This is a genomic window from Streptomyces sp. NPDC093568 (assembly GCF_044764945.1).
Classification (GTDB): domain Bacteria; phylum Actinomycetota; class Actinomycetes; order Streptomycetales; family Streptomycetaceae; genus Streptomyces.
This window is the reverse complement of the sequence record NZ_JBIWJD010000008.1, coordinates 1-55,258: the sequence shown is the minus strand read 5'-3', so window position 1 is coordinate 55,258 and position 55,258 is coordinate 1. Positions and strand designations below refer to the sequence as shown.

General features: G+C 69.9%; 53 protein-coding genes and 3 pseudogenes. 29 read left to right on the top strand and 27 right to left on the bottom strand.

Features of this window, described 5'->3' with window-relative positions; all coding sequences use genetic code 11:
• The first annotated feature begins 170 nt into the window (after positions 1-170).
• The 3 genes from ACIRD7_RS29320 (at position 171) to ACIRD7_RS29310 (ending at position 2,362) form a co-directional block, all read left to right on the top strand.
• Entirely contained in the window at positions 171-323 is a 153-nt protein-coding gene (locus ACIRD7_RS29320) for a hypothetical protein (protein WP_403458314.1), read from the top strand.
• A 256-nt stretch (positions 324-579) separates the two neighbouring features.
• Positions 580-1,410 carry an alpha/beta fold hydrolase gene (locus ACIRD7_RS29315; protein WP_403458312.1) on the top strand — a complete coding sequence of 277 codons (831 nt, stop codon included), beginning with the start codon at positions 580-582 and terminating at the stop codon, positions 1,408-1,410.
• A 31-nt stretch (positions 1,411-1,441) separates the two neighbouring features.
• Positions 1,442-2,362, top strand: a complete 921-nt coding sequence (locus ACIRD7_RS29310) for a YhjD/YihY/BrkB family envelope integrity protein (RefSeq protein ID WP_403458309.1) — start codon at positions 1,442-1,444, stop codon at positions 2,360-2,362.
• Here the strand turns inward: ACIRD7_RS29310 and ACIRD7_RS29305 are convergent.
• The 7 genes from ACIRD7_RS29305 to ACIRD7_RS29275 all read right to left on the bottom strand — a co-directional run bounded on the left by ACIRD7_RS29305 (position 2,335) and on the right by ACIRD7_RS29275 (position 7,544).
• Positions 2,335-3,108: a polysaccharide deacetylase family protein gene (locus ACIRD7_RS29305; RefSeq protein ID WP_403458308.1), complete on the bottom strand. Its 774-nt coding sequence runs from the start codon at positions 3,106-3,108 to the stop codon at positions 2,335-2,337. The two genes, ACIRD7_RS29310 and ACIRD7_RS29305, sit on opposite strands and share 28 nt — an antisense overlap.
• A 151-nt stretch (positions 3,109-3,259) precedes the next feature.
• On the bottom strand, positions 3,260-4,684 hold the full coding sequence (locus ACIRD7_RS29300) for a DEAD/DEAH box helicase (RefSeq protein ID WP_403458305.1): 1,425 nt from the start codon (positions 4,682-4,684) through the stop codon (positions 3,260-3,262).
• A 108-nt stretch (positions 4,685-4,792) separates the two neighbouring features.
• A complete protein-coding gene (locus tag ACIRD7_RS29295) occupies positions 4,793-4,996 on the bottom strand; it encodes a cold-shock protein (RefSeq protein ID WP_031482971.1) in 204 nt (67 codons plus the stop codon).
• A 255-nt stretch (positions 4,997-5,251) separates the two neighbouring features.
• Positions 5,252-5,617 (bottom strand): MerR family transcriptional regulator, encoded by a 366-nt coding sequence (locus ACIRD7_RS29290; protein WP_403458303.1) that lies wholly within the window; start codon positions 5,615-5,617, stop codon positions 5,252-5,254.
• A gap of 86 nt (positions 5,618-5,703) precedes the next feature.
• A complete protein-coding gene (locus tag ACIRD7_RS29285) occupies positions 5,704-5,874 on the bottom strand; it encodes a hypothetical protein (RefSeq protein ID WP_403458301.1) in 171 nt (56 codons plus the stop codon).
• A 21-nt stretch (positions 5,875-5,895) separates the two neighbouring features.
• Positions 5,896-6,252 carry a PRC-barrel domain-containing protein gene (locus tag ACIRD7_RS29280; protein WP_403458299.1) on the bottom strand — a complete coding sequence of 119 codons (357 nt, stop codon included), beginning with the start codon at positions 6,250-6,252 and terminating at the stop codon, positions 5,896-5,898.
• Between the two features lie 68 nt (positions 6,253-6,320).
• The gene (locus tag ACIRD7_RS29275) at positions 6,321-7,544 is read right to left on the bottom strand and encodes an Ig-like domain-containing protein (RefSeq protein WP_403458297.1); all 1,224 of its coding nucleotides are present in this window, start codon (positions 7,542-7,544) and stop codon (positions 6,321-6,323) included.
• Positions 7,545-7,761: 217 nt separating this feature from the next.
• Here ACIRD7_RS29275 and ACIRD7_RS29270 point away from each other — a divergent pair, with 217 nt between their 5' ends.
• The 5 genes from ACIRD7_RS29270 (at position 7,762) to ACIRD7_RS29250 (ending at position 13,412) form a co-directional block, all read left to right on the top strand.
• A complete protein-coding gene (locus tag ACIRD7_RS29270; RefSeq protein WP_403458295.1) occupies positions 7,762-8,958 on the top strand; it encodes a lipid II:glycine glycyltransferase FemX in 1,197 nt (398 codons plus the stop codon).
• Positions 8,955-10,574: a murein biosynthesis integral membrane protein MurJ gene (gene murJ, locus ACIRD7_RS29265; RefSeq protein WP_403458292.1), complete on the top strand. Its 1,620-nt coding sequence runs from the start codon at positions 8,955-8,957 to the stop codon at positions 10,572-10,574. Before ACIRD7_RS29270 ends, murJ begins: the two co-directional genes overlap by 4 nt.
• A gap of 20 nt (positions 10,575-10,594) precedes the next feature.
• Complete coding sequence (locus ACIRD7_RS29260; protein ID WP_403458291.1) at positions 10,595-11,278, top strand: response regulator; 684 nt, start codon at positions 10,595-10,597, stop codon at positions 11,276-11,278.
• Between the two features lie 95 nt (positions 11,279-11,373).
• Positions 11,374-12,804 (top strand): ATP-binding protein, encoded by a 1,431-nt coding sequence (locus ACIRD7_RS29255; protein ID WP_403458853.1) that lies wholly within the window; start codon positions 11,374-11,376, stop codon positions 12,802-12,804.
• Positions 12,801-13,412, top strand: coding sequence for a hypothetical protein (locus ACIRD7_RS29250; protein ID WP_403458289.1), 612 nt, complete (start codon positions 12,801-12,803; stop codon positions 13,410-13,412). Before ACIRD7_RS29255 ends, ACIRD7_RS29250 begins: the two co-directional genes overlap by 4 nt.
• On the opposite strand, the gene ACIRD7_RS29245 is transcribed toward ACIRD7_RS29250, so the two are convergent.
• Positions 13,409-13,645: a hypothetical protein gene (locus tag ACIRD7_RS29245; protein ID WP_403458287.1), complete on the bottom strand. Its 237-nt coding sequence runs from the start codon at positions 13,643-13,645 to the stop codon at positions 13,409-13,411. The genes ACIRD7_RS29250 and ACIRD7_RS29245 overlap by 4 nt on opposite strands.
• A 50-nt stretch (positions 13,646-13,695) precedes the next feature.
• On the bottom strand, positions 13,696-13,917 hold the full coding sequence (locus ACIRD7_RS29240; protein ID WP_403458285.1) for a hypothetical protein: 222 nt from the start codon (positions 13,915-13,917) through the stop codon (positions 13,696-13,698).
• Between the two features lie 209 nt (positions 13,918-14,126).
• Here ACIRD7_RS29240 and ACIRD7_RS29235 point away from each other — a divergent pair, with 209 nt between their 5' ends.
• Positions 14,127-14,540, top strand: coding sequence for a cupin domain-containing protein (locus ACIRD7_RS29235; protein WP_403458283.1), 414 nt, complete (start codon positions 14,127-14,129; stop codon positions 14,538-14,540).
• Positions 14,541-14,548: 8 nt separating this feature from the next.
• Here the strand turns inward: ACIRD7_RS29235 and ACIRD7_RS29230 are convergent, their stop codons facing one another.
• From ACIRD7_RS29230 to ACIRD7_RS29210, 5 genes are all read right to left on the bottom strand, one after another.
• Positions 14,549-15,055 carry a molybdenum cofactor biosysynthesis protein gene (locus ACIRD7_RS29230; protein ID WP_403458281.1) on the bottom strand — a complete coding sequence of 169 codons (507 nt, stop codon included), beginning with the start codon at positions 15,053-15,055 and terminating at the stop codon, positions 14,549-14,551.
• A gap of 10 nt (positions 15,056-15,065) precedes the next feature.
• On the bottom strand, positions 15,066-15,857 hold the full coding sequence (locus ACIRD7_RS29225) for a DUF427 domain-containing protein (protein ID WP_403458279.1): 792 nt from the start codon (positions 15,855-15,857) through the stop codon (positions 15,066-15,068).
• 68 nt (positions 15,858-15,925) lie between these two features.
• Positions 15,926-16,678 carry a hypothetical protein gene (locus ACIRD7_RS29220; RefSeq protein WP_403458277.1) on the bottom strand — a complete coding sequence of 251 codons (753 nt, stop codon included), beginning with the start codon at positions 16,676-16,678 and terminating at the stop codon, positions 15,926-15,928.
• Positions 16,679-16,750: 72 nt separating this feature from the next.
• Positions 16,751-19,402, bottom strand: a complete 2,652-nt coding sequence (locus tag ACIRD7_RS29215) for an RICIN domain-containing protein (protein ID WP_403458275.1) — start codon at positions 19,400-19,402, stop codon at positions 16,751-16,753.
• A gap of 440 nt (positions 19,403-19,842) precedes the next feature.
• The gene (locus ACIRD7_RS29210) at positions 19,843-20,574 is read right to left on the bottom strand and encodes an L-2-amino-thiazoline-4-carboxylic acid hydrolase (RefSeq protein WP_403458273.1); all 732 of its coding nucleotides are present in this window, start codon (positions 20,572-20,574) and stop codon (positions 19,843-19,845) included.
• Between the two features lie 209 nt (positions 20,575-20,783).
• Here ACIRD7_RS29210 and ACIRD7_RS29205 point away from each other — a divergent pair, with 209 nt between their 5' ends.
• From ACIRD7_RS29205 to ACIRD7_RS29190, 4 genes are all read left to right on the top strand, one after another.
• The gene (locus ACIRD7_RS29205; protein ID WP_403458852.1) at positions 20,784-21,140 is read left to right on the top strand and encodes a hypothetical protein; all 357 of its coding nucleotides are present in this window, start codon (positions 20,784-20,786) and stop codon (positions 21,138-21,140) included.
• Positions 21,141-21,329: 189 nt separating this feature from the next.
• Positions 21,330-21,740 carry a VOC family protein gene (locus ACIRD7_RS29200; protein WP_403458271.1) on the top strand — a complete coding sequence of 137 codons (411 nt, stop codon included), beginning with the start codon at positions 21,330-21,332 and terminating at the stop codon, positions 21,738-21,740.
• Positions 21,741-21,771: 31 nt separating this feature from the next.
• The gene (locus ACIRD7_RS29195; RefSeq protein WP_403458270.1) at positions 21,772-22,347 is read left to right on the top strand and encodes an SMI1/KNR4 family protein; all 576 of its coding nucleotides are present in this window, start codon (positions 21,772-21,774) and stop codon (positions 22,345-22,347) included.
• 193 nt (positions 22,348-22,540) lie between these two features.
• Positions 22,541-22,873, top strand: coding sequence for a hypothetical protein (locus tag ACIRD7_RS29190; RefSeq protein WP_403458268.1), 333 nt, complete (start codon positions 22,541-22,543; stop codon positions 22,871-22,873).
• Positions 22,874-23,321: 448 nt separating this feature from the next.
• Here the strand turns inward: ACIRD7_RS29190 and ACIRD7_RS29185 are convergent, their stop codons facing one another.
• Together ACIRD7_RS29185 and ACIRD7_RS29180 are read right to left on the bottom strand one after the other, a co-directional pair.
• Positions 23,322-24,473 (bottom strand): LCP family protein, encoded by a 1,152-nt coding sequence (locus ACIRD7_RS29185; RefSeq protein ID WP_403458266.1) that lies wholly within the window; start codon positions 24,471-24,473, stop codon positions 23,322-23,324.
• Between the two features lie 40 nt (positions 24,474-24,513).
• Positions 24,514-26,613, bottom strand: coding sequence for a bifunctional polysaccharide deacetylase/glycosyltransferase family 2 protein (locus ACIRD7_RS29180; protein WP_403458264.1), 2,100 nt, complete (start codon positions 26,611-26,613; stop codon positions 24,514-24,516).
• Positions 26,614-27,184: 571 nt separating this feature from the next.
• On the opposite strand from ACIRD7_RS29180, the gene ACIRD7_RS29175 reads away from it, so the two are divergent.
• The 4 genes from ACIRD7_RS29175 to ACIRD7_RS29160 all read left to right on the top strand — a co-directional run bounded on the left by ACIRD7_RS29175 (position 27,185) and on the right by ACIRD7_RS29160 (position 31,224).
• Positions 27,185-28,516, top strand: a complete 1,332-nt coding sequence (locus tag ACIRD7_RS29175; protein WP_403458263.1) for a ferric reductase-like transmembrane domain-containing protein — start codon at positions 27,185-27,187, stop codon at positions 28,514-28,516.
• A gap of 43 nt (positions 28,517-28,559) precedes the next feature.
• On the top strand, positions 28,560-29,180 hold the full coding sequence (locus ACIRD7_RS29170; RefSeq protein WP_403458261.1) for an FMN-binding protein: 621 nt from the start codon (positions 28,560-28,562) through the stop codon (positions 29,178-29,180).
• 327 nt (positions 29,181-29,507) lie between these two features.
• Positions 29,508-30,698 (top strand): amidase domain-containing protein, encoded by a 1,191-nt coding sequence (locus tag ACIRD7_RS29165; RefSeq protein WP_403458259.1) that lies wholly within the window; start codon positions 29,508-29,510, stop codon positions 30,696-30,698.
• A 43-nt stretch (positions 30,699-30,741) separates the two neighbouring features.
• On the top strand, positions 30,742-31,224 hold the full coding sequence (locus ACIRD7_RS29160) for a hypothetical protein (RefSeq protein WP_403458258.1): 483 nt from the start codon (positions 30,742-30,744) through the stop codon (positions 31,222-31,224).
• A gap of 266 nt (positions 31,225-31,490) precedes the next feature.
• On the opposite strand, the gene ACIRD7_RS29155 is transcribed toward ACIRD7_RS29160, so the two are convergent.
• From ACIRD7_RS29155 to ACIRD7_RS29115, 9 genes and pseudogenes are all read right to left on the bottom strand, one after another.
• Complete coding sequence (locus ACIRD7_RS29155) at positions 31,491-32,279, bottom strand: thioesterase II family protein (RefSeq protein WP_403458850.1); 789 nt, start codon at positions 32,277-32,279, stop codon at positions 31,491-31,493.
• 159 nt (positions 32,280-32,438) lie between these two features.
• Positions 32,439-32,756, bottom strand: coding sequence for a hypothetical protein (locus ACIRD7_RS29150; protein ID WP_403458848.1), 318 nt, complete (start codon positions 32,754-32,756; stop codon positions 32,439-32,441).
• Positions 32,743-32,802, bottom strand: a pseudogene (locus ACIRD7_RS29145) (hypothetical protein); the annotation flags it as partial. The pseudogene ACIRD7_RS29145 and the gene ACIRD7_RS29150, both read right to left, overlap by 14 nt.
• Before the next feature lie 1,115 nt (positions 32,803-33,917).
• A pseudogene (locus ACIRD7_RS29140) lies at positions 33,918-34,100 on the bottom strand (DegT/DnrJ/EryC1/StrS family aminotransferase); the annotation flags it as partial.
• A 66-nt stretch (positions 34,101-34,166) separates the two neighbouring features.
• Complete coding sequence (gntD, locus tag ACIRD7_RS29135; protein WP_403458257.1) at positions 34,167-35,174, bottom strand: guanitoxin biosynthesis L-enduracididine beta-hydroxylase GntD; 1,008 nt, start codon at positions 35,172-35,174, stop codon at positions 34,167-34,169.
• Between the two features lie 17 nt (positions 35,175-35,191).
• Positions 35,192-37,792, bottom strand: coding sequence for an amino acid adenylation domain-containing protein (locus ACIRD7_RS29130; protein WP_403458256.1), 2,601 nt, complete (start codon positions 37,790-37,792; stop codon positions 35,192-35,194).
• Positions 37,793-38,319: 527 nt separating this feature from the next.
• On the bottom strand, positions 38,320-38,556 hold the full coding sequence (locus tag ACIRD7_RS29125) for a hypothetical protein (protein ID WP_403458253.1): 237 nt from the start codon (positions 38,554-38,556) through the stop codon (positions 38,320-38,322).
• A 606-nt stretch (positions 38,557-39,162) separates the two neighbouring features.
• Complete coding sequence (locus ACIRD7_RS29120) at positions 39,163-40,413, bottom strand: helix-turn-helix domain-containing protein (RefSeq protein ID WP_403458252.1); 1,251 nt, start codon at positions 40,411-40,413, stop codon at positions 39,163-39,165.
• Positions 40,414-40,854: 441 nt separating this feature from the next.
• On the bottom strand, positions 40,855-41,058 hold the full coding sequence (locus ACIRD7_RS29115) for a hypothetical protein (protein WP_403458251.1): 204 nt from the start codon (positions 41,056-41,058) through the stop codon (positions 40,855-40,857).
• A 465-nt stretch (positions 41,059-41,523) separates the two neighbouring features.
• Between ACIRD7_RS29115 and ACIRD7_RS29110 the strand changes: the two genes are divergently transcribed.
• The 9 genes from ACIRD7_RS29110 (at position 41,524) to ACIRD7_RS29070 (ending at position 51,284) form a co-directional block, all read left to right on the top strand.
• On the top strand, positions 41,524-42,624 hold the full coding sequence (locus tag ACIRD7_RS29110) for a GNAT family N-acetyltransferase (RefSeq protein ID WP_403458250.1): 1,101 nt from the start codon (positions 41,524-41,526) through the stop codon (positions 42,622-42,624).
• Complete coding sequence (locus ACIRD7_RS29105) at positions 42,617-42,994, top strand: nucleotide pyrophosphohydrolase (RefSeq protein ID WP_030958865.1); 378 nt, start codon at positions 42,617-42,619, stop codon at positions 42,992-42,994. The genes ACIRD7_RS29110 and ACIRD7_RS29105 overlap by 8 nt, the downstream gene beginning before the upstream one ends.
• Positions 42,991-43,665: a hypothetical protein gene (locus ACIRD7_RS29100; RefSeq protein WP_403458248.1), complete on the top strand. Its 675-nt coding sequence runs from the start codon at positions 42,991-42,993 to the stop codon at positions 43,663-43,665. The genes ACIRD7_RS29105 and ACIRD7_RS29100 overlap by 4 nt, the downstream gene beginning before the upstream one ends.
• Positions 43,662-44,948, top strand: coding sequence for a hydroxymethylcytosylglucuronate/cytosylglucuronate synthase (locus ACIRD7_RS29095; protein WP_403458246.1), 1,287 nt, complete (start codon positions 43,662-43,664; stop codon positions 44,946-44,948). The genes ACIRD7_RS29100 and ACIRD7_RS29095 overlap by 4 nt, the downstream gene beginning before the upstream one ends.
• Before the next feature lie 14 nt (positions 44,949-44,962).
• Positions 44,963-45,955 carry a cytosylglucuronate decarboxylase gene (gene blsE / locus ACIRD7_RS29090; RefSeq protein ID WP_403458244.1) on the top strand — a complete coding sequence of 331 codons (993 nt, stop codon included), beginning with the start codon at positions 44,963-44,965 and terminating at the stop codon, positions 45,953-45,955.
• A 55-nt stretch (positions 45,956-46,010) separates the two neighbouring features.
• Positions 46,011-46,949 carry a CGA synthase-related protein gene (gene blsF / locus ACIRD7_RS29085; RefSeq protein WP_403458243.1) on the top strand — a complete coding sequence of 313 codons (939 nt, stop codon included), beginning with the start codon at positions 46,011-46,013 and terminating at the stop codon, positions 46,947-46,949.
• A 52-nt stretch (positions 46,950-47,001) separates the two neighbouring features.
• A complete protein-coding gene (locus ACIRD7_RS29080; RefSeq protein WP_403458240.1) occupies positions 47,002-48,165 on the top strand; it encodes a DegT/DnrJ/EryC1/StrS family aminotransferase in 1,164 nt (387 codons plus the stop codon).
• A 51-nt stretch (positions 48,166-48,216) separates the two neighbouring features.
• Positions 48,217-49,512: an MFS transporter gene (locus ACIRD7_RS29075; protein ID WP_403458238.1), complete on the top strand. Its 1,296-nt coding sequence runs from the start codon at positions 48,217-48,219 to the stop codon at positions 49,510-49,512.
• Between the two features lie 152 nt (positions 49,513-49,664).
• Positions 49,665-51,284, top strand: a complete 1,620-nt coding sequence (locus ACIRD7_RS29070) for an ABC-F family ATP-binding cassette domain-containing protein (protein WP_403458236.1) — start codon at positions 49,665-49,667, stop codon at positions 51,282-51,284.
• 223 nt (positions 51,285-51,507) lie between these two features.
• Here ACIRD7_RS29070 and ACIRD7_RS29065 read toward each other — a convergent pair whose 3' ends face one another.
• The gene (locus ACIRD7_RS29065) at positions 51,508-52,173 is read right to left on the bottom strand and encodes a response regulator (RefSeq protein WP_403458234.1); all 666 of its coding nucleotides are present in this window, start codon (positions 52,171-52,173) and stop codon (positions 51,508-51,510) included.
• On the bottom strand, positions 52,170-53,336 hold the full coding sequence (locus ACIRD7_RS29060) for a sensor histidine kinase (protein WP_403458231.1): 1,167 nt from the start codon (positions 53,334-53,336) through the stop codon (positions 52,170-52,172). Before ACIRD7_RS29060 ends, ACIRD7_RS29065 begins: the two co-directional genes overlap by 4 nt.
• A gap of 292 nt (positions 53,337-53,628) precedes the next feature.
• Here ACIRD7_RS29060 and ACIRD7_RS29055 point away from each other — a divergent pair, with 292 nt between their 5' ends.
• The 3 genes and pseudogenes from ACIRD7_RS29055 to ACIRD7_RS29045 form a co-directional block, all read left to right on the top strand.
• Entirely contained in the window at positions 53,629-54,246 is a 618-nt protein-coding gene (locus ACIRD7_RS29055) for a hypothetical protein (RefSeq protein WP_403458229.1), read from the top strand.
• Between the two features lie 353 nt (positions 54,247-54,599).
• The gene (locus ACIRD7_RS29050; protein WP_403458890.1) at positions 54,600-54,857 is read left to right on the top strand and encodes a hypothetical protein; all 258 of its coding nucleotides are present in this window, start codon (positions 54,600-54,602) and stop codon (positions 54,855-54,857) included.
• A 76-nt stretch (positions 54,858-54,933) separates the two neighbouring features.
• Positions 54,934-55,258, top strand: a pseudogene (locus ACIRD7_RS29045) (IS30 family transposase); the annotation flags it as partial.

Sequence of the window (55,258 nt, the reverse complement as noted above, 5' to 3'; positions counted from 1 at the left end):
CTGTCCTTCGGGTGCGGGGTCCGGGCGGGGTTCAGCCTAAGCGGGACGCCGGCCGGGATCAGTCGCCGGAATGTCCCCAGAAGAAGATCTCCCGGGGCTCCCCCTGGTCGTCGTGCAGCACCGCGCACGGGCCGACCCATCGCGAGCGGGGGAACACGTCGAAGTCCTTGATGTGGGCACGGGTCAGCCGGTCCGTCCTCCTGGACGTGTTCCATGTGCTGGGGCCCGACGACACCCCGGACTACAACACCGTCGAGCCCGTGACGGCCGAGGAGGCGCGCGAGCTCCTGGCCTCCAGGTCCTCGTGGTACGGCACGCAGTAGTCCCAGTCCGAAGCCCCCACCGCACGTCTCCCTTCGCGTCCTCCTCGAGACTTCGCGTTCTCCTCGAGACGCCGGAAGCCAACAGCCGGCACTGACATCCCGTCGGCCGTCTGCGGATGTGCCCTTCCCGCCCCGAGCGTAATGTGACGCGGGTACGTCCAGACCGCGCCCACCCCAGGGCGTGAATTCGTCGGTCCGCGTGCCCCCCACACCCGTTGTGCCGCCGGGGCGCGCCCGGACGAGCGGAGGATCAGCGATGGGTACAGTCACCACCGACGACGGCACCACGATCTTCTACAAGGACTGGGGTCCACGCGACGGCCAGCCGGTCGTCTTCCACCACGGATGGCCCCTGAGCGCCGACGACTGGGACAACCAGATGTTGTTCTTCCTGGCGCAGGGCTACCGCGTCATCGCCCACGACCGCCGCGGCCACGGACGCTCCACCCAGACCGCGACCGGCCACGAGATGGACACCTACGCCGCGGACGTGATCGCCCTCACGGACGCGCTCGACCTCCAGGGCGCCGCCCACATCGGCCACTCCACCGGCGGCGGCGAGGTCGCCCGCTACGTCGCCCGTGCCAAGCCGGGCCGCGTCTCCAAGGCGGTGCTGGTGGGCGCGGTGCCGCCCATCATGCTCCAGACGGAGTCCAACCCGGGCGGCCTGCCCCTGGAGGTCTTCGACGGCTTCCGCGACGGTGTCGCCGCCAACCGGGCGCAGTTCTTCATCGACATCCCCTCCGGGCCGTTCTACGGCTTCAACCGCCCGGGTGCGAAGGTGTCACAGGGACTGATCGACAACTGGTGGCGGCAGGCCATGATGGGCGCGGCCAACGCCCACTACGAATGCGTCAAGGCGTTCTCGGAGACCGACTTCACCGAGGACCTCAAGCAGATCGACGTACCGGTCCTCGTCTGCCACGGCACCGACGACCAGGTCGTCCCGTACGACGACTCGGCGCCCCTGACGGCCGAACTCCTCAAGAACGGCACGCTCAAGACGTACGAGGGTCTCCCGCACGGGATGCTGTCGACGCACCCCGAGCTCCTCAACCCCGACATCCTGGCGTTCCTGCGGTCCTGACCTCCGCTTCGCCACAGCGGGCCACGAACCGGTGGAGGACAGCGAGCGGGGAACCAACCGAGAGCGCCTCATCAGAACGCTGACGTTCTGGCTGCGTCCGAGCTTCGTGCTGCGCACCATCAACAGGTTCCAGAAGATCGTGGGCTTCGACCGCTCGATGGCCCTGGCCTCCGGCGCGCTGACCTCGCTGATTCCCCTCGCGGTGCTGAGCGGTGCCGTCTTCGGCGGTGAGGCCGCGGACCGGATCATCAACCGCTACGGCCTCACCGGGGAGGGCGCCGAGGCCGTCCGGTCCGTGTTCTCCGCCGAGACCGCGGACGCCGGCGTCGGCATCTTCGGGACGGTGTTCCTGGCGATTTCGGTCCTGAGCTTCTCGCGTGCCACACAACGGCTGTTCGAGCAGACCTGGGAACTGAAGCCGCTCAGCGTCCGCAACACCCGGGGCGGCCTGTGGTGGATCTGCACGCTCAGTCTCTTCACCGCGATCACCGGGTGGCTGTACGCCGTCCTGGGCGGGGGCCGGCTGGGGCTGGCGGCCGCGGTGTGCGAGGTCCCGGTCACCGTCGTGTTCTTCGTCTGGAGCGGCTGGATCCTCTCGGCCAAGCGGCTCACCTGGCCGGTCCTGCTCCCGTTCGCGGTCATCGCGGCCGTCCTGACCGCCGCCTACTCGGTGGGCGCGACCGTCTACCTGCCGCGCCTGTTCAACTCCTACGCCGCACGCTACGGCGCGGCCGGCGCCGTCTTCGGCATGGTCTCGGCCCTCTTCGGCGCGATGCTCGTCGTCGTCGCCTCGGCGGCGATCGGCCGGGAGGTACGGGAGGAACTCCTGCGGATCCGCCAGGGCCACCGCCCTTCCCAGGACGAGGTCCGGCGCCAGTGGGACAACGTCGTCGACCAGACGATGTCGCGCTGGCGCGGCGGGACTCAGCGCACCGGGAAGCCGAAGGAGTAACCCTGCTCCTTGAGCCAGGGCAGCACCCGGCGCAGGGCCTCGACGGTCTGGGAGCGGTCGCCGCCCGCGTCGTGGAAGAGCAGCGTCGGCCCGTTCGCCAACTCCCGCTGGACGGTGGCGACTATGGCGTCCGCGCCCGGCTGCTCGAAGTCCTTGGTGTCCACGTTCCAGCCCAGCGGGCGCATGCCCCGGGAGGCGGCGAGCGTACGGCTGTAGGGGGTGAACGCCCCGCCGGGCGCGCGGTAGTACATCGGCCGTACGCCCCCGGACGCCTTGGTGATCATGCGCTCGGCGTCGAGTATCTGCTGGGACTGGTAGGCCTGGGACTGCTTGTCCATGGTGGTGTCGTGCGCCACCGAGTGGTCGCACAGCCGGTGCCCCTGCGCGACCACCTCCTTCACGAGGCCGGGGTGGGCCTGCGCCTGCGTCCCGACCATGCAGAACGTGGCCTTCACGCCGTACTCCCGCAGCACGTCGAGCACTTGAGGGGTCCACACGGGGTCGGGTCCGTCGTCGATGGTGATGTTGACGCCGCGCGCGCCCTTGTCCGAGGCGTGCACGATGGAGACCGCGACCGGCTTGACCTCACCGCCCGGCCTGGCCGGTGCGGACGCCTTCGGCGACGAGCCGCCCACGGCACCGGCCTGCGCGGTCCACAGGGAAGCGCCGGTGGCGAGCACCGTCACCCCGAGCGCCGCCCCGACCAGCTTGCCGTACCAGCCCCGCCCACCACCGTGCCGTGCCATGTCCGCCCCGATCTCGCGCAGTTCCTCGCCGGTCCTTGGTCACCTTGCGACCAACTGGCAGGACGAGAGACGGCGGCGACGGGATCCCTCCGTTACCGATCAAGGACAATTCCGGGGGAGTTCGCGGACAACCGGGCGCGGCGGGCCCCGGTCAGGTGTCGTTTCGCGGCGCCGAGCGGCGGGAGCGTGCGGTGGCCCGTCCGTTGCCGCCACGGCCGGCGGCCCGGCCCGACCGCCGTCCCCTGCGGCCGCGGCCGGGGGATTCCGTGCGTTCCCGCTCCTCGGTGGCCGGCACGGTGATCGTGACGGGTACACCGGAGGGGGTCCGGGCGCCGGTGATGCGATGCAGTTCCGCCTCGCCCGGGCGGATCCGGACCGAGCGCGGTGTGATGCCGGCGTCCGCCATCAGCCGGTCCATCGCGCGACGCTGGTGCGGCAGGACGAGGGTGACGACGGTGCCGGACTCGCCGGCCCGCGCGGTACGGCCGCCGCGGTGCAGGTAGTCCTTGTGGTCACCGGGCGGGTCGACGTTCACCACGAGGTCGAGGTCGTCGACGTGGATCCCGCGGGCGGCGACGTTGGTGGCCACCAGGACCGTGACGTGGCCGTCCTTGAACCGGGCCAGCGTCTTGGTGCGCTGCGGCTGGGACTTGCCGCCGTGCAGGGCCGAGGCGCGCACACCGACGGACAGCAGATGCCGGGCCAGCCGGTCGGCCGCGTGCTTGGTGTCCAGGAACATGATCACCCGCCCGTCGCGCGCGGCGATCTCCGTCGCGGTGGCGCGCTTGTCGGCGTCGTGCACGTGCAGCAGATGGTGCTCCATGGTGCTGACGGCGCCCGCGGACGGGTCGACCGAGTGGACCACGGGGTCGTGGAGGTAGCGGCGCACCAGGAGGTCGATGTTGCGGTCCAGGGTGGCCGAGAACAGCAACCGCTGGCCGCCCCGCCCCACTTGGTCGAGCAGCGCGGTGACCTGGGGCATGAAGCCCATGTCGGCCATCTGGTCGGCCTCGTCGAGGACGGTGACGGCGACCTGGTCGAGCCGGCAGTCGCCCCGGTCGATGAGGTCCTTGAGGCGGCCGGGTGTCGCGATCACCACCTCGGCGCCGGCGCGCAGCGCGGTCACCTGCCGGCTGACGGCCATGCCGCCCACGACGGCGGCGAGCCGCAGCCGCAGGGCGCGGGCGTAGGGGGTGAGCGCGTCGGTGACCTGCTGGGCCAGTTCCCGGGTGGGGACGAGCACGAGGGCGAGCGGCTGCCCGGGCTGGGCCCGCCGGCCGGCCAGCCGGGCCAGCACGGGCAGGCCGAAGGCGAGCGTCTTGCCCGAGCCGGTGCGCCCGCGGCCCAGTACGTCCCGTCCGGCCAGCGCGTTCGGCAGCGTGGCCGCCTGGATCGGGAAGGGCTCGGTCACGCCCTGGTCCCTGAGCGCGGCCAGCAGGCGTGCGGGCATGTCCAGTTCGGCGAAGGAGGTGACCGCCGGCAGTGGCTCCGTACGGGTGACCGGAAGGGCGAACTCCTGTGGGCGCGCGGTGGCACGTGCTGCTGGGCGGGCGTGAGTTCTGGCGGGTGAGCGCATGGAGTTGTCTGGGGACCTTCAGGAATCAGAAGAATGAGCCGAAAAGAAATGCGAAAAGGCCCGCACCCCAAAGAGTGCGGGCCTCAGCCTTGCGAGTTCGCGTCAACGTCAGGCGGGAACGATGTTCTCGGCCTGCGGGCCCTTCTGGCCCTGCGTGACGTCGAAGGTAACCTTCTGGCCTTCCTGAAGCTCGCGGAAGCCCTGGGTGGCGATGTTCGAGTAGTGGGCGAAGACGTCCGGGCCGCCACCCTCCTGCTCGATGAAGCCGAAGCCCTTTTCCGCGTTGAACCACTTCACGGTGCCAGATGCCATATTGAATCTCCCTAAGGGGGCAGTGCCGGAATCCGCACTTTACGGATCCGAGTCGCCGCGATGATCACCCCTCCGGAAAGATCCGGAAAGCTCTGCAAAGAATCAAATCTCTGGCAACCAAAACTGCAACTGCTATCACGTTAACACAGGGGCGACAGGAAGGGGGCATGGGATTTCCTGGGTCGCACGGGAATTCTCGTTCCGCCGCACCCCGCATTTCTGCAGCCGCGCGAACAGGTATCCGGGGCCGCGCGGCTAGCCGCCCGCGCCGCCCGCGCCGTCCGCGCCGTCCGCGCCGTTCTCGTTCAGCCTCCGCCGCATCTCCCGGTTCAGGCGCAGGGCGTCCTCGAGCTGGTCCTCCAGGGAGATGATCCGGCAGGCGGCCTCGACGGGGGTGCCCTGGTCGACGAGTTCCCGGGCGCGGGCGGCCCTGCGCAACTGGCGCCGGGAGTACCGGCGGTGGCCGCCCTCCGAACGCAGCGGCGTGATCAGCTCGGCCTCGCCGACGGCACGGAGGAACGCCGGGGTGATGCCCAGGACGTCGGCGGCCCGGCCCATGGTGTAGGCGGGATAGTCGTCGTCGTCGAGGTTCCCTGCGACGGGGACGTTCTCAGCGGGCATGACACAACCCTATCTCCGGCGGCCCGGGAAACATGGTCTCGCCGTAACAGATGTTCATCCGTCGCGAGGGTCGCGCGGCGCGGAGGTCAGCGCACGGGAGGCCGGCGGACGCGTCGTGACACCACGAGCGCGAAGAAGGCCACGTCGGCCAGGAACAGAACGACACCGATGGCCAGCAGATAGCCCAGGCCGTCCGCCGCCGCACCGATGATTCCGAGGACGACCGCCACCAGCAGGAGCAGCAGGAAGGTCACCATCGACCGATCACCTCCTGGCGATCAGCGGCGCGCGAGCTGACGTTCGCCGTGGGCGCCCGGCCGGTAGGCCATGTCGTAGTAGCGGAAGATCGTCTCCTCCTGCTCGGCCGGCAGCACGTCGTCCGTCCCGATCGACGGCGCCTTGCGAACCGTCCCCTTCGCATGCGGGACCCGGAGGTAGTCCGGCCCCAGGACCGCCTCGTCAAGGGGCACGAAGACCAGACGCTGACGGGTGGGCAGCCCCGTACGGACCGTGGCCATGGCGGGTTCGTCCGTGGCCGTGTCCACGTAGACGGCCTCCAGCGTGCCGATCTTGCGCCCCTTGGGGTCGACGACGGCGTGCTCCCGCCACTCCCGGACATCGGCCGCGCTGATCATGGTGTGCTCACCTGCCCGTGCGGTTCCGGCAGCGTGTCCTCTCCACTTCCACGCTACTCCTGCGGGCATCAGCGCAGCGCGCTCTTGCGCTGCCACTCCGCCCACGAGAGGTTCCACGCGCCGAAGCCGTTCCCGGGTGCGACCACGCCCTTGGTGTCCTTGCCGGTGATCTCGAACGGGTCGCCCGGCCGCACCTGCCCGTAGAACCAGGCCGCGTTCGCGTCGCTCATCCCTATGCATCCCGAACTGTGGTTGGCGTTGCCGAAGTAGCGGGCGTTCCACGGGGCGGCGTGCGCGTACATGCCCGACCAGGTCAGGCGCATCGAGTAGTCGACCATCTTGTTGTAGGCGTCGGCCAGACCCACCGTCTCGGAGTTCATGTTGATCGTGCCCTCCTTGGCCATGAGCACGGCCGTTCCGCGCCAGGAGCGCTTGTCACCGCCGGGCGTGCCGCCGGAGACCGGTATGCGCCGGACCGTCTCGCCGTCGCGGACGAGAGTGAGCCGATGGCTGTCGAGGTCGACCTCGACGATCTGCCGGGCGCCGATGGTGAAGGTGGTCGTGTAGTCCCGTACGAACCAGCCGCCGTCCGCGCCCGAATCGGTGCCGTTCAGCTCGGCGTTCAGCGTGACCTTCGTTCCCGGCTTCCAGTACTCCTTGGGCCGCCAGTCCACCCGGTCCCGGCCCGACCAGTCGCGGATCCAGCCCCAGGAGCCCTCGGTGTCGTTCGAGGCGGTGATCCTGAGCTGCTTCTCGACCTCGGCCTTGTTCCCGACCGGGTTATCGAAGACCAGGGAGATCGGCTGGGCGACGCCGACGGTGGAGCCGGTGCCCGGCCGCCAGTCGACCTTGTTGACCTTGCCGGCCTCGGCCGTGCTGAAGGACGCCCTGGTGCTCTTGGCCGTGCCGCCCTCGCTCCGGGTCGCCGCCGTCACCGTGTACGCCGCTCCGGGCACGGACTTGCGGTCGGAGACCCACGAGCGGCCGTCGGCGGCGACCTTGCCGGCGAGCCGGTGGCCCTCGCCGTCGGTGACGGTCACCGAGGTGAGCCTGCCGCCCGCGGCCGTGACCTTCACGGGCTCGCCCGCCGGGACCCGCTCGCCCTTGGGTGTGACGGTCACCGTGACCGGGCGGTCGGCGGCGGCCGGCTTCTCCTCGGCGTCCGAGGAACCGGGGGAGCCGGCGGAACCGCCCGGCGAGCAGGCCGCCAGCGGCGTCAGCAGGGCGGCCAGGGCGGTGGCCACGACGGCGGCCCGGACGCGGGCTTGGGCTAGGGCACGGGTGCGCGACAACGAGACCTCCGGGAGGCAGCGAACGAGTGGAAGAAGTCGGCGATGTCGTGACTGTAGAGCCGGAAAAGGCGAGGTCAGCGGCTATGGAGCTATGTGACGGCGACTGGTGAGGAACGGTCATGGTCCCGTCACATTCGCCGGACGGAGCGGTCATGAGCCGCTGTGAGCCTCCTGTCTGTCCCCGCTACAGGTCCGGGGAGAAGGAGAGGCTCAGACCGTGTCAGCGCTGCTCGTTCCGCCCAGCCGCCCGCACCACGCACCCGACCGCGGCTCCGTCCTGCGCACCGTCACCGCGGACACCTACCGCACCTTCCTCGCGTCCCCCGAGGGCGCCGCGCTCGGCGCCGGATTCCTCCAGTGCCCGTCCTGGGCCGACGTCAAGCAGGGCTGGCGCGCCCAGCTGCTCGGCTGGGGACCGGATCCGCAGGCGGGCGAACTGCGGGGCGTGGCCCTGGTGCTGCTGCGTCAGTTCCCCGGCACCCGCAAGTACTTCGCCTACCTCCCCGAAGGCCCCGTCGCCGACTGGAGCGACCCCGACCTCGACGGCTGGCTCGGGCCGCTCCTCGAACACCTGCGCCGCGCGGGCGCGTTCGCCGTGCGCGTCGGCCCGTCGCCCGCCTACCGGCGCTGGGACGCCGCCCGGCTCAAGCCGCTCACCGGACCGGGCCGGCGCCTCGGCGACGTCCTCGCCAGCGAGGTCGACCCGCTCGGCACCGCCGTCGCCGAACGGCTGCGGGCCCGGGGCTGGCGCCGCTGCGGTGGTGACGGGACCGGGGAGGACGCGGACGCCCAGCCCCGGCACGTCTTCCACGTGCCGCTCGCCGGACGCACCCCGCAGGACCTGTGGTCCGGGCTCAACCAGGAGTGGCGGCGCAACGTCCGCCGGGCCCAGAAGGAGGGCGTGGAGGTGGTCGTGGGCAGCGCGGCCGAACTCCCCGAGTTCTACCGGCTGCTGGGCATCACCGAGCGACGCGACGGTTTCCGCCTCGGCCGCTCGCTCGCCTACTACCAGCGTCAGTACGAGGCGCTCAACGCCGAGGAACCGGGCCGGATGAAGCTGTACCTCGCCCGGCACCAGGGGGAGATCCTCGCCGCCCACACGATGATCACGGTGGGCCGCCGGGCCTGGTACCAGACCGGCGCCTCGGCCGACCACCGCCGCGAGGTCCGGCCCTCCAACGCCCTGCAGTGGCGGATGCTGCTGGACGCCCACGCCCTCGGCGCCGAGGTGTACGACATGCGCGGGGTACCCTCCACTCTCGATCCGGACGAACGTGCGTACGGACTGCTGCGCTGGAAGCTCGGCACCGGAGGGCAGGTCGTCGAGACGTTGGGGGAATGGGAGAAACCCTTGGCCGGCAGCGCCAACCACACGCTCCACCGCGCCTTCCAGGCGTACCTGAACCGCCGATGAGACAGACCACGACGCAGGCGGGCCCGGAAGCGAAGACCTCCACCGCCCGCGGCAGCGCCGTCATGGCCGCCGGATCCCTCGTCTCCCGCGCGACCGGTTTCGCCCGCTCCGCCGTCGTCGCGGCGGCGATCGGCACGATCGGGCCGGTCCCCGACGGCTACGCGGTCGGCAACGCCCTGCCCACCATCGTCTACATGCTGCTCCTCGGCGGCGCGATGAACGCCGTCTTCGTGCCCGAGCTGGTCAAGGCCGCCAAGGAGCACGAGGACGGGGGCGTCGCCTACACCGACCGGCTCGTCACCGTCTGCGTGGCCGCCCTGCTGGCCATCACCGCGACCGCTGTCTGGGCGGCCCCCGCGATCGTCGACGCGTACACCGACTACACCGGCGAACAGGCGGCCATGACCATCGCCTTCGCCCGCTACTGCCTGCCCCAGATCTTCTTCCTCGGCCTGTTCACGCTGCTCGGACAGGTACTCAACGCCCGCGGCAGGTTCGGCGCGATGATGTGGGCGCCGGTCCTCAACAACCTCGTCGTCATGGCCGTGTTCGGCCTGTACCTGGCGCTGTCCCTGGGCGGCGGCGACACCCTCACCGCGACCGAGACCGCCGTCCTCGGCTGGGGCACCACCGCCGGCATCGCCGTCCAGGCCCTCGCCCTCGTCCCCGCCCTGCGCGCGGCCCGCTTCCGCTGGCGGCCCCGCTTCGACTGGCGCGGCAGCGGACTGACCCGCCCGCTGCGCGCGGCCGGCTGGCTGGTGCTGCTGGTCCTCGCCAACCAGGCCGCCTACTGGGTCACCACCCGGCTGGCCACGACCGCGGGCCTCCACGGCGGCCCCGGCTACGGCGCGTACAACAACGCCTATGCCCTGTGGGTCGTACCGCACGGCATCATCACCGTCTCCGTGGTGACCGCGCTGATGCCCCGGATGAGCGCGGCCGCCGCCGACGGGGACACCGCGGACGTGCGGCGCGACGTCTCGCACGCCCTGCGCGTCAGCGCCTGCGCCGTCGTACCCGCCGCCTGCGCGCTGTTCGCCCTCGCCCGGCCGGTCATGGCCCTCGTCTTCGGATACGGCAGGACCAGCACCGCCGACACGGCCGCGATGGCCGGCATCCTGATGGCCTTCGCGCCGGGACTGATCGCCCTGTCCGGCCAGTACGTCCTCTCCCGCGCCTTCTACGCGCTCCGCGACACCCGTACGCCGTTCCTGCTCAACCTCGTGATCGTCGCCCTCAACGCGGGACTGTCCGTGGCCGCCGCGCAACTGCTGCCGGCCCGCTGGGCCGTGACCGGCATGGCGGCGGCGTACTCGCTGGCGCTGTGCGCGGGCTGGGCGGTGACCGGCCGGGTGCTGAGCCGCCGGCTGGGCGTCGCACGCCCCCTGCGCTCCTCCGCCGCCGGCGCCCACGCCCGGCTGCTGCTCGCCGCCGTGCCCGCCACCGCGCTGGGCCACTTCGCGGCCTCGGGAACCGAACCGGGGGGAGCGGTGCTCTCCACCGTTGCCGGCGCGGCCGTCGTCGCGCTCACCTTCGTCCTTCTCGCCCGTCCGCTGCGGCTCGCCGAACTCGACGCGCTGATCGCCGGCCTGCGCCGGCGCCTGACCCGGACCTGACCACCGAGGGAGAATCGCCGATGCCCCGCGTGCTCCTCATCGAGGACGACCCGTCCGTACGCGAGGGGGTCGAACTCGGTCTGCGCCGCCGCGGCCACGAGGTACGGGCGGCCGCGACCGGTGAGGCCGGCCTCGCCGCCCTGGCCGAGTTCCGCCCCGACCTGCTCCTGCTGGACCTGATGCTGCCCGGCATGAACGGCGTCCAGGTCTGCCGCCAGGTCCGCGACCGCAGCCAGCTGCCGATCATCATGCTCACCGCGCGCGGCGACGACTTCGACGTGGTCATCGGCCTGGAGGCCGGTGCCGACGACTACATCGTCAAGCCCGCCCGCACCGAGGTGATCGAAGCCCGGATCCGGGCCGTACTGCGCCGCCTGGACGACGGCGGCCAGGGCCGCCCGGCCATCGAGAACTACGGCGAACTCACCATCGACCGGGTCGGACTGACCGTCGCCAAGGCCGGTCGGCCGCTCGCGCTCGCCCCTTCCGAGCTCAAGCTCCTGATGCACCTGTCCGCCGCCCCCGAGCAGGTGTTCAGCAGGCAGCAACTGCTGGAACACGTCTGGGACCACAGCTACCACGCCGACGCCCGGCTGGTCGACGCCTGCGTCGCCCGCCTGCGCGGCAAGATCGAGGACGAGGCCGGCAGCCCCCGTTACGTCCAGACCCTGCGGGGCTTCGGCTACCGCTTCGGCCCGCTGTGATCACCGGGCGGCGCCGTCCCGGCCGCGGTCGGGAAGGAGACACGGCCGCCGACGAGCGGTCCCGGTTCCGGGCGTTCGGCCTGCGCACCCGGCTGATGCTGGCCTTCCTCCTGGTCGCCGCCGTCAGCGCCGGCACCACGGCCGCGCTGACCTACCGCGAGGCCCGCAACGCGATGCTGCAGACCGCCCAGGACACGGCGGTCACCTCGTTCCGTGACCAGGTCCAGCAGACCGGCTTCGGGCTGCCCGTCCTGGGCGGGGAGGACCTGGAGTCCCTCCTGCGGGACATCGCCCGCAAGGGCAAGCCGCACCCCTGGGTGGTCTTCGCCGAGTACGGCTCGGTCCGCGCCTCCTCGGGCGAGAACCCCGTTTCCACCGTCATCACCCCCGAACTGCGCCGCGCCGCACGGGCCAACCCCCACGGCAGCTTCGAACGGGTCGTCAAGGACGGCGTCCCCTACCTGACCATCGCCATGCCCATGGTCTTCAAGGCGAGCCCCGACAGCGTGCTGAACAGCGGACTCGTCCTGTACGCCGTCATGCGGATGACCGACGAGCAGGTCAACGTCGACGCCCTCCTCATGGCCGCCCGCGACGGCGCCCTGCCCGGCCTCGTCGTCGCGCTGATACCCGGCCTGCTCGCCGCGCGCAGCGTGCTGCGCCCCGTGCGCGAACTGCGCCAGGCCGCCCGCAGCATGGGCAGCGGCCGACTCGACACCCGGATCCGCGTGCGCGGCAGCGACGAACTGGCCGACCTGGCCAGCACCTTCAACGAGTCCGCGGCCGAACTCGAGGCCTCCGTAAGGGAGCTGCGCGAGGCCGAGGCCCGCGCCCGCCGCTTCGCCTCCGACGTCTCGCACGAACTGCGCACGCCCCTCGCCGGAATGCTCGCCGTCACCGAGGTCCTCGACGAGGACGCCGATCGCCTGGACCCCGACACCGCCCGCGCGGTCCGGCTGGTCAGCGCGGAGACCGGAAAGCTCGCCGTGCTGGTCGAGGACCTGATGGAGATCTCCCGCTTCGACGCCCGCGCGGCCGAGCTGAACGCCGACGAGGTCGACGTCGCCGAGGCCATCCGCAAGACCCTGGACAACCGGCACTGGACCGACGACCGCATCCGCACCGACCTGCCCGACGGCATCCGCGCCCGCCTCGACCCGCGCCGCTTCGACCTCGTGATCGCCAACCTGGTGGGCAACGCCCTGCGCCACGGCAGCGCGCCCGTGACGGTACGGCTGCGCGCCGAGGGGAGCCCGGCGGGTACGTGCCCGTCCGCGGCCGTACTGATCACCGAGGTCGCCGACAGCGGTCCCGGCATACGGCCCGAGGTGCTCCCGCACATCTTCGACCGCTTCTACAAGGCCGACGCGGCCCGCACCCGCTCGGCCGGCAGCGGCCTGGGCCTGGCGATCACCCAGGAGAACGTGCGGCTGCACGGCGGCACGATCCGCGCCGGGAACCGGCCCGGGGGCGGCGCCGTCTTCACCGTCGAGCTACCGCTCCACGCGGAGGAGGCCGGGGGATGAGGCGTGCGCGCGGGCGCCGACGTGCGGCTGCCGTCGCCGTCGCGGCGATACCGCTGCTCGGCGGGTGCGGGATCCAGGAGACCGACGTCATCGAGGCGGGCGGTCCCGCCAGCTTCCAGGCCTTCTTCAACCGCGACTACGACATGCTGCTGTTCTTCCGTGCCCCCGACGGAGGACTGAGCCCCGTGATCCGCACGACCGCGCCCTCGACCGAGTTCGGCGCCGGATACGCCGAGTCGGGCTCCGGGGACCGCGACACGGAGGGGCCCGTGCCGACGGAGAAGGTCGTCCTGGCCTTGCTGGCCGGCCCGGGGAAGGACGACCGGGCCGCCGGCCTGAGCACGGCCCTTCCCCGCGCCCGCCTCGGCGCGCTCCTGGAGGTCAAGTCCGCCTCGGACGGCAGCGTCACCGCCCGCCTGCCCATCGCCCTGGAGGGCCTGGACAGCACCGCTCTACGCCAGCTGACCTGCACGATCGCCTACAGCCAGGACCCGGACGGCCGGGTCGCGGTGCGGATGACGGGGCGGGACGGGGCAACCGAGTCCGGCACTTGTGGACTCGCTCCCGGCAGCACCGGCGTCCCGCGCGGCAGCGCGACCGGCTCCTAGGCGGCCCTGGGACGCGTCGCGCGGGGGCGCGGGGCGGGCTTCTGTACCTCCCGCGGCTCCTGTGCCTCCTGTGCCTCCTGTGCCTCCTCGGGCCAGAGGGTTTCGTCCTCTCCGAAGTCCGGGGCCTGGAAGGGCTTGATCGTCGGAGGCGGCGACACCGCGGCGGAACGGCGGGGTTGCCCTTCCAGGGCGGAGAACAGCGACGTCGGGTCGATGAGAGGTCTGCCTTTCATTACAGGTCCCCGATGGGGCGCCTGGGGTGCCGCGAAGGGGCACAACGGTCCTACAACTTGGTCATCTTGGCGTACGGGCTCAAGATCCGCATTTGCGCCGAGCCGAAATCGACGAGCGCCGCGATTCCGTCCTCGACGCCGACCACCCGGCCGAGGCCGTACACATCATGTGTGACCTGGTCGCCCATGGCGAAGTGTTTGGGAGCCGGTGTGACGGGTGCCTTGAAGGGGCTGGTGGGCAGATGACGCTTCTGTGCCGCAGGCTTTGTCATGGCTCAGTATGAGCCCACGCGCGTCCCGCTTGGCTATGGCCGTCGGCACAGATCCGGACGGGAAAAGCTGCGCCACCTCACTGACCTGGGGTTTCGAGATCCCGATGAGACGAAACCCGACCGCGGATCTCCTTCGCCGACGGGCCGGCCGTCACAAACGGAGGGGCAGCCCGGTCCTCCCTGCGAACACTCACTGCACGGAGGAACGCATGAGCGCTGAGCACGCACACCTGCCACCGGGCGTCGAGGTGATCACGACCCTGCCGGAGGCGGCCGCCCGCATCCCGGCCGGCGCCGAGGCGCGGACGATCCGGGTCACCCTCCCACCCGGTGACCCCGGCGCACCGCCGCACCGGCACCCCGGCCCGCTCTTCGGTTACGTCACCCAGGGCGAGATCCTCTTCGAGCTGGAGGGTCAGCCGCCCCGCGTGCTCAGGGCCGGTGACGCCCTGTTCGAGCCCGGGGGAGACGTGATCCACTACCAGGGCGCCAACAACCTTCCGGACGCGCAGTCGCAGCTGGTGGTGACGATGTTCGCACCGCCGGGCGCCCCGGTGCTCACCGTGGTCGGCGCGGAGGAACTGGCGGAACGCCGCCACCTGAGGGCTACCCCGACCCGTTGACGCCCAGGTCAGGCCGGGTTCCGCTCCTCCACGACCGCGAACTCCGCCTGCCCCACGGTGAGCATGCCGTCCGACAGCGGCGAACACCGCACACCGCCCTTGCCCCGCAGGGCGCGCTGCGCGCCCGGCCCGATGACGGCGTCCATCCAGGCGCAGGGCCGGGCCGGGCGGCGTACGGCCAGCAGGACGGGGCCGGCGCCCGTGTCCAGCGACACCGTCGAACCGACGTACGCGTCGATGTCGACGCCGCGGAGCAGGACGTTGCGGCGCGTGAGCGTGAGATCGGTGTGCGGGTTGATGTCCAGCGGCAGGTTCTCGGCCGCCATGAGCGTGACGGCGGCGTCGCGATGGGCCGGGCGCGCGTAGTAGCGGTCGCCCACGAGGCCCAGGTTCCGCCGCACCTCGACGCTGCGGACCAGCTCCGGCCCGGCCGCTTCCGCGGGTCCCTCCGACGGCCGCCCCATGTACCGGTGCACGGGAGACACCAGCAACTGCACGACTTCCACCACGGCCATGCCGCCCACCCTAAGCCGGGGGCATCGGCGGGCGGCTCACGGTGGGCCGGGGGAGCAGGACGCCGTCCACGTACAGGTCGACGCGCTCGTTGTAGAACGCGACCATCCCCGCGACGGCGGCGCACGCCACCGTAGGGAAGTCGTACGCCCAGACGAGATCGTCATGGACGACGGCCCCCTCCGCGAACGACCAGTACTGGCTGGTCCTGCCCTTGTACGGGCACTGCGTCACCGTGTCCGAGGGACGCAGCCGGGTCCAGTCGACGAAGCTGCGCTCCAGGTAGTAACGGGTCGGCAGGCCGGTTTCGAAGAGCTTCACCGAGGACGGCGCGTCAGCCAGGACGGTGCCGTCCACCTCCACGCGCACGCTGCTGGACGAGCGCAGCGCGTCCACCCGGGCGTACGGGCTCCTCGGGTGCACGAAGACCTGCTCTTCCTCCTCGTACCAGGCGTCGATCGCGTCCCAGCGGAAACGGGCCGTGCCGACGAGTGCCTCCGGGGCTCCCTCGTCCCAGACCCACGCCGCACCCTCGCGGACCTCGGAACCGACCCGCAGCGAGTGCCGCCGCGCGGGCCCGGGACTCAGCCGCCCGGCGCGGCCGTCGTCGCTGAGGTCGGCGTCGACCAGATCCCGCACCGGAATGCTGTACTGCGGATACCCGGACCATTCCCATACGTACAACGCCCGCCGTGTGTCGAACACGCACCGCCCGCCGACCTGCCCCCGGATCCGCCGCGGCACCGGCTCGACATGTCCGACCGGGATGACAAGCCCCGGGTAGTCCACACGCTCGTCCGCCATCGACGGTCCCCTCGGTCGGCTCGCCCGCTTCCGTACACGCAGTCCGGCAGACGCAGTCCGGCGGCGCGCTAGACGGTGTCTCCTTGGTCAGCAGTATCGGAGACCGACGGGTCGGTGTCCTGCCGTGCCGTCCGCCGCTCCGCACTCCGGCGCCGCCAGGCCAGCACGAAGCCGACCCCCGCGATCAGCGCGGGAACGGCCAGCTCCACCGAGAGTGAGGCCACCCACTCGGGGTTCAGCAGCCAGATCTCGCCGCTGGCGTACTGGCAGGTCGCCTGCGGGGGGAAGAAGCTGTACTCCAGCGTCCTGGGCGGATGGAATCCCCAGTCCGCCCCCGCGGAGCAGACCGACGACGGTCCCGTGAAGAGCCGCCATCCGGCCAGGGCGTAGAGCATGAGGAACGCGGAGCCGGTCACGAAAAACGCCGCCGCCGTGCGGCGCAGCTTCGCCGCCCTGGACATGGGCACCACCCAGCCGCCGCCGAGACGCGGCTCGAAACACTCCGCCACCAGCGCGACGAGCAGGCAGACGACCAGGACCAGGAAGCTGCCCCAGAGCAGCATGCTGAGCACCCCCGAACCCCCGATCGAGGAGACCTCCCCCCGCTCGAACTCGCAGATCGTCGCCGGGGGAAACGCCCGATCCCGCACCCGCAGCAGCCGGCCCGGCCCCTGAATCAGCCCCTGTTGGCACTGCTCGTCGAACTCGAGCATGCCGAACAGGGCCACTCCCGAGCCGACCACGACCGCACCGAACGAGATCCCGGTGGCCGCCCACAGGCCGTCCGTGCGATAGCCGCCATGCGTATGCGCGTTCGACATCCGGGCACATTAACCGACAGGGCGGGGCCGCAGGCGACTGTGCCTGCGGCCCCGCTCAGGGATGTGCCGCGGTCAGGACGGGTCGCCGTACTGAAGACCGCGTCCGTTGGTGCCGATGTAGACGCGTCCGTAGGTGTCGGGGTCGCCGGTGATGACGCCGAGGCTGCCGATGGCGCCCCACTGGTGGGCGTCGTCGTTGACGCGGAGCCAGGTGGCGCCCTTGTCGGTGGAGCGGAAGACTCCGGTGACGTTGTCGACGGTGCCGATCAGGTAGAGGGCCTGGTAGTTGGCGCCGGGTGCGGCCTTGCCGAAGCCGAGGGCGGAGGCGGACTGCACTGTCTTGAGTGTGGTGAAGGTGCGGCCGCCGTCGGTGGAGTGCAGCAGCCCCCTGTCGCCGCCGGAGATCCACAGGTCGCCGCTGATGCCGGGGACGGCGGTGAGCTTGCCGGAGGGCAGGCCCGTGGCGCGGGGGGAGAAGGTCGCGCCGCCGTCGGTGCTGGCGTTGATTGTGCCGTTGGTGAGTGCGTAGAAGGTGTTGGCCGAGGAGCGGTCGGCGACGACCACGGCGTCGGTGCCCAGGCCGCTGACCTTCGACCAGCTCGCCCCCTTGTCGGTCGAGCGGTAGGGGGCCTGGCCCGATTCGGCCCAGACGATGGTGGAGCCGTCCGCCGAGAGGGCGACATGGCCCATGTTCGCGCTGGGGACCGGTTCGGCGGTGAAGCCGTTCCAGGTGCTGCCGCCGTCGGTGGAGTAGGCGCCGTCCTGCGCGCCGCCGGTGCCGACGCGGACCATCACCGAGGGGTTGGACTGGGCGAAGTCGATATCGGTGCTGCTGCTCATCAGCGGGTTCTTCAGCCGTCCGGCGGGCACCTCGGTCAGGGAGTCGTGGCGGAAGCCGCCCTGGTCGCCCATGGAGGTGATGACGGTGGCGCCGCCGGGAGGGGCGATCGCGTCCGCCAGCGAGGTCTCCTCCAGCCCCCGGGCCCCGGAGGCCCAGTGGCTGGTGCCACCACTGTCGGAGGCATTGGCGTCCTTGCTGCGCCAGATGCCGTTGCCGGTGCCGTACAGCGCGTGCCCGGAGTCGAAGGGATCGATGGCCAGCGCGGTCATCCAGTGCCCGGTGTGGGTGCCGACGTACGGAGCGCCGGAGGCATCGCGCTGCGACTTGTCGGCCAGGGCCTTCCAGGTCGTGCCGCCGTCGGTGGTCCGGTAGATCTCGTCCTCGGGCCACCACCGGTCCAGGGTGGTGACCATCACCGTGGACGGCTTCTGTGGGTCGACAGCAAGACCGGAGAACCCGTAACCACCCTGCGACGGGGAGACGTTCTTCCACGCCCCGCTGGTCGGGGTGTACTTCCACACCGAGCCCGCCGTCGCGTCCATGGGGCCGATGCTGTTGCTGTAGGACAGGTACAGCGACCCGTCACCGGAGACCACACCGTGCTGCGGCATCTGGCCGGTGGGCTGCCCGGAGACGGCCTGCCAGCTGCTGCCGCCATCGGTGGAGCGGTACAGGGACGTGGACTTGTCGGCGACGCCGACGTAGATCGTCTTGCTGCCGGCCGGGCCGTACGTCACGAAGGAGATGCCCGCGCCGCTGCTCGCCCCGTCCTTGACGGGGAACGAGGAGACCTGGTTCCAGGTCGCGCCGTGGTCGGTGCTGCGCCACAAGCCGTTCTTGCGGGTGCCGAGCAGCAGGGTGCCGTTGTCCGCGGGGTCGATCACCAGCCGCTCGCCCGCGCCGCGGCCGGGCTCGTTGGCGCCCAGCTTGAAGGGCAGGTTGACGCGGCTGAAGGTGCGGCCCCGGTCGGTGGAGCGCAGGATCGCGCCGTTGCCGGCCCACTCGTTGGTGTAGGTGCCCGTCGCGAGGTAGAGCCGGCCCGGGTCGACGGGGTCGGTGGCCAGCGCATCTACGCCCAGAAGGTTCCAGTCCTTCTCGCCGAGCCAGTCGGTCAGCGGGATCCACTGCTCGGCCGCGGTGTCCCAGCGGTAGGCGCCGCCCATGTCGGTGCGCGCGTACAGCAGGCCCTTCTCCTTCTGGTTGAACACCAGCCCGGTGACGTAACCGCCGCCCACCACCTGGGCGTTCTTCCATCTGTACGGTCCGGCCGCGGCCGTGGTCTGCGCACTGTCGGTACCGGCCGTCGGGGCCTCTGCCGTCTTCACCAGCTTCCACTGCTGGTTGGCGCCGCCGTGGCCGGGATATTGGATGACTGCCGCGCCCTCGGCGGTGGAGCCTCCGGAGACGTCCAGGACCTGGCCGCTCTTGCGGGATGTGAAGGTGACGGCGTCGGAACCGCTCACATCGCTGATCCGCCACTCCTGGGAGGTGGAGGAGCTGTCGGTCTGCTGCTCGGTGGCGGCCCCTTGGGCGGTCGAACCGCCCGCTATGCCCAGCACTTTGCCGCTGTTGCGGTTCACCAGCTCGTAGTAGCCGTCCCCGGTGGGCTTCAGCTTCCACTGCTGGTTGGCGGTGTTCTGGTCGGTCCACTGCTGGATGCGGGTGCCGTCGGCGGTGGAGAAGCCGTTGACGTCCATCACCTTGCCGCTGCGCACGGAGACCAGCCGGTAGTAGGCATTGCCGTCGACCGTCGCGGCCTGCGAGTCCTCCTGCGCGAACAGGAGATACGGCACGACGATGGCGGGCACGCCGAGCAGCAGACCGGTCGCGGTCCAGCGACGGCGGTGACGCCCGCGGCGCCCGCCGTTCGTGGGGGTGTCCATGGGGGAGGTGTTCTCCTTGCATGACGTTCACGGGAGAGAGCGAATCCGGGCACCGTGATGACCGGACACGCCTCCTTGTGGTCACAGGGCCCGCACAGGGTTGCCGCGAGCGGAGAACTTTTTTCGGCCAGCCGGCGGTGCCGGTCGGTGCCGGTTCGGTGCCGTGTCCCGTTCGCTCCGCAAGAGAATCGCCGGCGCCCTGACCGTGGCCGCCCTCGTAGGAGGGCTACGCCAGCAGCGTCCACAGCTTCCGCGTCCAGGTGATCGAGCCCGATGGCCAGGGCTGGACCCGGTGCCTGATCGGAACCGCATGCGGCGGATGTCGAGATCGAACTAGCGCACCCAGATGGGGAAGCTGCGATCATTTGGGGCCGGTGCGGGCGCTGACCTGGGTAGACGGTTGCAAAGCGGCATCGTCGAGCATGGCCGCCACAAAGTCGTCAGCCGTCACCCTCCCTGTCGTCGACGAACCGCGTCTCGAGAGCGTCGCTGTAGCCGTCGAGAGGGTCGTCGGTCTCAAGGACGGCGAAGCGGCACCTGTTGTCACCGAGCGACAACAGGGAGGTACGTTCGGCGCGCAGTCCGCTGACCGCGGGGTCGATCGCCTTCATGAAGTTCACGTCGAACGCGCACATCACCGTCGTGACGGGCGTGGCGTCGTGACGGGCGAAGAAGTCGCGCCAGAAACAGCGCCTGACGTTCATCTCGAAAAGCCCCGGCTCCGGCCGTTGAAAGTCGAACTCGAAGTGAGCGGGGTAGAGCTTCACCATCACGCGGCACGTCTTCTCGATCTTGTCGAGCGCGTGGTCCTGCTTGTTGAGGGTCGAGAAGGTCATGTCGTACGGACGCCTCAGCACCGGGCTCATGGCGTGCTGGAGATAGCGGATCGTACGCTTCTCGTCCCCGTCGAACAGGGGGATCAGCGTCTCAAAGGCGGCCAGCACCACCGCACCGATCGCCAGCGCACCCTTCGACGGTCCGTCGGTGGCCATGTCCTCGTCCGCGTCGGCGATCTCCTCCGCCCGCGCGCGGATCGCATCGATCAGCTCGTCCTCGCGATCGGGTGCCACATGGTGGAGGTGTTTGCGGACTTCGCCCAGAAATCTGCGGGGCATGACGCGCCCCATCAACCAGTGGGCCTCTGCTCCGATTGCCTTGTCGATGGCATTCATAAATTCACCCTGCCTACTGATCGCGATCAGAGACGGCCAAAGGGGTGCGACCTCAATGGGTGGGGGCTTCGGCCCCGTATTCTTCGATCCCCGACTTTGTGAAAAAGCGTACTGCCGGGCCTATCCGGACGCGACCCAGCGCCGGGCGCGGGTGATTGCGGGGGTTGCGTACGTGGCTGCTGCATCGCAGGATCACGGCGGGGGTGACCATGGAACGGCATGCGCTGGGGAAGTTGTTGGCCGCCGGTGACGACGAGGTGTCCGCGGCTGCCCTGGCTGCCCTCCGCAGTGGCGCCACCTACCAGGTGTCGGATACGACGCATCCCGCAGAGCGGCATGCCGGGGTCTTTGCACTCCGACTTCGGCGCATGCGGCTGCGTGGAGTCGAACCTCTGGGGCTGGAACGAATGGTGCAACTCCTCCGGGAGCATCGCCGGCCGGTGCGCGGAGGGCTGATCTATTCTGCCGATCAGAAATGGACGTTCCTGATCTACTTCACCGAAGACGGCAGCTCACTGGTGGGCTGCGCCCGCCTGCAGCGGTGGGTCGAGCCATCACCGCTCTAGCAGTTCAATTCGTGCCCGCTCCCGCTGCGGTCGGCGACTGCTGCGACGGCCGGACGGAAACGCCGGTGTACGCCCCGTCCGACGTCGACGAAGAGGGCGAACCCCCATGAACCTATTGTTCCCGCACCTCAGCGGAGCTGCTCAGCGAATGTCTCGAAGTCGGGTGTGGGCTTGTGACAAGATCGCGGGATGCTGCGACTGACCGATTTCATTATCGACTGCCCGGACACGATGAAGCTGGCGGCTTTCTACTCCGAGGTGACGGGCCGTCCGATCAAGGAAGGCAGCTCCGAGCACTGGGCCGGCATCCAGTTCGGTGAGATCGAGCTGGCATTCATCCGGGTGGACGACTACCGCGCTCCGCAGTGGCCCGACAGCGAGCACCCCAAGCAGTTCCACCTCGACTTCGAAGTGGACGAGATCGAGTCCGAGCAGCGCCGCGTCCTCGACCTCGGCGCGACGCTGAGGCAGGACTTCATCGGCCCCGACGGCTACGGCTGGCGGGTCTACACCGACCCGATCGGCCACCCCTTCTGCCTGTGCCGCAACAAGGGCGTCGTCTGGACCGACCAGGGCCCGACCTGGCCCAAGCGCGACTAACTTGTAGAACCGTCGGCCTACCCTTCGGTTCATGGGGGCGATGATCTGGAGCGGTGTCCGAGAGCGGGTGGAGACTTTGGCCCGCGCTGACAACGCGCGGGATGACTTCGGCGCGTGGGACATGCACGGGGGAACAGGGCACCACTTTCGGCTTGCTGATCCACTGTCAGAGGCGAGCGTCGCCGAGGCAGAGGCTCAGTGGGGTGTCTCGCTGCCCGCGGACTACCGGGCCTTCCTCCGCGAAGTCGGCGCCGGCGGGGCCGGAGCCTTCTTCGAAGAAAGTGTGTGTGCTCAGGTCGAGCATGAGCGCAAGGAGCCCGTCGAGTCCCACTTCGAGGACGAAGCAGCCTTCGACGCGGCGTACCGCGCCTGGCTGCGGGAGGACGAGAAGCTGTCCGACCGGTTCTTGTCCGGTGCTGTGTGCCTCAGCCACGAAGGGTGCGGCTACTTCCACTGGCTGGTCGTCTCTGGCCCACAGCGCGGGCAGGTGTGGCTCGACGAGCGTCCGGGGGACGGAGGGTTCAGCCCTCTCGGACAGGTCGGTTTCGCAAACTGGTACCTCGACTGGGTCGAGAAGACCGAAGCTGTCGTACGGGGTGGCCGTTAGGACCGCCAGGGCCTGTCGTTTGGAGCATGTCGGCGCCGCAGGACGGCTGGAAGGCGCATTTCCCTTCAGTAAGCCTGACCGAACGACCGACCGCCGACGGGGCACCCTGACAGATGTCAGGTCCCCGGTACCGCCCCCGTGCCCTTCACTGAGGTCAGCACATGCAAACCGCAACCTCTCGGGGGTACGAAGAATGATCCGCAGTAAGAAGATGTTCGCCGCAGGCCTGGCCACCACCGTCTCGGGGGTGGCCCTGTCCGTCGGCGCCATGGCCGCCCCGGCTTCGGCCGCGGGCTCGGTCGACTGCCGTGGCGCGGTCCACGGTGTCGACACGGACCGGGGCATCGCCAGCTGCACGAACAACAGCGACCGCACCATCCGGTTCCGCGCCGAGGTCGTCTGCGGCCGGGCCCCCGACGTCTCCGGTGACTGGGTGACCCTGAACCCGGGCCAGTACGGCCAGTCCTCCGCCACGTGTGCCTGGTACAGCACGGGTGTCGGCAGCGTCGGCTGGACCATCGAGTAGTACCCGGTCGAACAGGGGAAGGGGCGGCGGCCGGATGCTCTCAGGAGCACGGCCGCCGCCCCATGGCGTGACTGCTGGGCATGCCCCGGCGGCCCGCTGTTGCGCACGGACGATGGTGCCTGGGGCCCTGGCCACCGCGTACGCCCTGATCCTGGTCGCCCTCGGCCTCCTCGGCGCCCACTGCACGGACCCCTTGCCCCCCGGCTGGCAGGCCGCTCCCCGGGTGACGTTCCGCGTCGTCCGCGCGCTGTGTGAATACCGAGTCCGTGCCCACAGTCCGACGGCAGCTACCCGACCGGACCTCGGTGACGCAACCACTCCCCGGACCTCTCCCCGCGCCGCCCTTGACTCCCCCTGGGAGCGGCATGGAGAGGGTCGGGGGCGGCCGGGGCTCCGCCACGCACGGGGACCCGGCCGCCCCACACACCTTCGGACGGGCAGCGGCCGGTCAGCCCTTCTCCCCGATGCTCACCCGCCGGTCGTAGCGCAGCGCGGTGAAGAGCCGCTTCGCCTTCGCCGCGTCCCACCGCACGGCGCTCCCCTTCGACGTGCTGATGCCGGCTCCGGTCACGGGGACGTTGAGCTGTCTGCCGTCCCCGGACGAGATGCTGCGCATCGCCCGGAACAGCGAGGCGAGGGTGCGCAGTTCCATGTCCTTGTCCACCACGAGGGTGTCCAGCGCCGCGCCGAGCAGGGGATACGTCCGGAACGGATTGAGCGCGGTGCCCGGGGTGGCCGCCTTGTGGGCGAGCGCGGCGAGGAACTTCTGCTGGTTCCTGCTGCGCCCGAGGTCGCCCTGGGCCTCCTGGTGACGCTGGCGGACGAACGCGAGTGCCTGGGCGCCGTCCAGGGTGTGGCAGCCCTTCGTCAGGTCGAGACCCGACCTCCTGTCCTTGATGGTCCGGTCCACGCACATGTCCACGCCGCCGACGGCGTTCACGACACCGACGAAGCCGGCGAAGCCGATCTCCGCGTAGTGGTCGACACGCAGACCCGTGTTGAGTTCGACGGTCCGCACGAGCAGCCGTGCGCCGCCCAGGGAGTAGGCCGCGTTCAGCTTGTCCTTCGCCGGGCGGTGCCGCTTTCCGGTGTCGGGGTCGAGGTACGACGGGAGGGTCACCCACGAGTCGCGGGGCAGGCTCACCATGGTGGTGCCGTGGGCGCCGGTGTGCAGCAGCATCATCGAGTCCGTACGGCCGCCGCCGCCACCGCCGGCGTGCAGGTCCTTCCTGTCCTGCTCGGACAGGCCGCCACGGTTGTCGGAGCCCACGATGAGGTACGTGGTCCCCTTCCCGTGCGCCGGACGATCGCCGGCCGCGCCGAGGTCGACCGCCCGGTCGAGCTCGAAGTCGGCCCAGGCGTAGGTGCCGACGCCGGTGAGGAGCAGCACGCACAGGAGGAGTACCAGCAGGCGCGCGATACGGCGGCGTCGGCTCGGCCGTACCCAAGGGGGCCGCGTGCCGCGGGTGTGACCACCACCGGGCTGCGCCTCGGACGGAACCGGGACGTCTTCCTCGTACGGCCGTGTCTGTTCCGTGTGGGAGATGACGTGTCCCGTGATCACTCGGGGCGTCTGTGTCTCCCCGTTCCAGTCGCTCATGGGTTGCATGGGCTCCATCGGTTCCGGTTCCATCCCCTGGTCACCTCGACGACAACTCCCGCGCGGCGACCGGCTGTCTCAGCTGCTCCGTGGCGGCCGTACCCGCACGCTGCATGCGGTGCCACTTCAGCCGGGTGCCGCCCAGAAGGGCGAACACGGACTGGGTGACGACCAGATACATCAGCTGCCGGTAGACGAAGACCTGGAACGGCATCGACCACAGGGCCCGCAGCTTCTCCCCGTCGAGCCTCAACGCGTAACCGGCACAGAGGAGTTGGATGCCGAGGAAAGCGAGCCATATCCCGAGCGACTGCGCGGGATCGCTGAAGAGCACTCCGTACAGCGCGAACAGGTCGATGACCGGGGCGACCAGCGGCAGGACTACCTGAAAGAGCATCAGATACGTCAGTCCGCGGCGCGCGAAGCGTCCGGCGCTGCCCACTTCGAGGACGGCCGAGCGATGCTTCCACATCGCCTGGAGCGTGCCGTAGCACCAGCGGTAGCGCTGCCGCCACAACTGCCGCAGCGAGGTGGGCACTTCGGTCCAGGCGATGGCCGACTCCTCGTAGACCACCCGCCAGCCGGCCCGCCACAGGGCCATCGTGAGGTCGGTGTCCTCGGCGAGCGTGTCCTCGCTGACCCCGCCGACGCCCAACAGCGCGTCCCGCCGGAAGGCGCCGATGGCTCCCGGAACCGTCGGCATGCACTCCAGCACCTCGAACATCCGCCGGTCGAGGTTGAAGCCGAAGACGTACTCAAGGTGCTGCCATCTGCCGAGCAGCCCGCGCCGGTTGCCGACCTTGGTGTTGCCGCTGACGGCGCCGATGGCCGGGTGGGCGAGCGGCTGGATGAGCCGGTAGAGGGCGTCGGGTTCGAAGACGGTGTCGGCGTCGACCATCACGACGATGTCGTACGAGGCGTGCGCCAGGCCGGTGTTGAGCGCGGCCGCCTTGCCCGAGTTGGGCTGCCGGATCACCCGGATCCGGGGGTCGTCGATCCAGGTCGCGAGGTCCGCGGTGCCGTCCGTCGACCCGTCGTCTATGACGATGACCTCGAGGTATGGGTGCGTGGAGGCTAGCAGCGAGTGGATGGTGGACTCGATGCCGGCTTCCTCGTTGTACGCGGGGACCAGCACCGTCACCGGCGCGTCGACCTCCCGCAGCCAGGGCGAGCCGGGACGGAAGCGGGTCAGGCGCCGGACGTGGGCGCGGGCGAACACGGTCAGCATCACCAGCCGCAGCACGCCCAGCACTCCCAGCGCGAGCAGCACCCAGGTCATGGCGTTCGTGAACGCGTGACCGGCGGTCGTGGTCCAGATCAGCGCCTTGCCCTGCCAGCGTTCGGCGGTGGACACCCCCGTGTCGCCCGAGGGCATGCCGAGCGCGTCCGTGACGGTGGTGAACCGGTCGGCGCGCGGGTTGCCGAGCAGGTCCTTCGTCTCCTGGTACGCCAGGTCCGTCTGGCTGAACTGGCGGACCATGCCGTCCTTCGGATCGCGGTCGGGCCGGTCCGCGGCGACCAGCACATAGCCGTCCGCGGCGGCGCGGCGGGCCGCCGACCACTCGGCGCCGCACAGCGTGTCCACCTGGGTGGTCAGCGGCATCCGCAGCAAGTCGGTGCGGATGCCCGCCGACCCGGCGAGGGTCTTCTGGGTGAGCGCCAGCTCCATCTCGGTGCGCACGCGCGAGGAGGAACCGAGGTCGGCGCCGGTGTACGTGTTCGAGCCGATCTCGTGGCCCTCGTCGAGGATCCGCCGCACCAGCTCCGGATGGCGTGCCGCCTGGGCGCCGAACAGGAAGAAGGTCGCGTGCGCATGATGCCTGCGCAGCAGATCGAGGAGGCGCGGCGTCCAGTAGGGATCCGGGCCGCCGTCGTAGGTGAGCGCGACGGTACGGGCGGGTACGGCCGAGGACTCGACGTCGTTCCCGCTGATACCACGCAGAACCGGACCGCCCTCGTCCACAGCCTTGGGCACGGGTCTCGTGCAGGGGCGGCGCGATTTGGCGGCGTCGACCTCATGGATGGTCCAGCCCTCGAAGAGCAGGGCGGCGAAGACGACGGACAGGCTGAGGGCCAGCAGCCGCCAGTGACGGCGGGGCTCGCGGGAGCGGGCGTGGCGGCGTCGTGCGGAGCGACTCACACCACGCTCCTTGGAGTGACATCAATCACAGCTGAATCGAGGGCTGTTCGGCGGGAGTCGGGGGCGGCCGTGAGTGCTCCGAGTGCGGTGCGGACGGGTGAGCCGAGCTCGTGCCCGAGACCGCCTGAACCGGCGGGAGGCGTCGATCTGACAGCGCGGACAGCAGCGAGTGCGGTGGCACTCCACGTGCTCTTCACAGGGTTGTCGAAGGGGTCGGCACCCGATGAAGGCGCGTGCGTTATCTGCTGGTTTGTCTTCCGGCCGAGCTGTTGCATGGGCGGCGAGTGTAGCCACGAGGGATGCCGTGGGTGTGTCCGAAAGGGAAGGGCGGCCGCCGCGCCACGGAGGGTGTGACGCTCGGCCCTGGCGGCGCGCTGGACTAGGTGGGTATGGGGAAGTGGGCCCTTGCGCGCCCTCCCTGGCAGTGGATCTCTTGTAGGCCGCGGCCCCGTCTCGACCGACTGTTTTCAGCCACACGGCCGGTGTGCGGTGCCGGGGCGTCGAAGCCGGCAGAAGGAAGAGCAGCCTTGTGACGGCGATCCAGCACAGCCGGGCGGGAAGACGGCAGGCCATGCGTCGGATCCGGCCCCGGCGTTCCCCCGCGGCACCGCTGCTGGGGCTCGCCTGGACGGGCGTCGCCGCCGTGCTGTGGCTGTGGTGGCACAACACTCCCGCCGTGGCCGCGACCACCGCCGACCGCCTGGTGAACGCGGGCCGGATCACCGGACTGCTCGCGGGCTACGCGATCGCCCTGGTGATCGCCCAGATGGCGCGCGTCCCGGCCCTGGAACGCCGGGTCGGATCCGACCGAGTGGTGCGCTGGCATGCCCGAAGCGGCCGCTACGCGCTGACCCTGACCCTCGCCCACGTCGTGCTGATCCTTAACGGATATGCGCTGCAGGCGGACACCGGCATCGCAGCGCAGACGGTCTCCGTCGTCACCGAATACCCGAGGATGATCGAAGCGGCCGCCGGCACGCTCCTGCTGCTCCTCGTCGGCTTCGTGTCCGCGGGCGTCGTACGACGCCGTATGCGCTACGAGCTCTGGTACTACCTGCACCTGCTCACCTACGCAGCGGTCTACCTGGCCTTCTGGCACCAGCTCGCCACGGGCGCCGAGTTCGTCGGCGAGGCCGCCGCCCGCGTGGCCTGGTACGCCCTGTACCTCACGGTCGGCGCCCTGCTGCTGTGGTACCGCGTCCTCACCCCGGTACGACTCAACCTCCGGCACCGTATGCGGGTCGAGTCGGTCGTGCAGGAGGCGCCGGGCGTGGTCTCCGTGCTGATCCGGGGCCGGCGGCTGCACCGGCTGGGCGCAGAGGCCGGCCAGTTCTTCCGCTGGCGGTTCCTCACCAACGGGCTGCGATGGAGCGCCAACCCGTACTCCCTCTCGGCCCCGCCCCGCCCCGACCTGCTGCGGATCACCGTCAAGGCCGTCGGCGGGCACAGCGCGGCGCTGGCCGGGCTGCGGCCGGGCACGCGCGTGTGGGCGGAGGGGCCGTACGGGGCGATGACCGCGGCCCGCCGCAGCCGCGGCAAGGTACTGCTGCTCGCGGGAGGGGCGGGCATCACCCCGCTCCGAGCCCTGTTCGAGACTCTGCCCGGGGCACCCGGCGACCTGACACTGCTCTACCGAGCCCGTACCGCGGAGGAACTGGCGCTACGGGACGAACTGGAGACGATCGCGGACGCGCGCGGGGCGCGACTGCTGTACGCCGTGAACAGCCCCGACGGCCGCCGGACACGGATCACCGCGAAGATGCTGCGCGGGATCCTGCCGGACATCGCGCGACACGACGTGTACCTGTGCGGACCGCCCGGACTGGCCGAGGAGTCGTACGCCGCACTCCGCGAGGCAGGTGTCCCGCACCGCCGTATCCACCACGAGTCCTTCGAGTTCTGAGGCGAGCCGTGACACTTCGTACCGCTGATGCGCTGGTGCTCCCGTGAGGAAGAAGCATCCGTTCCGCCACGCGCTGCTGGCGACCGTCGGCACCGTCTCCGGCATCGTGCTGCTGCTCACGCTCAAGCCGACCACGGACCCGTCGGCGGTGCAGGCCGAGCCCGCGATCACGCGGAGTGCCACCGTGCCAGCGTCCCCGCCGGCGTCCGCGCAGTCCCCGTCCGGGTCACCCTCGCCGTCGAAGACGCCCGAGAAGACCGGAGAGAAGCGCACCTCGTCCCCGTCCCCGTCCTCGACGAGCAAGCAGCCGCCGCACACGGCGTCGGCCGTCCCCACGAGAACCAGCAGCGCCCCCTCCGCCCCGAAGACCACCACGGCCGCACCCACCACCCGCACCGTCACCGGGTCCGCGGCCGAGACGAAGTACGGCCCGGTCCAGGTACGGATCACCCTCACCGGCAGCAGGATCACCGAGGCGACCGCGATCCGGTCTCCCGACGGGACGGCGCGGAGCAGGGACATCAACTCCACGGCCATCCCCAAGCTCAACCAGGAGACGCTGCAGGCGCAGAGCGCGGACATCGACACGGTGTCAGGCGCCACGTACACCAGCGCGGGCTACAGACAGTCCCTGCAGAGCGCCCTGGACCGGGCCGGCGCCTGACCGCACCAACGTGACGGCGCATGCACACCCGGACGTACACAAGCCCCAAACCATTGAGCTGGGGCTTCAATACGGAGCGCGTGACGAGAACCGAACTGGCCCTCTCACCTTGGGAAGCTGCGGTCATTGAGGGCCTCTTGCAGGCTCTGACCTGCGAAAACGGGTACCTGACCAGTCAGTCTCCCGGCTCTGACCCACGCAGCGCCTTCCTTGATCAGGAATCGGACATTCCGGGATCAGGAATGCGCCGCTCGGAACGCGATGCTCGCATGGGTCCTCTTGATCTGCGGGCTGACCCGACCAGTCAGCCGCGATCAAGGGGGTTTCATGCGCACTGCGCATCACAGACGTGTCCTCGCCGCAGCCGCGGCCTCAGCCACAGCGGCGATGCTTGTGCTCACCGGCACCCCGGCGGACGCCCAGCCCGCCTCTCCGACAGCGGCTGCGTCGGCGAACGCCGACGCCCCTGCTCTCACCCAGATGGCCGAGGGCTATCTGCAGCAGCGAGCCGACATGCTGACGACGACTCGTCCGACAGCCAGAGCCGCGACCGCCCGCGTCCGGGCCACGCGCTCCATGACCGCGCAGGTGCAGGATGATCTCGCCGCACTGGTGGAGAAGGGCAAGCGGTACAAGGAAGTCGACGGCGGCTACACGAAGGCGCAGGTCGATGTGGAGGTGACCGACACCTCCGTCACCGGCCAGTCGGCAACGCTTCAGCTCATCGAGCGCACCCGCCTCCACCTTCCGTTCACGCCGCAGGAGGTCGCGGACGGCGCCCCGGAGTACGAGGAACTGTCCGTCCCGCACACCGTGAAGTTCACCCAAGGCTCCGACGGCGCCTGGCTGCTGTCGTCCGACACGGCTGACACGAAGGGCGGCCCGACGCCGACCACGCAGGTGTCCGACGTGGACGCCGTTGACGGCGCGGATGACGGGGGCGGTAAGGCGGAAGAGGACGAGGGAAGCAAGGACGCCGCTTCCGGCATCGCTCCGCTTCCCGGCAACAGCGACGACTCCGGCGACAAGCGGGAGGTCAGGGCCTACAGCTACGGAAAGATGGTGGCCTACGCGGACAAGTACTGGGACCACCACAACAGCGCCTGGCGCACGTACGGCACCGACTGCACCAACTTCGTCTCCCAGGCGATGCATGCCGGCGGCTGGGGCCCCAAGGGCGGTGCAATCATCCAGCGGCCCAGCAACAAGTACTGGTTCTACGGACCGACGACGTGGACCACCAGCTACACCTGGGCGGCTGCGGAGAACTGGTACTGGTTCGCGAAGAAGCATTCGAAACGAACCAAGATCCTCGACAACGTGTGGAAGATGGCCAAGGCGGACGTCCTCCAGGCCGACTGGGGCCGCGACAACAACATCGACCACACGATGATCGTCACGAAGAAGTACCGGGGCACCCCCTACCTGACGTACCACACCAGCGACACCCACAACAAAAGCCTGAAGAAGCTTCTCTCGGACCATCCGCGTGCCTGGTGGTACGCACACCGCACCTGACAGGCTGCTGATCCCCCTCACAGGAACCACATAGGAGTGCGCTGTGGAGCGTCGACATCTTCTGGCTGTGCCGGCCGCTCTGGCCGCTCTCGCCTTCGCGTCCGGCTGCTCGTCCGGGGATGACGAGGTCAAGTCCTCAAGCCCCTCAACCCCCACGGCCTCGGCTTCGTCCGACGGGGCCCGCGAGGCCGTCGAGGCGTACGTGAACGCCCTGAACTCCCGCAGCGCCGACGGACTGATCGAAGTCGGGGGCGTGAAGGACGAGAAGTGGTCCAGGCACGAGGCCGAGCAGATCCTCGCGGACAAGGGCGGGCGGGGGTGGAAGATCAAGGACGTGCAGGTCGACCACGACATGGGCCCGGACACCGGCTCGGCCCGCCTGATGGCCGAGGACAGGGCAGGAAAGGCCATGCAGGACACCTTCACCGTGATGAGGGAGAAGGGCAGCTGGCATCTCGCGGTCTTCACCCAGCAGCCTGCCGAGTCCGGTAAGGACTCCGCCTCCACCGCCAAGCCGAGTTCCTGACAGACCTGTTGGGGCGGCCTGCACCCGTCACCCGGGTGCAGGCGGCCCCAGCCATTGGGCTCCGCCGGAGCTCGCCTGGTTTCGATGCGGCCCTCGTACAGCCGACCCCATGCCTGGTCGGAGGCTTCAGGATCCAGCGCGGGTGTGATCGTGCGTAGCGTGATTGCCACCCATGTGTCGGCCTGCGCCGCCGCGTACACGTCGATCGATGCCAGAAGCGCCGGCCTCCGCTGCTCGTCCGTTCGGCGGTGACTCCTTCGGCCCTCCTACACCCCCAGCGCGACGCGGAGCATGGCGAGCACCTCCTCCTGCCTCGGAACCAGATAGAAGTGGTCTCCTGCGAACCTCTCCATCCGGAACCCGGCTCGCGTGGCCTCCGACCATCCGGCCATCTCCGCGCCCGTCGCGTAAGGGTCGGCAATTGCGCTGAGCGCCAGAACCGGTGTCACTGCGAGTGGTTCCGCCGATGGTGCGTAAGCCTCAAGCAGGGTGAAGTCTGCACGGGTATAGGGCAAGACCAGATCGCGCAGCTCCAGATCCTCCAGGACCAGAGCATCCGTGCCTCCCATCTTCATCAGTTCTGCGGCGAAAGTCTCGTCGTCCAGTCCTGCGATAGGTGGTCTGCTTTCGGCGGTCTGCGGCGAACGGCACGCCGAGGCGAACAGATGAACGGGCGTCTGACCGATCTCCTCCAGATAGCGAGCCGCCTCGTAGGCAACTAGAGCGCCCAGGCTGTGACCGAACAGGGCCGTCGGGCGCTCGTCCAGCGTGGCGATCGCTTCGCCGACTTCGCGGCCGAGCCGTTCCAGACTCTCGGGAAATGGTTCTCGGAAACGATCGGCCCGACCCGGATACTGGACACCGACCACCTCGACGTCGGGTCCCATGGTCCAGGAGTGGAAGGCCGCAGCAGAGCCGCCCGCGTGTGCGAAACAGACGAGCCGCGCCTGGGCACCGGGTATGGGCCGGGGGCAGCGGAACCAGATCTCTGACGAGGTCCGCGGAGCGCGACGAATTCCCAACTTCCCACCATCTCTTCCATCTCCGGCATGCATCGCCATTTCGTCTAGGCGATTACGAGGCCGCAGCGCGACCTGAGCGGACCGGAATCTGATGGACGTCGTGAGGCTTCATCGATGAATTTAGTATTCGTGAGAATTGTCATCAAACATCAGCCTTCTTTCTCGCCAAGAGCCGACCATAGGTGGAGGCCTTCATGACAACTCCTCCGTCACCAGTTCGAAGGCGTCCAAGACCCCGTTCATCCGGTCCTCCACGATCTGACGTGACGGGCCGACAATCTGCACGTAACCGGCGGATGCGTGGGAGGCCCGCTGATCCGGCAGGTCGTCGCCGATCGCGATATTCATCCGGCCGTGAACCACCCCGGGCATTGAGAGCAACGTCTCCAGGGGCGTGACCTTGACGACGCGACCGGCCTTGTAGGGGAGCAACAGGTCTCCGGCACAGCGCGGCGTCGAGTATTCCAGTGATGGCACGCGGCCCAGGTATGTGTCGAGTGTCGCGGCCATCATGTCGAAGTTTCGGGCGAACCCATGGTTGGAGGGCAGCTCGCAGCCGGCGAGCCTGGCTCCCACCTCGCTCATGTGGATGCCGCCGTCGTCTGATCGAAAGAACTCCATGTGCAGGTAGCCGTGGTCGATGCGCATACCGTCCACGATGCGCTGAACCAGTTCCTTCTCGTCGATGCCCAGTTCATTGCCGACGCCGAGGCTGATGGAGCCGTTGATGCCGCCGTAGATGGTCTCCAGCAGCGCGCACGGCGTCCACGAGACGTAGGTGTCGAGGACCCGTCCGTGAGCGACGAGAGCGCACAACTGGTACTCGCGTCCGGTGAGGAACTCCTCCACCATCCACCGCCTTGAGGGAGGCAGTGGAAGGAGCCTCGCGAGATCGTGCTCGTCGTTGAGCTTGTAGGTATCGATGGATGACCAGCCATCAACCGGCTTGAGGATGAGTGGCCATCCGTGCGCGGCAGCGAAGCCGAGGACCGCGTCGCCATCCGCGACCTCAGAGAACTCCGCACAGGGGATGCCGATTTCCCGGAACCGCCGCTTCATCGCGGTCTTGTCCCGGACCCAGGCGACCTGCTCGGCGTCGAGGTGCGGCAGGCCGACGAGGCCGGCGAACCGCTGGGAGATCTCCTGTAGAGGCTCCTGTGGGTTGCAGAAGTGGGCCGGTCGTGCCGGGAGCCCTGCCACCCAAGTGAGGTAGCGTTCCGCCTCCCGCCGGATGTCGGCGTCGGCGGCGATTGTGAACGTGGGGATGTCCGCCGTGCGCAGCAGGTGGTCAGTGGGCAGTGAGGAGAGGTGTTCTTCGAACCTCAAGAGCACGAGGTCGAGATCGTCTCGGCTCAGGACATGATCGGTGAAGGTGCCCGGTCGGCCATCGACGAGCAGAAGACAGGGACGCATGACTTCTCTCCGGAGAGGACGGAGCGGACGAGGCCGCTGAAGTGGATCTGTTCTTCGGACGAGCACGGGGGCGCGACCGGGATGCCGCACTGTCCCAAAGTGAGCAACTTGGAGTGGTAAAGCTGCAGACTCCTGCGAAACCGTGGGTGCCGGCCATGGCACCGTCTGGGTGGACTGCGCCCATAGTCTGGGCGCAGTCCTGAATGACGCGGCAGACATTGGAAATGCCGACGACCCTGCCGTCGAGATGGACCACGATCACACGCTCGGCGTCGCCCGAGAGCAGGTTGGTAAGGAGAGCACCGCACTAGCGGTCGCGGCGAACGTCGTTGCCGGGAGGCGGACCCGGTCTCCCACCGCCGGCCTCGTCGCGGGCAGGACCAGATGCCGAGCTTGCGTTGCGTTGCCCACGCCGAGCACGTGCCGTGCGCCCGACAGCTGACAGAAGTTGACCCCTAGCGCAGACGCCGCATGTCATGCACCCGCTCGCAGCACAGATCCCCTGCCTCAGCCGATCACTCGGCAGGAGGATGAGCGACGCAGACCGCGCGAAGGGCGAAGGTTCCTTGCCACCGTGAGCTTCTTGAGCCAGCGGTCACGTCCGTCGTACCTCGCGCGGAAGGGACGTCGGCCGTGTACCGCGGTGAAGTTGTCGACGTAGACGATGTCGCCCGGCTCGAGAACGACGTCGTACTCAGCGACCATGAGCTTCTCGCAGATCTCCTTGAGCGCCTCCTCGGCCTCGGGGTCGGTCCCGAAGGTCGTCATGTAGAAGGGGTCAAGTCGCAGGTAAGGCTCGTCGGGGTGACCGAAGAGGACGGCCACGGGCTCCGGATTGTCCCGCAGCTTCTGGATCTCCGACAGTCCGAAATGGGCCCCGTCGTCGGGGGTCTGACCCAGATGCTCGGTGTCGGGATAGATCACGTAACGGGGCTCGGAGAGGATCTTCTTGGCATCTTCGCTGAGCTCGATGTCCCGAATCGAGGCAACCGTCGTGGGGACCCGGTCGAGGTTACGGATGCCGAGCAGGCCGACATAATCGCACCGATAGGGATGGAACGCGTCCTCGGTGTGCCACCCGAGCAGGACGTCACTGCTGTGGCCGCTCTGCTCGTGCTCGATGCCCGGCAGGGGCAGGACGTTCTGAATCAGACTGCCGTTCTGGAGGGTCGACCAACCGTAGACCTCACCGAGGCACATACCGGTGAGTGCGAGGAAGAGTTCCTCTCTCCGCAACGAGTCGGGTTCGGCCCAGCTCGCCGGGGTTGGCTCGATTCCGTCCGGGTCCAGGCGGAAGCCTCGGATCGCGAACGCGCTACCGGTCTCCGCGTTGCGGAAGCCGCTCAGCGCCTCGCGCAGACCCGCGGGGACGCCGGCAAGATACCGCCACGCAAGGTCGTACAGGGCACCGGACCTCGGGTCGTGCCCTGCTCGCAGGATGTCGTGGATGACAGCGTCGAGCGCCTCGTTGTCTTCCTCGCTCAGCACATAGGTCACGAGCGTCTTGGGGGGCATGCGCGTATCCGCCTCTCTCATTTAACGGCCTTGACGGCGACCATCGAGTCGGCCCACCAGTAGGTGCAGTCACTCGGCGGCGCGAGATCGCGCACCACCTCCACCGAGAACGAGGAGAAATGCCTGAGCAAGCTGCGCTGGTGGGAGCGTCCGACGGTGTCGATCTCGTTGGTGTAGTAGGAGAAGACGCCTCCGGTCCGAAGATGGGCGGCGGCCGCCTCGAAGAAGTTCTCCGCGTAGTTGGTGCTGTGCACGACCGTGTCGCGATACTCGTGCTCGTTGGTCGGATAGGTGTCGAAGAAGATCGCGTCGAACTGTCCGAGCTGGTCGATCACCTCGTCCCAGAACCCGCGAACCAGCCGGATATCGCGGTCCGGGTAGCCTTCGCGCCACCGTTCGAAGGCGCCGATGACGTCTTCGTTCGGCTCGATGATCGTGTGGGAAGCTGCTCCGAACTCCTGGATGAAGGTGGCCGAGATTCCCATGCCGAAGCCCACCTCCAGCACATGCCCTCGACTCTCGGTGACGTGGGCCGCCATTGCCCGCATCAGCGGGCGCTCCCAGTCCTGCATGACCTCCTGGCCCTCGATGACCAGCTGCGAGGGCGTGTATCGAGCTCCGCTCCGATCCCAGGATCCATTGATGACAGGTCGGTCGACGCCGCGTGTCTGCGACGCGACGAGCCGGTCCAGATGTTCCAGATCCGACTGGAATTCGCTGAGGGAACGTTCCAGCATCCAGGTGCGACGGTGACCGATCGGCGTCCCGAGAAATTTTGGATCGCTGACCGAGACCGTCACGTCGAACGCTGCGGAACGTGTCTTGAAGGTCTCCTTGTCGGCGGGACGGGCAGAGTCGCGCCGTACCAGGTCCTCCACGAGCTCAGTGAGATCCGACAGACGGCTGTGCTCCATGAGTTGACGCAGCGGAACCCGGACTCCGAACACCGCGCTGATTCGCGCACTGAGACGTGAGATCTTCAGCGAATCGCCACCAAGATCGAAGAAGTCGTCTTTCCCAGTGGCTGGGGCAGTGCCCAGCAGCGACTCCCAGATGTCCGAGAGCTCGGCTTCGGTGCGAGAGAAGGACCGGGCCCCCTTCGGGTCGGCGACGATACGCCCGGCAGCGGGCAGCGCCGCCCGGTCGACCTTGCCCCCAGGCGTGAACGGCAGCGCGTCGAGTGTTGCCCACTTCGCCGGGACCATGTGGTCTGGGAGCCGCTTCCGGAGGTCCTCGGCGAGCTCCCGCACATCCACCTCTCCCACGATGTAAGCCGTGATCGTGACCTCGTCGCGGTCCCTTTCGGCTTGAGCGTGAGCCGCGCGGACGCCCGGATGAGTACGCAGAGCGTGCTCTACCTCGCCGAGCTCGACCCGGAAACCACGGATCTTGACCTGGCTGTCCCGTCTGCCGTGAAACTCAAGAACGCCATCTGACCGCCTGCGGACCATGTCCCCAGTCCGGTACATGCGTGTACCGGAGTCACCCGCGAACGGGTCGTGCAGGAAGCGGGCGGCGGTCTCCTCGGCGCGGTTCAGATAGCCGGCGGCGACTCGCGGCCCGGAAATGAACAGTTCCCCGACAGCACCGTCCTCGACGGGGCGCAGCTCTTCGTCCAGCACATAGACACGGGTTCCGGGGAGCGGCGACCCGATCGGGACCGACACCGACGGGTTCTTCCCCTCAGCCATCGCCGGAGTGACCGGGTACACCGTGGCGGTGATCGTGCCCTCAGTGGGCCCGTAGCAGCAGATGACATCCGCCGGAACGTCCTTGGCGAACCACTCTTGAAGGTCCCCATAGCGGATGACGTCATTGCCGATGTTCAGCAGCCGCAGGGTGCGCAGCCGGGGGTCGCGGCGTTCGACATGGGCGAGCGTCTCGCGGAAGTAGGCCGGAGAGATGTCAACCACCGTGATGCCCAGCTCCGCGATCTTGTCGGGGATCTCCTGCGGCATCCAGAAATCGGCGTCGGGCAGGATAAGCGTGGCCCCGCTGAGGACCGCGAGGCCGATCTGCTCGAGAGACACATCGAAGACCGGGCCTGCCAGCATCAGGATCCGATCGCCGGAGCCGCAACCGTAGACGTCCAGGACCCTCGTCAGGTGGTGGAGGAACGCCTCGTGGCTGACCATCACGCCCTTTGGCGTACCGGTTGAGCCCGAAGTGTGGATGACGTAGGCGAGATCATGCGTGTCAGGCGCCGCCGCCGCGATCACCGACAGACGTTCAACGCTCAGGCCTCGACCAATGAGAACGTGGGCCTGTGCGGCTTCAACGATCGACTGCCTGCGCTCGGCCGGCTGGTCCGGATCGATCGGGACGTGGGTCCCGCCGGCCCGGAAGATCGCCAGGAGCGCCACGAAGTGGTCGATCGAGCGCGGGATCTCCACCGCGACCCGCGCTCGATGCGCGACGCCCAGGTCTCGCAGACGGATCGCGAGCTGCGTCGCCTGTTCGTCGAGCTCGGCGTAGGTCAGCACGGCATCGCCATGTTGGATGGCCGGCGCGTCGGGTGTGAGCACAGCGTACTTCGCCAGGTGGTCGGCGAGGGTCCGGGAGACCGGATGTCCCGGGCCGTCCAGGGGTGGTGCGCCACGTTGATCAGCGTCTGCCATCGTCTGGCGCTCCACCTGTGCATGAAGGGCTGACAATCGAGACCCTCCTCCGTATCTCCTGTGGTCCAGCGGCAGCGGTCGAGCCCTGCCACAGTTCCGCTTCAGCCGTCAGGAGCCCCCAGCCCGCAAAGCGGGGAGATCCTCGGCCCCTGAGATGATGTTGCTGCAGTTGCCAAAAGGTGTCAACTCTTTGGCAACTTCTCTTGCCTATCATGTGCCTGAAGGCGCCATTGAATTGACGGAGGCCTCCTCCCGGGGTCATCTGCCACCGAGAGGAGGGCGGCGCCAGGGCAGCCGGTTCGCATACTCCTGGCCGAAACTTGGCGCACCAAGGGCGGACGATCCTCGTACGAGACTTCGATGCCGCGCTCGAGCATCAGCTCCACGACCTCGCGGCAGGGGAGCGGGTAGATGGCCGCGTCGGCGACGGGAGCGTTGTTGCACGAGCTCAGGACGATTTCGGCGGCGCGGACCTCGCGGAGCTGGATCGGCTTGTCCATGGGCTTGTAGCAGGTGGGGCCGTGGCCTCAGGCCGGGCCGAGAAGCCCGATTCGACTCCAGCGGGTGCCGGGGATCTCGGTTTTGATGTCTCCGCCCTCCGCGTCGCGTTCGTCGCGCAGGTGGATGCCTGCCTGGGCAAGGGGGCGGTCGGTGGAGGTGCACGGGCCCAGCTGCTGGGCGTCCGCGGCGATGCGGGCGTTTTGCTTGGCGGTGAACCAGGCGAGGGACGCAGCGTCACGGCCGGTGAGGAAGGTGATCGGCATGTCGGCGCGGCGGGCGGCAGCCGGCAGGGCGGCCCGCAGCGGGTCGAGGTGAAGCCCTGCTACAGGCCGGCGATCACTGGGGAACGCGCGGAAGTGGGCTTGGCTGCGCCCGAAGTACCCGCGTCCCGGCTCCCCTTGAGGGTGTGGCCGTCCTTCGTCGTGCCCTGACGGCAAACCCGTCAGCCGGGCCGGCATCCATACGGCTCTCCGCCACACCCGTGGTCCGATCCTCCTCGTCCGGCGCCCGGCGTCGCGCGCCGGGTCTATCGAAGAGCGCGGCTGAGAGTTCTTTTCGGCGAGCCACTCCTCGGCCAGCGGTGCGATCAGTCCCGCGAGCCCGGCGGGCAGGGGCGCCGGGGCTCAGCAGGATGCCGCGTGTGTGGGGGCGCACACCCGCGTACACCGTGGCCGCGCGCGACGGAGGCGACGAGGTCCGGGCGGCCACCGGTCCACACTGGGACGGTCGCGGGCGAGGGGTCGGTGAGGAACTGCTCGACGGCCGCGGTGTACGTGGCCGGGTCGTCCATCGCCAGGACTAGGGAGGAGGCCGGGACCGCCGTCCCGTCGGCGTCGGCGTGGAGCGCGGACTGCGTCAGGGGGTGAGTCCTACGTGGAGGTTCGAGGGCTCCCCGAGGCTGGGGCGGCCTGTCTCTCCGAGGCCCAGGCCAGGGTCTCGGCCAGCGTGCGCCAGATCTCGGAGGCCAGGTGGATGTTGGAGGCGTTCTGGGCCTCCTGGGCGAGTTCCTCGATACGGCGGACGCCGGATTCGCGGTCGCCCTCGAGGATGCGGATCTGGTGGGCGAGGACCTCAAGCCGGATCCGGTCGCGGAAGGTCAGCTGCGGCAGGGCGTCTGTGAGCTGTTCGCACAGCATCTTGGCCTGCACCAAGTCCCGTTGGTGAAAGGCGAGATGGGCCTTGATGACGAGAAGCTCCTGGCGGTGCAGCGGGCCTCCGAAGAGACTCAGGGCGCTTTCGGCCTCGGTCAGCCGTTGTTGGGCCTCGGTCACCCGGCGCGGGGTCATCTGCAGGTACAGGGAAGAGGCGGCCAGCCGCAGCCGCAGTACCAGGTCGACGTGGCTGGGCAGTTCGGTCATGGCCCGCTGCAACAGCTCGACGGCACCCGGGTAGTCACCCTGACGGATGCGTACGTTGGCGGCCGACCACAGGGCCTCGGCACGCAGCACGGGGGGCAGGACGTCGATCGGTTCCAGCAGCTGGTCGGCGAGCCGGCGCGCCTCCGTGATCAGGCCCGACTCCGCCTCGAGCGAGACGAGCACCATTTGGGCGCGGATGGTGTCCGCCACTGGGACGGCCCCGTTGTCGGCCGTGACGAGGGCGGTCTGGGCGACGGCGCGGGCCTCGTCGATGTCACCGACGGCACGCAGGCAGCGGGCGAGGAGAGTGCGGGAGCGCACCTGGAGGGTGGACACCTCCAGGCGGTCGCTGAGCTCGGTGAGTTCGCGTGCTGCGGCGAGTTCGTCCTGGCGATTGCCCTGCTTGGCATGCAGCTGGGCCAGCTTCCACAGGGACAGCCAGCGCAGGGAAAGGTCCTCGCCGCTATCCGCCTGGACGGCCTCGCCGAGGAGGCGGATGGCGTCGTCGGCATCATCCGAGGAACTGGCGGAGGCGAGGGCCTGACCCAGCAGCGAGGTGTGGATGCCCTGGAAAACGGACGCGGGCACGCCCAGTCGCCGGGTCAGGTGGTCGAGCACCATGGCGGTCGGGCGCCGGGCCCCGGACTCCAGGCGCGACAGATACGCGGTGGACATGCCCCCCTCGGCAACCTCGGCCTGGGACAGGCCCCGCTCCTGCCGGAGGGTCTTCAACAGCTGTCCGAACCCGGGTTGTTCGAGCACTTAGCCATCCCTCAGCCTGTGGGTCCCGTGAATGGGACCATTTTCAGTCCGGGACACAGTTTTGTCAACTCTTGGCAAAACTGACCGGTGAGGGGACGGCGACCCGGCAAACCGGGCCGGGCAGCGGGACTGCGGACTTCGCAAGCCGCGCCGGGACACCGCTTCCGCCCGGCGTGGGACGCCGTACGACGTCCCGCCGCTTCCAGACCGGAACGCGGAGCGGTCCCGTCGCGGCGAGCGGGGCCGGTCGCGGATGTCCAGCGCCCGCCGTCGGGTCGCGAGCAGTAACCCCGGCCGGCCACCACGCAGGCCACAGCCCGCCGCACTGGACGCTCCGCGCAGGTCAGCCCGTCACCGCAGAAGCCCTACGGGTCAAGACGGGTCGCCGCGACCCGTGCCGCACAGGGCGCAAACCCTCGCCGCAACCGGGCGCCCCGCAGGTTACGGCCAGTCGATGCGGTCCGTCACGGCGGCCGTGGCGGACAGCGCGCGGACGTCGTGCGCGCCGTGCAGCGGCCAGTCGATCGTCACGCGCGCGGCCTGGGCCGTACGGCCCTCGGTGCCGACGTGGACGGCGGCCGCCCCGAGTGCGAGGAAGGCGGCCGACAGAACGGCGGTGGTGGCTCGACGACGGGCGTTCTCCATGAGTCTTCCCCCGGGAAGCTGAGTGTGGTGGCGCCTGTGGGCCACCGGGCAGTGCACGGTCGGACCGGCCCGGAACGGTCAGTTCCCGGAAGCCGGCGGCGGCCGCTCGGTCAGTTTGAAGCTAGATCACTTGCCAAGGTTTGACAAGCCTCAATGAGTGATTGACAAAATTGTCCGACCGCACCTAGCGTCCTGTCACGAACGAGAGAGCCGCGGTGATGCCGAGGCCCTGTCCCTGTTGTCTCGGCGCCCGCCGCAGCGGGCGCGCGGCGACGACAGGGCGTGTGGTCCCGCGGCAGACGGCGACCCACGATGCGGGGCCACATGGCACCGACCGCTGGCTGAAGAAGACCCCGCCCACCCGGTACATGCGCAAGTCCCGTGCCATGCGGGACCTTTCGGCCGGACGGCACCTGGTGTGAACAGCGACAGCAGCCCAGCGACCCAGACCAAGGTGATCACACGGTGACAGCCCTGACACACACGCCCCTGCCCACGACTGAGCCGCCCAAGGCCGGTTCCCCCGGCATCCGCGCGGCCGGCGAGGACGACCGAGACTTCCTCAGGTCCCTCTTCACCAGCACGCTCAGCCCGTTCTACGACGGTGACCACGCCGCGCACGCCGATCGCGTCCTCGACGCGCACCTCGCCTCCGGACGCGACCCGTTCGGCCACTTCTCCCACTCCCAGCGCACCTTCCTGCTGTGTTCGGACGACACACCCGACGCCGAGCGGCTGGGTGTGCTGCACCTGGTCGTCAAGCGCCAGGGCACGGTGAAGATCAGTCCGCTGATCCTCGTGCCGGAGCACCGCAGCCGCTCCAGACTCGGCACCACGCTGTTGCGCGCGGCGGAGGACTTCGCCCGCGAGGCCGGCGCCCGGCAGCTCTACTGCACGGTCGCCGCCGCCAACACCGCCGCGATCGACTTCTTCCTCTGGCATGGCTTCGTGCTGGCGGGCGGCGCGCCCGGCCAGTACAAGTCGGACAGCACCGAGCACATGCTCTACAAGGACCTGACCCTGCGCACGGAGCCCGCCGGGGACGACCACAGCGGCGCCGTGAGCGACGCCCGCATCCGCCTGTTCCGGCCACAGGACGCGCCCGGGCTGCGTGAGCTCGTGCTGCGCGCGATGCAGCCCGCGTACCGGGGTGTGAACGCGGACTGGGTGGACGCGCTGATTGCCGGGCACAACCGGCGCCACCACGGTGACCTCAACCAGAAATTCAAGGTCATCCACGTGGCGGTGGACGAAACGAACACCGTGTGCGGAGTGGCCGCCGCCGGCCCGAAGAAGGGCCTGTCCGTCAAGCTGATGCCGCTGTGCGCGGACCATCCGGCCGTCCTCGCCCAGCTCTTGGACCAGCTGCCCGACTTGTACCGCGGGCTCGGTCGCAAGCTCTACACCCACCAGCCGCCGGATCCCGCCGTCACCGCGCTCATGCAGAGCCGCGGCTGGTCCCTGGAGGGCCTGATGCCGGCCGCGTACCACCCCGACACCTGCATCGTTCAGTGGGGCCTGACCCTGCCCGCAGCGCCACACCGCACCGGAGACGCACATGAGTGACCTGGACCAGTACGCCGTCGAACTGCACTCCTTCGTGGCCGCACGCGGCTGGGACGCCTTCCAGAACCCCAAGAACCTGGCGATGGCCCTCGGCGGCGAGAGCGGGGAACTGCTGGCGCTGCTGCAGTGGCTCACCCCGGAGGAGGCCGCGGCACGCCCCTTCGAGGACCCCGAGTTCCGCCGCGAACTCGCCCACGAGCTGGCCGACATCCTCAACTATCTGCTGCGGTTGTCCCGTTCGGCCGGTATCGACCTGCTCGCGGCGGCCCGCGAGAAGCTCGCCCTCAACGAGCAGCGTTACCCGGTGGAGCTGGCACGCGGTAATGCCCTGAAGTACGACCGGCTGACCGAGGCCGGTGAGCAGGCATGAGCGGCACCACTCCCCTGCCCCCTACGGCCGCTGCCGCGGCGCACACCGCGGCCGGCCGGCGCATCGGCGACGGCCTCACCGATGGCCTGCGTGTCTTTCTCGCCGCGCCGTTCGTGCAGTTCATCGATCCGGCCGATGGCGTGGTCCGTCCGCAGTGGCGGCAGCGGCTGTCGGCTTTGCGTGAGGCACTTCTCGACGCCGGGCATGCAGTCTTCAACGCCCACCACAACGAGGGGTGGGGCGAGTGGGGTCTGCCCCCACAGGAGTGCGTCCCCTCCGACTTCCGCGCGATGCAGTGCGCCGACCTGGTGCTCGCCTACCCGGGGACCCCGCCCTCCACGGGCGTCGCACTCGAACTGGGCTGGGCCTCGGCGATGCGCAAGCCCGTCGCCCTGCTGCTCGACCCCGGCACCACCTACAGCCCGATGATTTCGGCACTCGGCGAGATCTCCCCGGTGCTGCAGCTGCCGTTCGACGGCAGCTGGTCCGCGCAGTGCCTCGACGGCGCGGTCCGCACCGCCCTGGACTGGGCGGCCGGTCTCGGCGTCCGACCGGGGCCGTGGAGCGCACCGGAGCTGGACCCGGCCCTGGCCTACCACCGGCACGCGACGGACCGCCCCGACACGCCCGTGGCGGAGCCGGCCGCTGCGGAAACGGCGGTGCCGGCATGACGACCGCACTGCGGACACTCCCCGCGGCCGCCGGGCACGGTCGGCCGCCCACCGCCGTGACCGTCGCCCTGTGCGGCGTTGAGTTCGGCTGGGGCAGCGCCGGAAAGCTCGGTGCGATCGTGCACGCGCTGCGGGCGGAGCTCGGCGATCGCGTGCGCTTCGTCGGGCTCGGCTCGCGGCTCGGCCGCGAGATCGTGCGCGGCCACGGGGTCGAAGAGTGGCACGACGTCGACCTCACGGATGCGCGGGCGCTGCGCGCCCTGGTGGACGAGCGGTCCCTGGATGCCGCCGTGTGCGTCCTGGACCGGGCCGCCGCAGTGGCGCTGGAGGACGCGGGCTGCCCCGTCGTGTTCGTCGACAGCCTGCCGTTCCTGTGGACGAAGGACGATCTGGACAGCCTGCCGCTGCGAGCCGGCGCCTACTGCGCGCAGCTGGTTCCCGGGCTGCCGGGTCCGGCCTGGCCCGTGCTGGCCCGTGTGGAGAACCTGCGCTGGGTCGAGTCGGTGGTTGTCCCCGGGCCGGTTCGGACAGGACGCGAGATGCGGCGGGCCGGCGAACGCCGCGCGGTGGTCAGCCTGGGAGGCCTGCTGTCGCCGCTGCTGGACGATCCCTCCGCCTACCTGTCCCTGACGGTGCCGGCCGCGCTTGACGCCCTCGCCGCGTGGGGCACCCGGCAGGTCACGCTGTGCGGCAACGTGCCCGAGGGGGTGTTCGACGGCATCACCGTTCCGGCGGGCCTCGACGTACGCAGCGGCGCCCTCGGCCACGAGGGCTTCCTGACCGAGATCGCTGAGGCCGACGTCCTGCTCACCTCCCCCGGTCTGACCACGCTGCTGGAGACCAGCACGCGCGGGGTGCCCGTGGTGTGCCTGCCCCCGCAGAACATCAGCCAGATCCTCAACGCCTCCTTCTACGCGCAGGCCACCGAGGCGCCCATCGCCGAGTGGCCCGAGGAGGTGTTCCGCGCCCAGGAAGTGCTCGACGCCCGCCTGGTCACGGCACCCGGTGACGTCGCGGACGGCGATGGATCTCCCGGCGAGGACGCTGCCCTGGAACTGATCTACGGCGGGATCGCGCGCGCCGCCCGCACCCCCGCGCCGGTCCGCGCGGCCCTGACCGAGCGCATCGGCGCCTGCCTCGCCGCGGTCGAGCGGCAGCAAGGCCAATGGACCGCCCTGGCCCGGCTGGTCGGCACCGGCGGCGCGGCCCAGGTCGCCGACATCGTGCTGGCCACCGCGGCTCGCCGCGACACCAGTCACCGCCCCGCCGACCTCCCTTCCTGAAAGGCTGACCGATCATGCAGGAACGACACCGGTATCTGTTCATCCGTGTGCTGGAGGCATGCAACGCCGACTGCTTCATGTGCGAGTTCGCCCTGTCCCGGGACACCTACCGGTTCAGCCCGGAGGACTTCGCCGAATTGCTGCCGGAGGCGGTGGCGAAGGGGGTGGGTTACGTCCGCTTCACCGGCGGCGAGCCGCTGATGCACCGGGACGTCGTCGATCTGGTGCGCATGGGCACGGAGCACGGCATGCGCATGTCGCTGATCACCAATGGCATGTTCCTTCCCCGTTTCGTCGACCGGCTCGCCGACGCCGGGCTGGCCCAGGTGATCGTCAGCCTGGACGGCTCCTCCGCTGCCACCCACGACGTCTACCGCCGCTCTCCCGGCATGTTCGACAACGGTCTGGAAGGGCTGCGCCGGGCAAAGGAGTTGGGGATCATCCCGCGCGTCAACTCCGTCGTGGGACCGCACAACTTCGCGCAGATGCCCGAGCTGCAGCGGGTGCTGACCGACCTCGGCGTCCAGCAGTGGGAGCTGTCCGCGATCAAGCTGGACCGTGAGATCCGCTATCCGTCGGCGGAGGAGGTCACCGCCGCCTGTGATCCCATCTACACCGCCGACCCGACCACCACGCTCGTACCGCTCGGCAAGCGCTTCTACGGCGACACACCCGAGGAGCAGAAGGCCTTCTTCGAGGACTCCCTGCCGCCGCGCGCCTCGGAGCCGCTGTGTCTGGTCACCGACGACGTGATCTACCTGGACGGCAAGAACGGCCGGATGTTCTCGTGCAGTTGCCTTCCGCACAAGGAGGGGGACGAGGGCCCCGGCGGCGCGCCGCTGCGCACCGACGACGGCAAGGTCATGCTCGACAGCCCGGTCTTCCGCACCCACGCGGATCTCTTCAAGCAGCAGGGTCCGACGATGTGCGGCGGCTGCTCCGCGACCGCCGCCGGCTACAGCGACGACCTCGCCCGCATGGGCACCGTACCGGCCTGGAGCTACTGACGGCCCCGCCTTCCCCTCACGCCCGCGTCTGGAACCGACCGCGCCCGGAGCCACCATGTCCTCACCCACCACCGCCTCGCATCCCGCCCCGCCGCGGCTGCGCGTGCTCGCCGCCGCCCGACCCGCGCTGGAGTCCCAGGCCGCGCTGCGCCATGTCAGCGCCCACCTCACCGAAGTCGAACTGACCGGTGAGCCGGACGCAGGCCCCGCCCTCGGCGCCGCCGTGGTGTGCGACGACGATGTGCTCGCCGCGCGCCTGAGCGCCTCCGGCGTGCCCGTTGTATTCGTCGCCTCCGGTGGCCCCCCGCCCGGCGACACCTGGCCGCCGTCGGCCGTCCGCTGCCTGCACCGGCCGGGCTGGCTGGGCGGGCAGCGCGCCGTGGGCGTGCACACGGTCGGCACGATCGCCCCGCCCCGGGCCGCCCGGGCGCGTGCGGCGCGCGGCGCGGTCGTCCAACTGTCCACACCGGATCTGCACCCCGCCGACCACGCGGCCGTCGCCCGGGCGGGCGCGGCCCTGCGCGCCGCCACGGAAGCGGCACAGTACGACGGGAAACCGCTGCTCGGTGTGGTCCTGGACGCGCCGGTGCCCGCGCGGTCCGCCCTGCTGGCCGCGGCCGGAGAGGACACCGGCGCACTGCCCGTCGTAGGGGTCGAGGAGACAGCCACGGAGCGGCTGCTGGCCGAGGCGTCGCTGCTGGTCTCCTCACCCCTGCTCACTGCCGTCAACCAGGCGCACGCCGCTCGGGTCCCGCTGCTGCTGCTCCCGGCGCTGGACGCGGACCAGGCCAGTCGGCTTGCCGGGATCACGGAGGCGGCCGGCATCGAGGTGCTCGACGCGACCGCACCAGACACCTCGGCCGACCGGGCCGTCCGAGGTGCCGACCCGCTCTGGAACCGCATCTCCCGGGCACTGGAGCACGCCGGTGACGACCGGCGCGGCGCCCAGCGCGTCGCCCGTCAGGTCCGGCAGCTCCTGCTCGCCCCGTTCTGACGCGGCCTCTCCCCGCAGCCCCTGTCCACCCACCTCGAACGGAAGCCTGCTGATGCTGCGTCCCTTCCCCTACGGCGCCAACTACCTCTCCCTGGGGGACACCCCCGAACTGCACCGGTCCCTCCACAACAAGGTCCTCTTCCGCTACAGCGCCCCCGCGCCGAGCAACGCCGACCTGCTGGAGGCGTACGCGGCCGAACGGCTCGGCGCGGGGCGGGCGCTGACCGTGCCGAACGGCACACAAGCCCTGCGTGTGGCGCTGATGGGCACCCGGCCGCGGGTCGGCGACCCCGTGTACATACCGGCGGTCACGTTCGTCGCGGTGGCCGGTGCCGTGCTGTCCTGCGGACTGGTTCCGGTCCTCGTCGACGTCGATGAGCGGTTCGGCCTGGATGCCTCGCTGCTGCCTGCGGACGCGGAGCGAGTGGTGGTGGCGCACATGGAAGGCACCGTCGTCGACCTGCCCAAGCGGGTGCCGTACCTGATCGAGGACAGCGCGCAGGCCATGGGCGGACGCCACACGGACGGACGGCACGCCGGTACCGTCGGCTATGCGGGCACGTTCAGCTTTCACCACGCCAAGATCCTCACCTCCGGCGAGGGCGGCCTGGTCGTGGTCCGCGACCCCGCCCATTGGGACGTCTTGCGCTCCTACACCGACCACGGCTCGGCCCGCGAGCAGGGCAAGTACCCGGGCTGGAACCCCGGCGCGTTCTACGGCGAAAACCTGTGTGCCAACGAGGCCGTGGCCGCCGTACAGCTCCAGCAGTTCCGGCGGCTGGACGAGATCCTCTCCTCCCTGGAGCAGCACTACGCCCTGACGCTGGAGGCGCTCGGCGAGCGCTCGGACGTCACCGTGATCCCCAAGCGCCGTGGTGACGTCAAGACCAGCGTGCGGCTGCTGCTGGAGTCGCGACATCTGCGGGACCGGGCCATGGAGCGGCTGGAGGAACGCGGGCTGCCCTGCTGGAGCCTGGACAAGTACCTTTTGCCTGAGCACCCGGTGGTGGCGGGCCGCGCCTCGCTGTACGCGGATGGGTTCCCGTGGAACCTGGCCGACGGCGACGACCGTTACGCGCCGTTGAGCCGGGACGGTTTCGCCGCAACTCGCGACGGGCTGAGCCGCACCCTGTGCATACCGCTCACCCCGGAACTCGACGAGGCGGAACAGATCCTGTTCGCCAAGGAGATTGCCGCTGTCGTTGCCGCGCTCTGAACGGCACCTTCCTGCCCGGCGGACCGTCCCCACAAGAACCGAGAGAATGCCATGACCCACGCCGTATCCGACAGCAGGCCCGAAGAGCCGTCCGCTGAAACCGACTCCAAGCCCCCGCCCGCCGGGAACCGGTTCCTCACCGTCCTGAGAGACAAGGCCATGCGCGCTCCACTGCTGTGGAGCATCGTCGGTCGGTTCCCGCTGTTCCTGGTCACGCTCGCCCTTGTGGTGTTCGCCACCTCGCGAGGCACGGGCTACGGCTCCGCGGGCCTGCTGCTGGCCTGCTACTCGCTGGGCGGTGCGGTGCTTGCGCCGATTGTCGCCCGCCGCGTCGACGTGCACGGCCAAACTCCCCTGCTCCTCCTTACCGGTGTTGTCCACCCGCTGGCACTGATCGCTCTGGTGTGCATGGCGCCTGACGCCCGCCTCGCGCAGTTGGTGTGCGCGACCGTCGCGGGCGCCACGATCCCGCCGATCAGCGGCTCCGTCCGGTCGCTGTGGAGCGCGCTGCCCACCAGCGGCCGGGAGGCGGGCTTCTCCCTGGAGGCGGTGCTCAGCGAGATCTTCTTCATCGGCGGACCGCTGCTGCTCAGCGGCATACTGTTCTGGGGAACCCCCGCCACGGCCCTGGTCGTCGGCGGGGTTCTGGCGGGCGTGGGTGCCATCGGTTTCGCCACCACGCAAGCCTCGCGCAACTGGCGCGCCGAGGAGACGGAGAGCGACCTGCTGGGTGCTCTGCGCTCGCCGGGCCTGGTCCGACTGCTGGCCATCCTGGTCTGCGCGGCCGTGTCCACGGGCGTGTTCAACCTGGCCCTGCCCGCCTTCGCCGAGGAACACGGCTCCGCGGACAGCGTCGGGCTGATCTTCGGTGCCTGGGGCGTCGGCGGGGTCGTCGGCGGGCTCTGGTATGGCAGCCGTACCCGGGACTGGCCCGCCGAACGCACCCTCGCCATCGGCTTGCTCCTCCTGTCCGCGTTGACCGCACTGCCCCTGCTCGCCTGGGACAACTGGTCGATAGGCCTGGCCCTCGCCCTCGGCGGCCTGGTCTATGCCCCGGTGACGGCCGTGCAGTACGAACTCGTCGCGCGCACGGCCCCGTCAGGTGCCATCACCGAGGCCTTCACCTGGGTTATCACCGTTAACGTCGTCGGCGCCGCCGTCGGTGCTCAACTCGGCGGTCTCCTCGTCGGCGCCTACGGCACCTGGGCGGCCTTCGTCGCCGCGGTCGCCGCCCTGCTGGCGGGCGCCGCCGTCGCCTTCGCCGTACGCCACCGGTTCGCGGCCCCGGCCGGCAACCCCGGCTCGACCCACCCCGATCCAGCGGACCCGGACCTCCACAACGCCTGAGCGGATGCCCCGGGGCCCCGGCAACCGGCGGTCGGGAAAACCATGAGCCCGTCGACCAGGCCCCCTGGCACCGTAGTCGGGGGGCCGCCCGCCCACACAGCGCGCCGACGCACCCACGCCATATCCGTACAGCAGACAAGGACACAGGAAAGATGGGACATCTGGAGGCCGCTCACCTCGAGTACTACCTGCCCGACGGTCGGGTGCTGCTCGGGAACGTCTCGTTCCGGGTGGGCGAGGGAGCTGTGGCGGCCCTGGTCGGGGCGAACGGTGCCGGCAAGACTACGCTGCTGCGCCTGCTGTCCGGCGAGCTGAAGCCGCACGGCGGCACCGTGACTTCCAGTGGCGGCGTCGGGGTGATGCGGCAGTTCGTCGGCTCGGTGCGGGACGAGACCACGGTCCGCGATCTGCTGGTGTCGGTGGCGCCGCCGCGCATCCAGCAGGCCGCCCGGGCCGTCGACGCGGCCGAAACCCTCATGATGACGGTGGACGACGAGGCCGCCCAGATGAAGTACGCCCAGGCCCTCGCCGACTGGGCGGAGGCGCGAGGCTACGAGGCGGAGACCCTGTGGGACATGTGCACCGTGGCCGCGCTCGGGATGCCGTACGAGAAGGCGCAGTGGCGCCAGGTGCGCACTCTGTCGGGCGGTGAGCAGAAACGGCTCGTACTGGAGGCGCTGCTGCGCGGTCCGGACGAGGTCCTCCTGCTGGACGAACCCGACAACTATCTGGACGTACCGGGCAAACGATGGCTTGAGGAGCGGCTCGCCGAGACCGGCAAGACGGTTCTGTTCGTCTCGCACGACCGGGAGCTGCTGGCCCGCGCGGCCGGGCGGATCATCGCGGTGGAGCCGGGACCGGCCGGCTCCGACGTCTGGGTGCACGGTGGCGGCTTCGGCTCCTTCCACGAGGCACGGCAGGAGCGGTTCGCCCGGTTCGAGGAACTGCGCCGCCGCTGGGCCGAGAAGCACGCCCAGCTCAGGAAGCTGGTACAGGACCTGCAGCAGTACGCCGCGCGCAGCGACGATATGGCCTCCCGTTACCAGGCGGCCCGGACCCGGTTGCGCAAGTTCGAGGAGATCGGCCCGCCGCCGGAGCCGCCGCGCAAGCAGGAGATCCGGATGCGTCTGCGGGGCGGCCGGACCGGGGTGCGGGCCGTCACATGCGAGCATCTGGAGCTGACCGGGCTGATGAAGCCGTTCTCGTTGGAGGTCTTCTACGGCGAGCGAGTGGCGGTCCTCGGCTCCAACGGCTCGGGTAAATCGCACTTCCTGCGGCTGCTGGCCGGGGAGGATGTCGACCACACGGGAACGGTGAAGCTGGGCGCGCGGGTGATACCGGGTCATTTCGCTCAGACGCATGCGCATCCGGAGCTGATGGGGCGCACGTTGGTGGACATCCTGTGGACGGAGCACGCCCAGGACCGCGGCGCGGCCATGTCGGTGCTGCGCCGCTACGAGCTGGACCGCCAGGGGGACCAGACCTTCGGCCGCCTCTCCGGTGGCCAGCAGGCCCGTTTCCAGATCCTGTTGCTGGAACTCCAGGGGACTACCGCGCTGCTGCTGGACGAGCCGACGGACAACCTGGACCTGGAGTCGGCGGAGGCCCTCCAGGAAGGTCTGGAGTCGTACGAGGGAACGGTCCTGGCGGTCACCCACGACCGCTGGTTCGCACGGTCCTTCGACCGCTTCCTGGTCTTCGGTAGCGACGGCTGGGTACGCGAGACCCCAGAGCCGGTGTGGGACGAGCGCCGGGTGGAGCGGGCACGCTGACTCGAGTGATGTGTGTTCCGCTCAGAAATGAGTCGCTGCAGCTCATAGGGGGTCTGGTGGGAACCGCGGGGGTACTGGGACGGTCAGGTCCCCGCGTGCGGCGGGGTCGGAAGTCGGCTACGGCCCGCGGGATCCGGCCCGCGCCGTCGGTGGAGATTGGACTGGACAACAAACAAACACCCAGCCGACGAGCAGGCGCATGTCCTCGACGCCTTGCGCGCGATCACAACAGGCCGAGGTCCCGGGCACGGAGCGCCGCCTGGGTGCGGTCGCGCAGGGCGAGGCGGCCCAGGATGCGGGAGACATGGTTCTTGACCGTGCCCTCGCTGAGGTACAGCCGCGCGGCGATCTCCCGGTTGGTGTGCCCCTGTGCCACGAGCCGCAGGATGTCCGTCTCGCGCGGGCTGAGGGAGACGGCGGGAGCCTTGGCGGCGGGGCCGGAATGCGGCAGGAAGGCGGTCAGGTGGCGGGCGACGGACGAGTCGAGCTGGGTGACGCCCGCATGCGCCAGACGGACCGCGTGTGCGAGTTCCTCGGCCGGCAGATCCTTGAGGAGATAGCCGTGCGCCCCGGCCCGCAGTGCCTGCACGACGTACTCCTCGTCGTCGAACGTCGTCAGCATCACCACCCGGCACTCCGGCGCCCGGTCGCGCAGGACGGCGACCGCCTCGACACCGTCCATCTCCGGCATCCGGACGTCCATGAGCACGACATCCGGCCCGAGTTGCAGAGTCTTCGCCACGGCGTCCCGGCCGTCCACGGCGGTGCCGACCACTTCGACACCCGGCCGGATGGACAGCAGGGAGGCGATGCCGTCCCGGATGAGCCGCTGGTCGTCCACCACCAGCACCCGCACGGGCGGCGCCTGCTCCGGCTCCTCATCGTTCATGTCACTGCCTCCCCGTCCACCCGGACTTCGCCCTCGCCCCCGCGCGGGACCGTGACCGTCACCCGGGTGCCGGCGCCCGGGCTGCTGTCGATGTCGACGCTCCCCGCCACCAGATGTACCCGCTCCTTCATGCCGAGCAGCCCGAACCCGGCGGCGTCCGTGTCCGGTGCGAAGCCGCGGCCGTCGTCCGTCACCTCCAGCCGCGCCGCGTCCCCGGCCAACTGGACCACAACGGTCACCTGTGCGGCCCGCGCATGGCGGCGCGCGTTGGTGACGGCCTCCTGCGCGGCCCGGTACAGCGCGGTCAGCTCGACCGTGCCCCAGCCCTCCTCGTCGCCGCTCACCTCGACAGCGACCCGCGGTCGTGCCGCGCCGTCCTGCGCCAGCGCGGTGAGCGCCGCCGACAGCGTGGGGCGCGTCGGCTCGTCCCGCAGGGCGCGCACCGACTGCCGTACCTCGCCGAGCGCGAGCCGCACCGATCGCCGTGCCTCCTCCAGCGCCCGCCGGGCCGCGTCGGGGTCCAGGCTTCTGAAGTCCGAGGCCATCTCCAACTGCACGGACATCGCGGTGAGATGGTGACCGAGGCTGTCGTGGATGTCCCGCGCCAGCCGGTTGCGCTCGGCTGCGGCGGACAGTTCGGCGACCCGCGCGGCGTACGCCTGAAGTTCCAGCCGTGCGCGCTGCTCGCCGACGGCCACCGCCGCCATCGAGATCGCCAGCACCAGCCCGACGCAGAGCATCAACAGGTCGGACACATGCTCCTGGTCGCGGTACCAGCCGGGCGCGGTCAGCAGGTAGGTGCCGAGCAGCCCGGCCAGACACAGCGTGCCCAGTGCCAGCGCGGCTGTGCGGCCGAAGGCGAAGTAGGCGGTGAACGGCAGCAGCACGAACAGCACTTGGGACAGTCCCGAGGCGTCCAGCAGCACCACCGCTGCGATCAGGGTGCAGCGGGCCAGCAGCAGCGGTACCGGAGCAGCGGGCCAACGGCGTCCGGCCGCCTCCAGTGCGAACAGCGCGCCGATCGCGGTGACGAAGCCGGCCGCCTTCCAGGCCGTCGGCCCTGAACGGTCATCCAGGCCGGCCACCGCGGAGTACAGACCACCCACCAGTACGACGCCGTACAGCAGCGGCGGCACCCATCGCACGGGCGCATTCACCACCATGCGCACCCCCTCACCCCGTTGCCGCCAGGCTAGGCCGATCACGACCGCCTGGGGCACCGCCGGGCACATCACGGCCGGGTCAGACCAAACGACATGTGCCGAACGGCACGGCGCCGTCCGCAAGACGGTGACTTCCGGACGCCGATGCCCGACGTCCTTCACCTCCCGACGCCGACCGGCTGCTTCCTACCGTTGCCACCCGGACCGGCTGTACGAGGTGCTCACCGTTCGCGCCTGCGCTCAACGGTCCGGACAACCACCCACCCACCGTCCGAGCAACCGGAGCAGCCCCATGGCCTCATCCGCCAACTCCTCCATCTCATCGACATTTCGCGCCGGTTCCCTGTGCGGGGCGCTGTCCGGCCTGCTGATCGCCCTGCCCGGCCTGGTCGAGGCGTTCACCGGGGAGACCTCGGCCACCAGCGTCCCGCTCGCCCTCGCCCCCTCGTTCGCCCTGCCGCTGCTCACCGCGCTGCACCTGCGCCAGGGCCCTGTCGCCGGGAGCCTCGGGAAGATCGCCGCGCCCGTGAACCTCATCGGCCTCGGCCTGTTCGGCGGTGCCGCGTTCGCGTCGAACCTGGTGATCTTCTACCTGGACGAGGATGTCGTCGACGAGACCCTGACCGGCCCCACCATCCCCGCGCTCATCGGTTCCGCGGCCGTCTTCGCCGTGGGCTGCGCCCTGTTCGGGGCGGTCATGATCCGCGCCCGGGTCTTCCCGAGGGTGCCGTCGTGGGGGTACGCCGTGGTTCTGCCGTTGTTCGCGTTCCTGACCGCGCTGCCCGACTCCCTGTTCACCAGCGGGCTGCACGTCCTGGTCGGCGGCATCCTGATGTGGCTCTCGGCCGCACTGTGGCGCACGGCCCCAGGCGTCGAGCACACCACGGACCCGAACCGGATACGAGTCTGAGACGACCTGCGCTGCCGGCGCACAGCCACTCGCCATCAGCTCGAACCCGCACCCGTCCGGCTTCGACGAGATCACGCCCAATTCCCAGGCCACCGCCACGTCGACCGGCTCCCGCAGGCCCGAACCACCGGGCGGACCGGGTGCCGTCTCGATCGCAACCGGACGATCGCCATGGGTGGAAGCCCATGGCGATCGGACTGCCGACGCGCCCGACGGCGTGCGCGTTGCGGGTCACAGCCGTCACGGACTTTCCCGCGGCAGAGAGAGCGGCGACAACAGGGGCACCCTGGGCGTCGGTGGCGCCATGAATCACGTAGGTCATGGCGCTATTAGTGCCTGCAGTGCACCAGACAATGGCGACCAAGGCGTACCGGCTTCTCAAGGCCATCATGGAAACGGCTGTGGATGACGAGCTGATCACGCGCAATCCGGGCTGGATCACCGGATCAAGGGGGCCGGTAAACTCCGACGACGACCGGCAGCAGGAAGTTGCTGCCGGACTCGACGCGACCGTACACAAGGCACGCCAGGAAGCCGCGGTCGTGCCGGGACGGCCCACCGCTGACCCTGGCGATCAGCGTTCTGGCACGAATCTGGCACGCGACGACTGATCACAGCGGACACCAAAAGGGCCCGGGTCTCCTTAAGTTCTAGTGGTCGTTGCAACACCCCAGCTCAAGGGGTGCGATGGACTTCGAGGTCCGAGCGGACCGACGGCCGCAGGGGCGTAAGAAGCTGGCCCGCGAGCGAGCTGAGTACCTTCGGCTCGTGGATCTTGGAATGGGCAGTTCGGAGGCCTGCCGGATCGTCGGCGTCAACGACCGCACTGGCAGACGCTGGCTTTACGGCCGACAGGCATCGGGGAAGAACAAGGCAGCCCCGCCTCTCATTGAGACGGGGCTGCCTTGGCGGTACATGGACCGGTCCCCGATACCCGAACCCGAACCGGCCGGGCCGTGTCGGTATCTGTCCGAGGCCGACCGCCTCCACATCGCCGACCGGCTGCGGGAGA

Bases quoted from the DNA above. Each gene is read 5' to 3' on its own strand.
- ACIRD7_RS29320 (WP_403458314.1), top strand. From the start codon at position 171: ATGTGGGCACGGGTCAGCCGGTCCGTCCTCCTGGACGTGTTCCATGTG.
- ACIRD7_RS29315 (WP_403458312.1), top strand. From the start codon at position 580: ATGGGTACAGTCACCACCGACGACGGCACCACGATCTTCTACAAGGAC.
- ACIRD7_RS29305 (WP_403458308.1), bottom strand. From the start codon at position 3,108: ATGGCACGGCACGGTGGTGGGCGGGGCTGGTACGGCAAGCTGGTCGGG.
- ACIRD7_RS29300 (WP_403458305.1), bottom strand. From the start codon at position 4,684: ATGCGCTCACCCGCCAGAACTCACGCCCGCCCAGCAGCACGTGCCACC.
- ACIRD7_RS29295 (WP_031482971.1), bottom strand. From the start codon at position 4,996: ATGGCATCTGGCACCGTGAAGTGGTTCAACGCGGAAAAGGGCTTCGGC.
- ACIRD7_RS29290 (WP_403458303.1), bottom strand. From the start codon at position 5,617: ATGCCCGCTGAGAACGTCCCCGTCGCAGGGAACCTCGACGACGACGAC.
- ACIRD7_RS29285 (WP_403458301.1), bottom strand. From the start codon at position 5,874: ATGGTGACCTTCCTGCTGCTCCTGCTGGTGGCGGTCGTCCTCGGAATC.
- ACIRD7_RS29280 (WP_403458299.1), bottom strand. From the start codon at position 6,252: ATGATCAGCGCGGCCGATGTCCGGGAGTGGCGGGAGCACGCCGTCGTC.
- murJ (WP_403458292.1), top strand. From the start codon at position 8,955: ATGAGACAGACCACGACGCAGGCGGGCCCGGAAGCGAAGACCTCCACC.
- ACIRD7_RS29260 (WP_403458291.1), top strand. From the start codon at position 10,595: ATGCCCCGCGTGCTCCTCATCGAGGACGACCCGTCCGTACGCGAGGGG.
- ACIRD7_RS29255 (WP_403458853.1), top strand. From the start codon at position 11,374: ATGCTGGCCTTCCTCCTGGTCGCCGCCGTCAGCGCCGGCACCACGGCC.
- ACIRD7_RS29250 (WP_403458289.1), top strand. From the start codon at position 12,801: ATGAGGCGTGCGCGCGGGCGCCGACGTGCGGCTGCCGTCGCCGTCGCG.
- ACIRD7_RS29245 (WP_403458287.1), bottom strand. From the start codon at position 13,645: ATGAAAGGCAGACCTCTCATCGACCCGACGTCGCTGTTCTCCGCCCTG.
- ACIRD7_RS29240 (WP_403458285.1), bottom strand. From the start codon at position 13,917: ATGACAAAGCCTGCGGCACAGAAGCGTCATCTGCCCACCAGCCCCTTC.
- ACIRD7_RS29235 (WP_403458283.1), top strand. From the start codon at position 14,127: ATGAGCGCTGAGCACGCACACCTGCCACCGGGCGTCGAGGTGATCACG.
- ACIRD7_RS29230 (WP_403458281.1), bottom strand. From the start codon at position 15,055: ATGGCCGTGGTGGAAGTCGTGCAGTTGCTGGTGTCTCCCGTGCACCGG.
- ACIRD7_RS29225 (WP_403458279.1), bottom strand. From the start codon at position 15,857: ATGGCGGACGAGCGTGTGGACTACCCGGGGCTTGTCATCCCGGTCGGA.
- ACIRD7_RS29220 (WP_403458277.1), bottom strand. From the start codon at position 16,678: ATGTCGAACGCGCATACGCATGGCGGCTATCGCACGGACGGCCTGTGG.
- ACIRD7_RS29215 (WP_403458275.1), bottom strand. From the start codon at position 19,402: ATGGACACCCCCACGAACGGCGGGCGCCGCGGGCGTCACCGCCGTCGC.
- ACIRD7_RS29210 (WP_403458273.1), bottom strand. From the start codon at position 20,574: ATGAATGCCATCGACAAGGCAATCGGAGCAGAGGCCCACTGGTTGATG.
- ACIRD7_RS29205 (WP_403458852.1), top strand. From the start codon at position 20,784: ATGGAACGGCATGCGCTGGGGAAGTTGTTGGCCGCCGGTGACGACGAG.
- ACIRD7_RS29200 (WP_403458271.1), top strand. From the start codon at position 21,330: ATGCTGCGACTGACCGATTTCATTATCGACTGCCCGGACACGATGAAG.
- ACIRD7_RS29195 (WP_403458270.1), top strand. From the start codon at position 21,772: ATGGGGGCGATGATCTGGAGCGGTGTCCGAGAGCGGGTGGAGACTTTG.
- ACIRD7_RS29190 (WP_403458268.1), top strand. From the start codon at position 22,541: ATGATCCGCAGTAAGAAGATGTTCGCCGCAGGCCTGGCCACCACCGTC.
- ACIRD7_RS29185 (WP_403458266.1), bottom strand. From the start codon at position 24,473: ATGAGCGACTGGAACGGGGAGACACAGACGCCCCGAGTGATCACGGGA.
- ACIRD7_RS29175 (WP_403458263.1), top strand. From the start codon at position 27,185: ATGCGTCGGATCCGGCCCCGGCGTTCCCCCGCGGCACCGCTGCTGGGG.
- ACIRD7_RS29165 (WP_403458259.1), top strand. From the start codon at position 29,508: ATGCGCACTGCGCATCACAGACGTGTCCTCGCCGCAGCCGCGGCCTCA.
- ACIRD7_RS29155 (WP_403458850.1), bottom strand. From the start codon at position 32,279: ATGCATGCCGGAGATGGAAGAGATGGTGGGAAGTTGGGAATTCGTCGC.
- ACIRD7_RS29150 (WP_403458848.1), bottom strand. From the start codon at position 32,756: ATGGCCGCGACACTCGACACATACCTGGGCCGCGTGCCATCACTGGAA.
- gntD (WP_403458257.1), bottom strand. From the start codon at position 35,174: ATGCCCCCCAAGACGCTCGTGACCTATGTGCTGAGCGAGGAAGACAAC.
- ACIRD7_RS29130 (WP_403458256.1), bottom strand. From the start codon at position 37,792: ATGGCAGACGCTGATCAACGTGGCGCACCACCCCTGGACGGCCCGGGA.
- ACIRD7_RS29125 (WP_403458253.1), bottom strand. From the start codon at position 38,556: ATGCCGATCACCTTCCTCACCGGCCGTGACGCTGCGTCCCTCGCCTGG.
- ACIRD7_RS29115 (WP_403458251.1), bottom strand. From the start codon at position 41,058: ATGGAGAACGCCCGTCGTCGAGCCACCACCGCCGTTCTGTCGGCCGCC.
- ACIRD7_RS29105 (WP_030958865.1), top strand. From the start codon at position 42,617: ATGAGTGACCTGGACCAGTACGCCGTCGAACTGCACTCCTTCGTGGCC.
- ACIRD7_RS29100 (WP_403458248.1), top strand. From the start codon at position 42,991: ATGAGCGGCACCACTCCCCTGCCCCCTACGGCCGCTGCCGCGGCGCAC.
- ACIRD7_RS29095 (WP_403458246.1), top strand. From the start codon at position 43,662: ATGACGACCGCACTGCGGACACTCCCCGCGGCCGCCGGGCACGGTCGG.
- blsE (WP_403458244.1), top strand. From the start codon at position 44,963: ATGCAGGAACGACACCGGTATCTGTTCATCCGTGTGCTGGAGGCATGC.
- blsF (WP_403458243.1), top strand. From the start codon at position 46,011: ATGTCCTCACCCACCACCGCCTCGCATCCCGCCCCGCCGCGGCTGCGC.
- ACIRD7_RS29080 (WP_403458240.1), top strand. From the start codon at position 47,002: ATGCTGCGTCCCTTCCCCTACGGCGCCAACTACCTCTCCCTGGGGGAC.
- ACIRD7_RS29075 (WP_403458238.1), top strand. From the start codon at position 48,217: ATGACCCACGCCGTATCCGACAGCAGGCCCGAAGAGCCGTCCGCTGAA.
- ACIRD7_RS29070 (WP_403458236.1), top strand. From the start codon at position 49,665: ATGGGACATCTGGAGGCCGCTCACCTCGAGTACTACCTGCCCGACGGT.
- ACIRD7_RS29065 (WP_403458234.1), bottom strand. From the start codon at position 52,173: ATGAACGATGAGGAGCCGGAGCAGGCGCCGCCCGTGCGGGTGCTGGTG.
- ACIRD7_RS29060 (WP_403458231.1), bottom strand. From the start codon at position 53,336: ATGGTGGTGAATGCGCCCGTGCGATGGGTGCCGCCGCTGCTGTACGGC.
- ACIRD7_RS29055 (WP_403458229.1), top strand. From the start codon at position 53,629: ATGGCCTCATCCGCCAACTCCTCCATCTCATCGACATTTCGCGCCGGT.
- ACIRD7_RS29050 (WP_403458890.1), top strand. From the start codon at position 54,600: ATGGCGACCAAGGCGTACCGGCTTCTCAAGGCCATCATGGAAACGGCT.